Source organism: Arthrobacter sp. zg.Y820, assembly GCF_030125555.1.
Lineage (GTDB): Bacteria > Actinomycetota > Actinomycetes > Actinomycetales > Micrococcaceae > Arthrobacter_B.
On record NZ_JASKLX010000009.1, the window covers coordinates 1 to 56924 of the forward strand.

52 protein-coding genes and 1 tRNA gene (1 of these 53 running past the window's edge) are annotated in these 56924 nt (G+C 68.4%); 28 read left to right on the forward strand and 25 right to left on the reverse strand.

Going from position 1 to position 56924, the window contains the following annotated elements; genetic code table 11:
- Positions 1-355: 355 nt before the first annotated feature.
- From QNN99_RS08880 to ssd, 6 genes are all read right to left on the reverse strand, one after another.
- Positions 356-715 (reverse strand): TadE family type IV pilus minor pilin, encoded by a 360-nt coding sequence (locus tag QNN99_RS08880; RefSeq protein ID WP_229966108.1) that lies wholly within the window; start codon positions 713-715, stop codon positions 356-358.
- Between the two features lie 3 nt (positions 716-718).
- Positions 719-1180, reverse strand: a complete 462-nt coding sequence (locus QNN99_RS08885) for a DUF4244 domain-containing protein (protein WP_229966109.1) — start codon at positions 1178-1180, stop codon at positions 719-721.
- Positions 1181-1376: 196 nt separating this feature from the next.
- Positions 1377-2045 carry a type II secretion system F family protein gene (locus QNN99_RS08890; protein WP_229966110.1) on the reverse strand — a complete coding sequence of 223 codons (669 nt, stop codon included), beginning with the start codon at positions 2043-2045 and terminating at the stop codon, positions 1377-1379.
- Positions 2045-2872, reverse strand: a complete 828-nt coding sequence (locus QNN99_RS08895) for a hypothetical protein (protein WP_229966111.1) — start codon at positions 2870-2872, stop codon at positions 2045-2047. Before QNN99_RS08895 ends, QNN99_RS08890 begins: the two co-directional genes overlap by 1 nt.
- Complete coding sequence (locus tag QNN99_RS08900; protein WP_442860501.1) at positions 2869-4122, reverse strand: TadA family conjugal transfer-associated ATPase; 1254 nt, start codon at positions 4120-4122, stop codon at positions 2869-2871. The genes QNN99_RS08895 and QNN99_RS08900 overlap by 4 nt, the downstream gene beginning before the upstream one ends.
- Positions 4119-5411, reverse strand: a complete 1293-nt coding sequence (gene ssd / locus QNN99_RS08905) for a septum site-determining protein Ssd (protein WP_229966112.1) — start codon at positions 5409-5411, stop codon at positions 4119-4121. The genes QNN99_RS08900 and ssd overlap by 4 nt, the downstream gene beginning before the upstream one ends.
- Positions 5412-5600: 189 nt before the next feature.
- Between ssd and QNN99_RS08910 the strand changes: the two genes are divergently transcribed.
- The gene (locus QNN99_RS08910) at positions 5601-7316 is read left to right on the forward strand and encodes a bifunctional 3'-5' exonuclease/DNA polymerase (protein ID WP_229966113.1); all 1716 of its coding nucleotides are present in this window, start codon (positions 5601-5603) and stop codon (positions 7314-7316) included.
- A gap of 63 nt (positions 7317-7379) precedes the next feature.
- Here the strand turns inward: QNN99_RS08910 and QNN99_RS08915 are convergent, their stop codons facing one another.
- From QNN99_RS08915 to QNN99_RS08925, 3 genes are all read right to left on the reverse strand, one after another.
- A complete protein-coding gene (locus QNN99_RS08915; protein ID WP_442860502.1) occupies positions 7380-8063 on the reverse strand; it encodes an NUDIX hydrolase in 684 nt (227 codons plus the stop codon).
- On the reverse strand, positions 8060-8857 hold the full coding sequence (gene nth / locus QNN99_RS08920) for an endonuclease III (protein ID WP_229966114.1): 798 nt from the start codon (positions 8855-8857) through the stop codon (positions 8060-8062). The genes QNN99_RS08915 and nth overlap by 4 nt, the downstream gene beginning before the upstream one ends.
- A 73-nt stretch (positions 8858-8930) precedes the next feature.
- The gene (locus tag QNN99_RS08925; protein WP_229966115.1) at positions 8931-10343 is read right to left on the reverse strand and encodes an MFS transporter; all 1413 of its coding nucleotides are present in this window, start codon (positions 10341-10343) and stop codon (positions 8931-8933) included.
- A gap of 316 nt (positions 10344-10659) precedes the next feature.
- Here QNN99_RS08925 and acs point away from each other — a divergent pair, with 316 nt between their 5' ends.
- Positions 10660-12648, forward strand: a complete 1989-nt coding sequence (acs, locus tag QNN99_RS08930; RefSeq protein WP_229966116.1) for an acetate--CoA ligase — start codon at positions 10660-10662, stop codon at positions 12646-12648.
- A gap of 165 nt (positions 12649-12813) precedes the next feature.
- On the opposite strand, the gene QNN99_RS08935 is transcribed toward acs, so the two are convergent.
- A complete protein-coding gene (locus QNN99_RS08935; RefSeq protein WP_229966117.1) occupies positions 12814-13233 on the reverse strand; it encodes an organic hydroperoxide resistance protein in 420 nt (139 codons plus the stop codon).
- A gap of 100 nt (positions 13234-13333) precedes the next feature.
- Here QNN99_RS08935 and QNN99_RS08940 point away from each other — a divergent pair, with 100 nt between their 5' ends.
- The 3 genes from QNN99_RS08940 (at position 13334) to aroQ (ending at position 15810) form a co-directional block, all read left to right on the forward strand.
- On the forward strand, positions 13334-13891 hold the full coding sequence (locus QNN99_RS08940) for a TetR/AcrR family transcriptional regulator (protein WP_229966118.1): 558 nt from the start codon (positions 13334-13336) through the stop codon (positions 13889-13891).
- Between the two features lie 85 nt (positions 13892-13976).
- A complete protein-coding gene (locus tag QNN99_RS08945; protein ID WP_229966119.1) occupies positions 13977-15338 on the forward strand; it encodes an MFS transporter in 1362 nt (453 codons plus the stop codon).
- A 7-nt stretch (positions 15339-15345) separates the two neighbouring features.
- Positions 15346-15810: a type II 3-dehydroquinate dehydratase gene (gene aroQ, locus QNN99_RS08950; protein WP_229966120.1), complete on the forward strand. Its 465-nt coding sequence runs from the start codon at positions 15346-15348 to the stop codon at positions 15808-15810.
- Between the two features lie 57 nt (positions 15811-15867).
- On the opposite strand, the gene QNN99_RS08955 is transcribed toward aroQ, so the two are convergent.
- Entirely contained in the window at positions 15868-17052 is a 1185-nt protein-coding gene (locus tag QNN99_RS08955) for a MarP family serine protease (protein ID WP_229966121.1), read from the reverse strand.
- A gap of 230 nt (positions 17053-17282) precedes the next feature.
- On the opposite strand from QNN99_RS08955, the gene QNN99_RS08960 reads away from it, so the two are divergent.
- Positions 17283-17960 carry a Crp/Fnr family transcriptional regulator gene (locus QNN99_RS08960; RefSeq protein WP_104053107.1) on the forward strand — a complete coding sequence of 226 codons (678 nt, stop codon included), beginning with the start codon at positions 17283-17285 and terminating at the stop codon, positions 17958-17960.
- Between the two features lie 149 nt (positions 17961-18109).
- On the opposite strand, the gene QNN99_RS08965 is transcribed toward QNN99_RS08960, so the two are convergent.
- From QNN99_RS08965 to sp36, 3 genes are read right to left on the reverse strand one after another with little or no spacing between them, the layout of a single operon-like run.
- Complete coding sequence (locus QNN99_RS08965) at positions 18110-19024, reverse strand: NUDIX hydrolase (RefSeq protein WP_229966122.1); 915 nt, start codon at positions 19022-19024, stop codon at positions 18110-18112.
- Entirely contained in the window at positions 19017-19499 is a 483-nt protein-coding gene (locus QNN99_RS08970) for a RidA family protein (RefSeq protein WP_229966123.1), read from the reverse strand. The genes QNN99_RS08965 and QNN99_RS08970 overlap by 8 nt, the downstream gene beginning before the upstream one ends.
- Complete coding sequence (gene sp36, locus QNN99_RS08975; protein ID WP_229966124.1) at positions 19499-19654, reverse strand: Sp36 family protein; 156 nt, start codon at positions 19652-19654, stop codon at positions 19499-19501. The genes QNN99_RS08970 and sp36 overlap by 1 nt, the downstream gene beginning before the upstream one ends.
- A gap of 37 nt (positions 19655-19691) precedes the next feature.
- On the opposite strand from sp36, the gene QNN99_RS08980 reads away from it, so the two are divergent.
- The 5 genes from QNN99_RS08980 (at position 19692) to QNN99_RS09000 (ending at position 27094) form a co-directional block, all read left to right on the forward strand.
- Positions 19692-22031 (forward strand): transglycosylase domain-containing protein, encoded by a 2340-nt coding sequence (locus QNN99_RS08980; RefSeq protein WP_229966125.1) that lies wholly within the window; start codon positions 19692-19694, stop codon positions 22029-22031.
- A 2-nt stretch (positions 22032-22033) separates the two neighbouring features.
- Positions 22034-22966, forward strand: a complete 933-nt coding sequence (locus QNN99_RS08985; RefSeq protein WP_229966126.1) for a metallophosphoesterase — start codon at positions 22034-22036, stop codon at positions 22964-22966.
- 223 nt (positions 22967-23189) lie between these two features.
- Positions 23190-25061, forward strand: a complete 1872-nt coding sequence (locus tag QNN99_RS08990; RefSeq protein ID WP_229966127.1) for an ABC transporter ATP-binding protein — start codon at positions 23190-23192, stop codon at positions 25059-25061.
- Positions 25058-26911: an ABC transporter ATP-binding protein gene (locus QNN99_RS08995; protein ID WP_229966128.1), complete on the forward strand. Its 1854-nt coding sequence runs from the start codon at positions 25058-25060 to the stop codon at positions 26909-26911. The genes QNN99_RS08990 and QNN99_RS08995 overlap by 4 nt, the downstream gene beginning before the upstream one ends.
- A 106-nt stretch (positions 26912-27017) precedes the next feature.
- Positions 27018-27094: transfer RNA gene (locus tag QNN99_RS09000), tRNA-Pro, on the forward strand.
- Positions 27095-27213: 119 nt separating this feature from the next.
- On the opposite strand, the gene QNN99_RS09005 is transcribed toward QNN99_RS09000, so the two are convergent.
- Positions 27214-28107, reverse strand: coding sequence for a phosphoribosylaminoimidazolesuccinocarboxamide synthase (locus tag QNN99_RS09005; RefSeq protein WP_229966129.1), 894 nt, complete (start codon positions 28105-28107; stop codon positions 27214-27216).
- Entirely contained in the window at positions 28104-29489 is a 1386-nt protein-coding gene (gene purD / locus QNN99_RS09010; RefSeq protein ID WP_229966130.1) for a phosphoribosylamine--glycine ligase, read from the reverse strand. Before purD ends, QNN99_RS09005 begins: the two co-directional genes overlap by 4 nt.
- A gap of 101 nt (positions 29490-29590) precedes the next feature.
- Between purD and QNN99_RS09015 the strand changes: the two genes are divergently transcribed.
- The 6 genes from QNN99_RS09015 to purM all read left to right on the forward strand — a co-directional run bounded on the left by QNN99_RS09015 (position 29591) and on the right by purM (position 35946).
- On the forward strand, positions 29591-31357 hold the full coding sequence (locus QNN99_RS09015; protein WP_229966131.1) for a molybdopterin-dependent oxidoreductase: 1767 nt from the start codon (positions 29591-29593) through the stop codon (positions 31355-31357).
- Positions 31358-31453: 96 nt separating this feature from the next.
- Positions 31454-32461, forward strand: coding sequence for an asparaginase (locus tag QNN99_RS09020; RefSeq protein WP_229966132.1), 1008 nt, complete (start codon positions 31454-31456; stop codon positions 32459-32461).
- A 32-nt stretch (positions 32462-32493) separates the two neighbouring features.
- On the forward strand, positions 32494-32874 hold the full coding sequence (locus QNN99_RS09025) for a sterol carrier family protein (protein ID WP_229966133.1): 381 nt from the start codon (positions 32494-32496) through the stop codon (positions 32872-32874).
- 25 nt (positions 32875-32899) lie between these two features.
- Complete coding sequence (locus QNN99_RS09030) at positions 32900-33196, forward strand: hypothetical protein (protein ID WP_229966134.1); 297 nt, start codon at positions 32900-32902, stop codon at positions 33194-33196.
- A 69-nt stretch (positions 33197-33265) separates the two neighbouring features.
- Positions 33266-34834 (forward strand): amidophosphoribosyltransferase, encoded by a 1569-nt coding sequence (gene purF / locus QNN99_RS09035; RefSeq protein WP_229966135.1) that lies wholly within the window; start codon positions 33266-33268, stop codon positions 34832-34834.
- Positions 34831-35946: a phosphoribosylformylglycinamidine cyclo-ligase gene (gene purM / locus QNN99_RS09040; RefSeq protein ID WP_229966136.1), complete on the forward strand. Its 1116-nt coding sequence runs from the start codon at positions 34831-34833 to the stop codon at positions 35944-35946. Before purF ends, purM begins: the two co-directional genes overlap by 4 nt.
- Positions 35947-36115: 169 nt before the next feature.
- Here purM and QNN99_RS09045 read toward each other — a convergent pair whose 3' ends face one another.
- Complete coding sequence (locus tag QNN99_RS09045) at positions 36116-36352, reverse strand: DUF3073 domain-containing protein (protein WP_104102792.1); 237 nt, start codon at positions 36350-36352, stop codon at positions 36116-36118.
- Between the two features lie 275 nt (positions 36353-36627).
- Here QNN99_RS09045 and QNN99_RS09050 point away from each other — a divergent pair, with 275 nt between their 5' ends.
- The gene (locus QNN99_RS09050) at positions 36628-37761 is read left to right on the forward strand and encodes a septum formation family protein (RefSeq protein WP_229966137.1); all 1134 of its coding nucleotides are present in this window, start codon (positions 36628-36630) and stop codon (positions 37759-37761) included.
- A gap of 45 nt (positions 37762-37806) precedes the next feature.
- Here QNN99_RS09050 and clpB read toward each other — a convergent pair whose 3' ends face one another.
- Positions 37807-40437, reverse strand: a complete 2631-nt coding sequence (gene clpB, locus QNN99_RS09055; RefSeq protein WP_229966138.1) for an ATP-dependent chaperone ClpB — start codon at positions 40435-40437, stop codon at positions 37807-37809.
- A gap of 182 nt (positions 40438-40619) precedes the next feature.
- Entirely contained in the window at positions 40620-41228 is a 609-nt protein-coding gene (locus QNN99_RS09060; protein WP_229966139.1) for an SRPBCC domain-containing protein, read from the reverse strand.
- A 362-nt stretch (positions 41229-41590) separates the two neighbouring features.
- On the opposite strand from QNN99_RS09060, the gene QNN99_RS09065 reads away from it, so the two are divergent.
- Positions 41591-43546: a penicillin-binding transpeptidase domain-containing protein gene (locus tag QNN99_RS09065; RefSeq protein WP_229966140.1), complete on the forward strand. Its 1956-nt coding sequence runs from the start codon at positions 41591-41593 to the stop codon at positions 43544-43546.
- A gap of 19 nt (positions 43547-43565) precedes the next feature.
- On the opposite strand, the gene QNN99_RS09070 is transcribed toward QNN99_RS09065, so the two are convergent.
- Positions 43566-44033 carry a YccF domain-containing protein gene (locus QNN99_RS09070; protein ID WP_229966141.1) on the reverse strand — a complete coding sequence of 156 codons (468 nt, stop codon included), beginning with the start codon at positions 44031-44033 and terminating at the stop codon, positions 43566-43568.
- A 93-nt stretch (positions 44034-44126) separates the two neighbouring features.
- Between QNN99_RS09070 and QNN99_RS09075 the strand changes: the two genes are divergently transcribed.
- Together QNN99_RS09075 and QNN99_RS09080 are read left to right on the forward strand one after the other, a co-directional pair.
- Positions 44127-44600, forward strand: a complete 474-nt coding sequence (locus tag QNN99_RS09075) for a pyridoxamine 5'-phosphate oxidase family protein (protein WP_229966142.1) — start codon at positions 44127-44129, stop codon at positions 44598-44600.
- 7 nt (positions 44601-44607) lie between these two features.
- Entirely contained in the window at positions 44608-45171 is a 564-nt protein-coding gene (locus QNN99_RS09080; protein ID WP_229966143.1) for a HutD/Ves family protein, read from the forward strand.
- A gap of 94 nt (positions 45172-45265) precedes the next feature.
- Here the strand turns inward: QNN99_RS09080 and QNN99_RS09085 are convergent, their stop codons facing one another.
- Positions 45266-46891 carry a DEAD/DEAH box helicase gene (locus tag QNN99_RS09085; protein ID WP_229966144.1) on the reverse strand — a complete coding sequence of 542 codons (1626 nt, stop codon included), beginning with the start codon at positions 46889-46891 and terminating at the stop codon, positions 45266-45268.
- 301 nt (positions 46892-47192) lie between these two features.
- Between QNN99_RS09085 and trmB the strand changes: the two genes are divergently transcribed.
- The 7 genes from trmB (at position 47193) to QNN99_RS09120 (ending at position 52897) form a co-directional block, all read left to right on the forward strand.
- A complete protein-coding gene (gene trmB, locus QNN99_RS09090) occupies positions 47193-48104 on the forward strand; it encodes a tRNA (guanosine(46)-N7)-methyltransferase TrmB (RefSeq protein ID WP_229966145.1) in 912 nt (303 codons plus the stop codon).
- A gap of 6 nt (positions 48105-48110) precedes the next feature.
- A complete protein-coding gene (locus QNN99_RS09095; RefSeq protein WP_229966146.1) occupies positions 48111-49124 on the forward strand; it encodes an NYN domain-containing protein in 1014 nt (337 codons plus the stop codon).
- A 109-nt stretch (positions 49125-49233) separates the two neighbouring features.
- Positions 49234-49905 carry a class I SAM-dependent methyltransferase gene (locus QNN99_RS09100; RefSeq protein ID WP_229966147.1) on the forward strand — a complete coding sequence of 224 codons (672 nt, stop codon included), beginning with the start codon at positions 49234-49236 and terminating at the stop codon, positions 49903-49905.
- A 230-nt stretch (positions 49906-50135) separates the two neighbouring features.
- Positions 50136-50840 carry a hypothetical protein gene (locus tag QNN99_RS09105; protein ID WP_229966148.1) on the forward strand — a complete coding sequence of 235 codons (705 nt, stop codon included), beginning with the start codon at positions 50136-50138 and terminating at the stop codon, positions 50838-50840.
- Positions 50833-51162 (forward strand): transcriptional regulator, encoded by a 330-nt coding sequence (locus QNN99_RS09110; protein ID WP_229966149.1) that lies wholly within the window; start codon positions 50833-50835, stop codon positions 51160-51162. The genes QNN99_RS09105 and QNN99_RS09110 overlap by 8 nt, the downstream gene beginning before the upstream one ends.
- Positions 51159-52133, forward strand: a complete 975-nt coding sequence (locus tag QNN99_RS09115; RefSeq protein WP_229966150.1) for an ABC transporter ATP-binding protein — start codon at positions 51159-51161, stop codon at positions 52131-52133. Before QNN99_RS09110 ends, QNN99_RS09115 begins: the two co-directional genes overlap by 4 nt.
- Positions 52130-52897, forward strand: a complete 768-nt coding sequence (locus QNN99_RS09120; RefSeq protein ID WP_229966151.1) for an ABC transporter permease — start codon at positions 52130-52132, stop codon at positions 52895-52897. The genes QNN99_RS09115 and QNN99_RS09120 overlap by 4 nt, the downstream gene beginning before the upstream one ends.
- Before the next feature lie 59 nt (positions 52898-52956).
- Here QNN99_RS09120 and QNN99_RS09125 read toward each other — a convergent pair whose 3' ends face one another.
- The 4 genes from QNN99_RS09125 to dnaK all read right to left on the reverse strand — a co-directional run.
- Positions 52957-53469 carry a heat shock protein transcriptional repressor HspR gene (locus tag QNN99_RS09125; protein WP_229966152.1) on the reverse strand — a complete coding sequence of 171 codons (513 nt, stop codon included), beginning with the start codon at positions 53467-53469 and terminating at the stop codon, positions 52957-52959.
- A gap of 87 nt (positions 53470-53556) precedes the next feature.
- Positions 53557-54552 carry a DnaJ C-terminal domain-containing protein gene (locus QNN99_RS09130; RefSeq protein WP_229966153.1) on the reverse strand — a complete coding sequence of 332 codons (996 nt, stop codon included), beginning with the start codon at positions 54550-54552 and terminating at the stop codon, positions 53557-53559.
- Positions 54553-54670: 118 nt separating this feature from the next.
- Complete coding sequence (locus QNN99_RS09135; RefSeq protein ID WP_229966154.1) at positions 54671-55315, reverse strand: nucleotide exchange factor GrpE; 645 nt, start codon at positions 55313-55315, stop codon at positions 54671-54673.
- Between the two features lie 2 nt (positions 55316-55317).
- Positions 55318-56924: the 3' portion of a molecular chaperone DnaK gene (gene dnaK / locus QNN99_RS09140; protein WP_229966155.1), read on the reverse strand. The gene runs 274 nt beyond the window's last position; 1607 of the gene's 1881 nt are visible here — the last part of the coding sequence; its start codon lies off the right edge, out of view; the stop codon is at positions 55318-55320.

Sequence of the window (56924 nt, forward strand, 5' to 3'; positions counted from 1 at the left end):
GGGTCCCCCGCCCGCAGGCCCCGCACGGTATCGGCAGCTGCCAGTGCTGACAGGTCTGCCGCCGTGGGGGGGCGGGGGGGGCGCCCCCCCCCCACCCCCCCCCCCCCGCCCCCCCCCCCCCCGCGCCCCCCCCCCCCCCCCCCCCCCCCCGACTGCAGCAGCAGCAGGACGGCGCCGAACAGGATCAGCAGAACCGCCCCCGCCCCCAGCACCAGCACCGTGCCCGCCCCGCGCTCAGATGTTCCTCCGTTCCTCCCTGGTGGACCGCCCTTCCTGACCCATGAACTGCCTTTCCTCCATCGTGGATCTCCTTGCCTCCTTGGTCTTCCGTCCCCGGATCCCCTCGCTCCACCGTTCACGGCAGCGATTCCGGAAGCGCCGTCGCGGTGGCGGTCAGCACCAGCGGCAGCCGGTCCAGCAGCGGCGCGGCCACGGTTGAGCCGACCTCCACCAGCAGCCATTGCCCGTCGGCCGAGATGGTCACCCGCGCTTCGGCCCCGGCGATCCTCCGGGCGGCAGCCTCCGCCTCGGCGCTGTCTCCGCGCATCACTTCCCGGGCTGCCGCCCGCGCCGCCTCCTCCACCCGAAGCTGTGTGACACCGGCGGCGACCCCCGTCAGCACGGCGGCCAGAAGCAGTGCCACCGCGGGCAGTCCGACAGCCAGTTCTGCGGTGACGGCGCCGAGGGAGGAGTCCTGCGGCTCCTTCCGGCGCACCGGCTAACCCAGGGTGAGCGCGCTGCGGATCAGCCCCATCAACAGGGACCGCACCTCTCCGCTGCCCAGCACGGCAACCAGCAGGGCGGCGAATGCCACGGCAGCCAGCGTGGCAATGGCATATTCCGCCGTGGCCATGCCCGCTTCGCGGTCACTGAAGTTCCGGCGGCGCCGGTCCGCCCTGCTCGCCCGCCCCCGCGCCGCACTGTCCCGGGCTGCCCTGTCCCGGGCTGCCGGATCCAGCTTCGGGTCCGCCTCCAGCTTCGGGTACAGGACCGTGACGGTGCCCGGTCCCCGGCCGGACCGGACGGCAGAGGGCTGCGGGAGCGAGCTGTCGGTCGCGTTGCACCCGCAAGGCGCCCCGTCGGCCGCAGGCCCTGGAGCTCCTTCGGCGCTGAAGAGCGGCGCACCGGCAAAGCTGCGGCCCGGTTGCGCCGTGGTGATGGATTTGCTCAAAACTGACATGGTTTCCTCCTGATGGTTCGCTGGCATGACTGGCTTCCCCGCTTCTGAGGCGCCGGGCCTCCGAAGCGATGAATCGATCCTCCATCCGGCGTCCCGGCGCCAAAAGGAACGGGCCCGCCGTTCCGGATAACGCCTGCCGCCAAGTCGGGTGCGGGTCGATTGTGGAGGGAAGGAAGTGCAACGGCCGTCCGAGCCGCTACGGAAATGCGGGCAGCAGCGACAGCAGCAGCGGCACCACCGTCAGGGCCAGAAACGCCGGCAGCGCGCACAGCCCCAGCGGCACCACCAGCCGGACCCCCAGTGCCGCAGCCCGGCGCTCAGCTTCGCGGGCCCGCCGGCGCCGGAGCTGGGCTGCCTCCGCCAGCAGCACGGCGGCCGACGGTGCTCCGGTGGTGGCGACAAAGGTCAGGGCCGCGCGCAGCTGGGCCGCCGGAGCCTTGGGCGGCACCGGACCTCGCCGCGGGAACCGGAACGACGGCGAGCCGGAGGAATCCGGCGCGGCCGGCACGGGATCGGGTTCGGGTTCGGCCAGATCCCATGCCGCCGCCCAGGGGGCACCTAACGCCAGCGCCGCCTGCACCCGCCGCAGGCACACGGCGGTCCCGGAATCCACGACGTCCGCCAAGACGCCCAGTGCCGGCAGCAGGGATTGTCCGGCATCCAGCATCGCCGCCACGAGATCCAGCATCAGCGCCGGGTCACTAATTCCCGTGCTCTGGAGGGTGGCCTGCCCGGGGGCGTCCGACCGGCCGAAACCCTGGGCTGGTCGGGCTGCGGCCCCCGCCGGCCCGGTGCTTCTGCCCGGCAGCCACAGCAGAAGCCCGAAGGCACCGGCCAGGAGCACGGCGACCAGGACACCCGGCATCAGGGTCCCGCCGCCTGGCGGACCAGCGCCCGGGACCAGAACCTGCCGATCAGCGACAGTGCCGCACCGGCAGCCGCGGCCGCCCAGCCCAGCGGGCTGCCCGCCAGGACGGCCAGGGGATCAACACCCAGCAGATACCCCAGGCCGAGCCCGCCCACGGGCAGCCAGGTGAGCAGCCGGACCGTTGCCTGCGGTCCGGCCAACGCCGTTTCACGGGCCGCCTGCTGGTCCAGGCCGCTTTCCAGCTCCGCCGCATACCTGCCCAGAACTCCGGCCAGGGGTGCACCGCTGCGCTCCGAGACACTCACGCAGGCGGCCAGCTCAGTCCACAGCCCGTGCAGCGAGGAGGAACTGTCGCCGTTCCCGCCCGATCCCCGGCCGCGCCAGATCCTCCCTGCCCGGCCGGACCGTGGGGCGCCGGCCGCAGCGGCCGTCCGAAACACCGGCACCGGGCTCAGCCCCAGGGACGCAGCTTGGGCGGCTGCTTCCAGGACCGGCAGCAGCTGCGCCGCCAGGGGCCCGTGGGGTGCGGCGCCGGGGCCGCCCGTCTGCAGGGCAGCCGCATCGGCCCACAGCTGGTGGGGCGCCCGGCCCGCGGCCAGCAGCCCGGTGAGCTGATGGATAAGCAGCGGAAGGTCCTGCGCATCGGAACGGGCTCCGCGGGGCGATGCACGCGCCGAGGGTCCCGGCCGCCGAACCTGCTTCCCACCGGCCCGCTCCACCCTCCGCCCGCCGGACACCGGAAGGCGCCCTGCCGCTGGGCTGGAACGCGGCAACAGCAGCAGCGCAGCGCCCCACAGCAGCACAGCGGTGCAAAGGCCCGTCACGGGGTCAGCGTTTCGTGCCGCATACCGGCCGGCCCGTTTCCGACACCGCGGCTGAGGCGTTCCTGCAACGCCGCCCATCCGGGACCGTGGCTGTTTGCGGAGGAGGACGGCAGCAGTGCCGGGACGGTTAGCAGCCGGCCGTCGGATGACGCGGTGACGACGGCGATCTCGGCGACCCGGCGCCCGGCTGCCTCGCGGGCCAGATGCACCACCACGTCCAAGGCGCTGGCCGCCTGCAGGTTCACCGCAGTGCTGCTCATTCCAGCCAGAGCGCCCAGCGCTGCCAGCCGGGCGGGCACGCTGGCGGCGGAGTTGGCGTGGATCGTCCCGCCGGCGCCGTCGTGCCCGGTGTTCATCGCAGCGAGCAGCTCCCGGACCTCGGCGCCGCGGCACTCGCCCACGACCAGCCGGTCCGGACGCATCCGCAGCGCCTGCCGGACCAGCTCGGCCTGGTCCACCGACCCGGTGCCCTCCACGTTCCCGTGCCGGCTCTGCAGCCCCACGACGTGCGGATGCCTCGGATCCAGTTCGGCGGCATCTTCGACCAGCACCAGCCGCTCCCGGGGATCGCTCAGCGACAGCAGCGTGGAGAGAAGGGTGGTCTTTCCGGTGCCGGTGGCACCGCTGATCAGGAAGTTCAGCCGGGCCGCGACCATGCGCCGCAGGACGCCGGCGCTTTCCGGATCCACGGTGCCGCCGGCCTGCAGTTCCTCCAGCGTGAAGGTCAGGGTCCGCCGGATCCGGATGGACAGCAGGGTGGAGCCTGTGGAGACCGGCCGGAGCACGGCATGGACCCGGTAGCCGCGCAGCTGCACGTCCACGCAGGGATTGGAGTCATCCAACCGGCGTCCCCCGGCCGCTATCAGCCGCGCGGCGAGGGCCTGGACTTCGGTGTCGGACCCAAACCGCAGCCCGGTCAGTTCCAGACCGTGGCCGCTGTCCACCCAGACGCGGTCCGGGCCGTTGACCAGGATGTCGCTGATGCCGGGCAGCAGCGCCAGCTCCTGCAGCGGCCCCAGCCCCTGCAGCTCAGCCTGCACCCGGTCCACGGCCCGCAGCGCTCCCTCGGCCCCCAGCAGCCGGCCGCTGGATTGGACGGCAGCGGCCAGCCGGGCCCGGGTGACGGGTTCGCCGTCGTCGAGCATCTGCCGGCGCACCTGCCGCACCATCGGCGCGTCTCCGGCCCGCTGCTGCTGCGGGTCCGCAGCCGCGGACGGGAGCGCGGCTCGGCGTCCCCGCGGCGGGTTCATGGCCGGGCACCCTGGGCTGGGATGGCCGATTCCGGAAGGTCGGGAGCCAGCTGTTTGACCAGCTGTCCGGTGACCCGCCGGATCCGTTTCCGGCGGCCGCGCTCCAACAGGAGCCCGCGTGCTTCGGCATGTTCCAGGTTCCGCAGCGCGGGCAGGTAGCCGGCGAGGGAGAGCCCGACGGCGTCGGCGGCGCGGGCTTCGTCCAGCCCGTCCCCCAGCGGCCCCCGAACCACCACTGACTGGGGAACGGCGCCCAGGCTGCGGCGCAGGGATTGCGCGGCCAGCAGCGGCCGGAGCCGCCCGGGGACCACCAACAGCAGCGCATCGCAGGACAACAACAGCTGGCCGGGCCGGTGCCGGGCGCAGTCCACCACGGTCAGGGCAAAGGCCGCCCGGGCTGCGTCCATGACCGCACGGATGCTCTGCTCGGCTGCCTCTTCGCCTCCGTCCGGTTCGGCGGATGCAGTTCCCTCCGCCGCATCGGCAGCTGCAACCCCGGGGGTGCCGGACAGCAGCGCAAATCCGGAGACCTGGGGCAGTGCCGACATCAGCTGGACCGGGTTCAGCGACCCGCGGACATCCGCCAGATCCGGCCAGCGCACTCCGGGGACTTCGCCGCTGCCGAGGCTGGCGTCGAGCCCGCCGCCGTGCGGATCGCCGTCGACCAGCAGGGTGCCGAGGCCTTGGTCTGCAGCTTCATGGGCCAGCCAACACGCCAGGCTGGAGGCCCCCGCACCCCCGCAGCCTCCGATCACGCCCAGGACGTAACCCGCCGCCAGGAGACGCCGGCGGCTCAAATATTCGGCCAGCCAGCCGGAGGCCGCCGGCAGGACCGCTACCCGGGCGGCCTCCAGGCGTGCCGCCGCCTCCCACAAGCCCGTGTCCTGCACGGTGCCGACCAGGATGGTCTCGGTGCCCCGCCTCCCGGCGCCCCCGGGCCGCCAGCGTCCGGTCCGTTCCGGCGCGGCCAGGTCGCTGCCCAGCAGCAGCACCTCCGGGTTCCGGCCCAGTGCCGCCTGCACCTCCGCGAGCACCTCCAGCTGCAGGCCGGCCGCTGCCGCCACCCGGGATACTTCATCGGTGAGCCGCTGCGACTGGCTGACCAGGATCACCGGCGTTTCGGTTTCCCGGCGGCGAACCGCTGCAGCGCGGGACGTGGAGCGGGTCGGCGCCCGGGAGCCCGCGCCCCGCTCCGCCCGCGAGGGGCTTCCCCCGCCCGGGCCGTCCGGTGCCGCCACGGCGGCCCGGCGGGACTGGGCCGTCGGTACCCACAGCTGTTCCTCTGTCATGCCGTGAGTCTTTCCCGCTACCGGCAGGGACACGGCGGCAGCCGTGGCATCTGGGGACAAAAGGCGGTTCCGAGGCGGTTGTGCAGGAGAAGCCGCCCGCTCCGCCGCGGATGCCTGCACCCGCGGCCCGGGCCCCGCGCCGCGGGTGGCACACACCGACCATCCCCGGCCAGCAGGGACAATGGAAGCATGTACGTTGTCCTCACCCCGGCCGGTTCCGGTCCTGCCGCCGGTTCCCTGCAGCTCCAGGAGACCGACGACGCCGGGCAGCCCTCCGCAGCCCCCGCCGTCGTCGTGCCCGCCCTGCTCGCTGCCGTGGTCGGCGACTACGAGGACCGCACGCGGAACCTCCGCTGGGTGTTCAGCAGCACCCGCGAGATCTATCCGCAGCTGCTGCGCGCCGGCGTGCGGGTCGAGCGCAGCCATGACCTGGCCCTGGTCCGCGGCATCCTGCGCTTTTCCGAAGCCGCCGCGCTCTCCCCCTATATTGAGGCGCTGCGCGCCGAGGCTCCGGAGGGCGACGCGGACCTGCTCCCCCGCCAGTTGCTGCCGGTCCAGCCGGCGCCGAACCAGAGTTCGCTCTTTGAGGAGCTGGAGGGCTTCGACGACCCGGCGGCAAAGCGCGGACCCTCGCTCGAGGATCAGGTCACCGAGCTGCAGGCCCAGCTGGCCGCCGTCGCCGGCTCCCCGGCACGGCAGCGCCTGGCACTGCTGCTGGCCGCGGAATCGGCCGGCGGCCTGATCGCCGTCGAAATGGAACACGCGGGCCTGCCCTGGCGGCGCGACATCCACGAAGCCATGCTCGCCGCCGAACTCGGTCCTCGCCCGCCGGAGGGACAGCGCCCGGCCCGGCTGGAACAGCTGGCGGCTGAGCTGCGGAACAAACTGGGCAACCCCGGCTTCAACCCCGATTCGCCGCAGGAGCTGCTGCGCGCCCTGCACCGGGCCGGCATCGAAGTGAAAACCACCCGGTCCTGGGAACTGCAGCAGCATGAGCACCCCGCCATCACCCCGCTGCTGGAATACAAGCGGCTCTCCCGGCTGCTGACCGCCAACGGCTGGACCTGGCTTGATGCCTGGGTGGCCGAGGGCCGGTTCCGCCCCGAATACGTGGTGGGCGGCGTGGTGTCCGGCCGGTGGGCCTCGCGCGGCGGCGGCGCCCTGCAGATTCCCCGCTACGTGCGCGACGCCGTCCGGCCCGACCCGGGCCACAAACTGATCGTCGCCGACGCCGCCCAGCTCGAGCCGCGGGTGCTCGCCGCTCTGGGTCGGGACGACGCGCTGGCCGCCGCGGCCCGCGGCAAGGACCTCTACCAGGGCATCGCCGACCAGAACTTCAACGGCGACCGCGCGCAGGCCAAAATGGCGATGCTCGGCGCCATGTACGGGGCGACCTCCGGCGAAGCCGGCCGGCTGATGCCCGCCCTGACCAGGTCCTATCCGCAGGCGATCGACGTCGTCGAGCGCGGCGCCCGCGCCGGAGAAGCGGGCAAGACGGTCAGCAGCCATCTGGGCCGCAGCTCGCCTCCGGTCTCCGACCGGTGGCTGCGCGCCCAGCAGACCGCATCCGCCGAGGAGCAGCGCCGCGCCGATTCGCTGGCCCGCTCCCAGGGCCGCTTCACGCGCAACTTTGTGGTGCAGTCCACCGCGGCGGAGTGGGCGCTGTGCTGGCTCGCGGAAATACGACGGCGGCTGCGGGCGGCGTCGGTGTCCTCGCCGGCCGGGGAGCTGGTGTTCTTCCTGCACGACGAGGTCATGCTGCATGTGCCCGAAGCCCGGGTCGCGGAGGTCAGCGCCCTGGTCAGCGACGCGGCGGCGGCCGCAACCCGGCTGCTGTTCGGCCGGATTCCGCTGGAGTTCCCGGTGGTCGCGGTGACTGTGGATTCCTACGCCGACGCCAAGTAGCGGCCGCCGGGGGCGGTCCGGACGTCCCCTTTCCTGCGGCGACGGCGAGCACCCTTCCGCAGGCTAAAGGTCCGGAATGACTTCCCGTTCCTCGTCCCAGGGCAGGGTCCACCCCAGTTCATCCAGCACGGCGTTGAGGATGATTCCGGTAAAGCCCCACACCAGCACCCCGTTCACCAGGAACGCCGGAGAACGGTGTGCACGCGCGCCGTGGCTCAGCACGGCGGTCCGCCGGTTCTCCGGATTGAGCAGGTCCGCCACCGGCACCCGGAACACGGAGGCAGACTCACCGTAGTCCACCACGTCCACCGGCGTGGGCCGGTCCCACCAGCCCAGCACCGGCGTCACCAGGAAATTACTGATGGGCAGCCCCACCTCCGGGAGCGTGCCCAGCACGACGACGCCGTCCGGGTCCAGTCCCGTTTCCTCCCGGGCTTCCCGCAGGGCTGCGGCCTCCGGCCCGGCGTCCTCGGCATCGAGCGATCCGCCGGGGAAGGCCACCTGTCCGGGGTGGTCGTTGAGTGTGGCGGCCCGTTCGACCAGCAGGACGTCGAGTTCGTCGGGCACTCCGGCGGAGCGGAAGTCCGACGGCTTGTCGTCCAGATTGCCGAAGAGGATCAGCACGGCGGCGCGGCGGGCCGCGGCCGGGTCGACGCTGCGGCGCAGCAGCTCCAGGTTCGCGTCGAAGGAGGTGGTGCGGGCGGCGGCAGCGGCGCCCAGCGCCTTCAGGTCCGCGTAAGCACTCACGCTTCGAGTCCGTAACCGGCGGCCCGCAGCTGGGCGCGGGTTTCGGCGGCCATCATCCGGGCGTGCAGCTCCTCGCGGCCCGGAGCGAGCTCATATTTGAGCAGTTTCCGAGCCTTCTCGGGATCGGTTTCGCCCTCGCCGTAGGAGGGGCACAGCGCCGCGACGGCACAGGCTCCGCAGGCCGGGTTCTTGGAATGGCACACCCGCCGCCCGTGAAAAACCACCCGGTTGGACAGCGGCGTCCAGTCCTTGGGCTCGAACAGCTCGGCCACGTCCTCCTCGACCTTCACCGGGTCCTTGGACGTGGTCCAGCCGAAGCGGCGCGAGAGGCGGCCGAAGTGCGTGTCCACCGTGATGCCCGGAATTCCGAAGGCATTGCCGAGCACCACGTTGGCGGTCTTGCGGCCGACACCGGGCAGCGTGACGAGCTCTTCGAGCTTGTCCGGCACCTCGCCGTCGTACTCATCAACCAGCCGGGTGGACAGCGCCTTGATGCTGGCGGCCTTGGCGCGGAAAAAGCCGGTGGGCCGGATCAGCTCCTGCAGGTCCGATTCGTCGGCCTCGGCCAGTGCCTTGGCGTCCGGATAGCGGGCGAACAGCGCCGGCGTGACTGCGTTGACCCGGATGTCGGTGGTCTGCGCGGACAGCACGGTGGCGATCAGCAGCTCGAAGGCGTTGGTGAAGTCCAGCTCCGCCACGGCATAGGGATACAGCTCCCCCAGCGTCCGGTTGATCTTCCGCGCCCTGCGTTTGATTGCCAGCAGGGAGGGATCACTCCCGGTTGCCTTAACCACGTCCTCGTGTCCTTCTGTCGCGCCGGATCGGATGGTGCTGCTGCTGGGTGCTGCGTGCGGGAGAGGTCCCGGCCTACTCGCCGGAGTCCTCGCCGACCCGCTCGATGTTGCTCAGGTCCCGCAGCACGCCGATGCGGCCGGTGCGCTTGTCCTGCACCAGGAACTCGTTGCCGCGGTCTTCGAGCCCCAGCTCCCAGTCGCCCGGGTGGAACATGAACAGCGGCAGCCCGGTGCGCTCGTCGACAATCTGGCGGGGGGTGCCCACGGCGAACCAGAACGCCTCCACCACATTCTCGGATTCCTCGCGGGTGGCGCTGATGGAGTCGCCCGACGACGACGGCGAGATCAGGGGCGATGCCTGCGTGGCGGGTTCCGCCTCGAACCGCTTTACCTCGGACTGCGACGTTTCGGGCGATGCGGCCCGGGACTGCTGGGCCGGAACCACAGGGTTGACGGTGGTGGCGGCGATGGCATCCTCACGGCGCGGAGCCGGGGCTGCGGCTTGGGTAGTTGCTGCCGGGGCGCTCTGGACCGCGGCGGATTCGCTGCGGTCCGGTTCGGCGCCGGAGATGTCGCTGCCGGAGGTGTCGCCGCCGGAGGTTTCGCTGCTGCCGGTTTCGCTGCCGACAGCGTTGCCGCTGCTCGGAGTTGTTGCGGCCGTGGCACCGACGGCCGTGGCGCCGGCAGCCGGTGCGCTGCCTTCGGGAATGCCGTTCGGCGCCGGTGTGCCGGCGTCGGACTTGCGGCCGAACAGTCCGGTCGGCGCGAGCTTGGTGCCCATCCCGGCAAACCGGGACCCGGCGGGCCGGGACTCAGCCGGCCGCGACTCCGCGGAAGCGGCCTCGGCATCGGCGGGCACTGACGCACCGGCCTCCGAGGTCCGCGCCGGAGTGGCCGGAGTGGCCGGAGCAGCCGGAGCAGCCGGACGGCGGCGCAGGCGCACGGCGTCGCGCGCCATGACGTGGGCGGGCATCTCGGCGCGCTCATCGAACTCGCGGGAGAACGGAGGGATGTGCGGGGCGAGCGTCGTTGCTGCCACCAGGCCGAGGGCACCAATAAACGTCAGCAGCGTGCCGACGGTGAACTCGGTGACCAGCTGCAGGAAGAAGAAGGCCAGTGCCAGGACACCCACCACGGAACCGAACTGGTCCACGGACAGCGATCCGATGCGGTACTTCAGCTCCGGCGCCATCCGGCGGGCTGCGAACAGTCCGGCGACCAGCAGCGGCAGGATGATCCCGATCCCCAGGAAGAACAGCGGCGTCAGCGGCGACCAGAGCGTGACCTGCAAATCGAAGGAGACGTTCCACGGCAGCAGGGAACCGATCAGCATCAGCAGGACAGAACCGCCGACCACCAGGTCACGCAGGCCAAACGGGCCCAGGACTGCAGTCCGGGTCTTGTCCTCGCCGGCTGGACGGTTCTCGGCAGGTGCCGGGGTCTCCGCCACCGTTCGGGTGTCCTTTTCAACGGGGGGCTGGTTCATTTGCGTTTCTCCATTCACGACCGCCGCCAACGGGCCGGCATTAGCTGCGGTCCGCAGCGTCGACGGGCCGCCTGCACGGTTCAAAAAGCGGTTGCTTCCTCCCACAGCCTAGTCAACGCTCGAACCGCAGACTAGCCGAACTGCCGCAGGAGCACCCGCCGTGACCTACCGCTCACCGCAGAAACACCCCCTTTGCCGGGCCTGACTGTGACGGTGGACACACCGGGGCGCGATCGGCGCTAGGGTTGATTCAACGCTACGGCAGCCCCTCGATCCGGGCTGGACCGTGGGCACTCAGCTAGCGAAAGGGTTCACGATGTCTGAACAGTCCCCCGTCAAGCAACACGGCGATGCACTGGAGAACCTGCTCCACGAGGACCGCAGTTTTCCCCCCAGTCCCGAATTTGCCGCGAATGCCGTGGCCAAGCCTTCCCTCTATGAGGAAGCAGCCGCCGAAGGCCCTGAGTTCTGGGCCCGGCAGGCCCGCAGCCTGCTGACCTGGGACGAGGATTTCACCGAAACCCTGGACTGGTCCGACGCCCCGTTTGCCAAGTGGTTTGTCGGGGGCAAGGTCAACGCCGCCTACAACGCCCTGGACCGCCACGTCGAGGAAGGCCGCGGCGACCGGGTGGCCATCCACTTTGAAGGCGAACCCGGCGACACCCGCACATACACCTACGCCCAGCTCACCGAAGAGGTCAAGAAGGCCGCCAACGCCTTCGAGTCCCTCGGCGTGGCCAAGGGCGACCGGGTCGCCGTCTACCTGCCGATGATTCCCGAAGCCGTGATCACCATGCTGGCCTGCGCCCGCATCGGCGCGGTGCACTCGGTGGTCTTCGGCGGGTTCTCCGCCGATGCGCTGCGCAGCCGGATCGACGACGCCGAGGCCAAGCTGGTCGTCACCGCCGACGGCTCCTACCGGCGCGGCAAGCCGACGGCGCTGAAGCCGGCGGTGGACGAATCGCTGGTTCGGGACGGGCACACGGTCACCAGCGTCGTCGTCGTTCGCCGCAACGGCGAACCCGTGGAGTGGACCGAGGGCCGGGACGTGTGGTGGGACGACGTCGTCGGCGCCGCGAGCACCGAGCACACCGCCGTGGGCCACGATTCCGAGCATCCGCTGTTCATCCTCTACACCTCCGGCACCACGGGCAAGCCCAAGGGCATCCTGCACACCACCGGCGGTTACCTGGCCCAGACGGCGTTCACGCACCTGAACACCTTCGACCTCAAGCCGGAAACCGACGTGTACTGGTGCACCGCTGACATTGGCTGGGTCACCGGGCACTCCTACGTGACCTACGCGCCGCTCGTCAACGGTGCCACCCAGCTCATCTACGAGGGCACCCCGGACACCCCGCACCAGGGCCGCTGGTGGGAACTGGTCGAGAAGTACAAGGTCTCCATCCTGTACACCGCGCCCACCGCCATCCGCACCTGCATGAAGTGGGGCCGGGACATTCCCGGAAAGTTCAACCTGGACTCGATCCGCGTGCTCGGCTCCGTGGGCGAGCCCATCAACCCCGAGGCCTGGATGTGGTACCGCACCGTCATCGGCGCCAACGGCGGCAAGAAGGAAACCCCCGCCCCGATCGTTGACACCTGGTGGCAGACCGAGACCGGCGCCCACATGATCGCGCCGATGCCCGGCGTCACGGCCACCAAGCCCGGCTCCGCGCAGGTGGCGGTGCCCGGGATCTCCATCGACGTGGTGGATGAGATGGGCGAGCCGGTGCCCAACGGCTCCGGCGGCTTCCTGGTGATCAAGGAACCCTGGCCCGCGATGCTGCGCGGCATCTGGGGCGATCCGGAGCGGTTCAAGCAGACCTACTGGTCGCGGTTCGACAACATGTACTTCGCGGGCGACGGCGCCAAGAAGGACGAAGACGGCGACATCTGGCTGCTCGGCCGGGTCGACGACGTCATGAACGTCTCGGGGCACCGGCTCTCCACCACTGAAATCGAGTCCGCCCTGGTGAGCCATCCCTCCGTGGCCGAGGCCGCCGTCGTCGGCGCCCGCGACGACACCACCGGCGAGGCCGTGGTGGCGTTCGTGATCCTGCGCGGCAGCGCCAAGGACGACGACGACATTGTCACCACCCTGCGCAACCACGTGGGCAAGGAGATCGGCCCGATCGCCAAGCCGCGGCACATCCTGGTGGTTCCGGAACTGCCCAAGACCCGGTCCGGCAAGATCATGCGCCGGCTGCTCAAGGACGTGGCCGAGGGGCGCGAGGCCGGCGACTCCAGCACTCTCGCCGACAACACCGTCATGCAGCAGATTGCGGAGTCAATGCGCAAATAGCGCCGACAGCCACGCGAAATGGCAGAAGGTGGGGGTGCCCCCCCCCGGGCCCGCCCCCAAAGACCATTCCGGGGGGGGGTATAGGCCGCCCACCCTCGGTGAGGCTGGATGGGGGCGGGCGCGGTCCGGGTGCCCGCCCACCTTCTGCCATTTCGGCGGGGATTACTAGCCGACGGTGACGTCGAGCTCGACGTCGATGTTCCCGCGGGTTGCGTTGGAGTACGGGCAGACCTGATGGGCGGACTCGACGAGCTTCTCAGCGGTGGCCTGGTCGACGCCGGACATTTCCACGTGCAGCTCAACGCCGAGCTTGAAGCCGACTTCCTGCTGGTGGATGCTGACGTCGGCCGTGATCGCGGCATCGGCGATCGGAGCCTTTTCGGCGCGGGCAATCATCTTCAGCGCCGAGAGGAAGCACGCGGCGTAGCCGGCGGCGAAGAGCTGCTCCGGGTTGGTGCCGTCGCCGGCGCCGCCCATTTCAGCGGGAATCGCCAGGTTGACCTTCAGCTGGCCGTCGCTGGTCTGGGCCTCTCCGTTGCGGCCGTCTCCGGATGCGGTGGCTGACGCGGTGTACAAAGCGCTCATGGCTACTCCTTCAGTTGGGGGACGTTCAGGTAGACTAACCAGTACGTCTACTTGGGCCAGTAAAGCCGTCTTCGGCCCGTTCCGCAACCGAGGAGGATCCATGACCGCTTCATCCCCGGTGCGCGCCCGCATCCTGGAAGCTGCCGCTTCCCTCTTCTACTCCGAGGGCATCCGCGCCGTGAGCGCCGACCGGATCATCGCCGACGCCGGAACCACCAAGGTGACGTTCTACCGGCACTTCCGCACCAAGGAGGACCTGGTGGTGGCCTACCTGCAGGCCCAGACCGACCGGGTCCGCGCCGCCGCCGAACACCTGAGCGACGACCCCTGCACCGGACTGCTGCAGCTGGCCGAAGCGATGGGCGCCGAGACCTGTCTTCCCGGCTTCCGCGGCTGTCCGTTCATCAATGCCGCCGCCGAATATCCCGACGCCAACTCACCGGTCCGCGCCGTCGTCCGGGATCACCGGCAGTGGCTGCACGCCGAAGTCAGCGGCAGGCTCACCCGGCTGGGAGCACCCGACCCGGACGCCCTGGCGGACCAGCTGCTGATGCTGCGGGACGGGGCCATGGTGCACGGTTACGTTTCCGATCCCGCCGGCGTCGCGGCATCCCTGGTCAGCGCCGGGCGGGCCCTCCTCGCCGCCGCCCTGTATTGAACGGGTCCGGCCGGCTCCGTCATTTGGGGGAGCCGGGACTCGCCGAGTTGGCACCGGAGCGCACGGGGTAGCAGAATCAGTGCTCGTGTCTATTACCAGTACCGCCTCCCCTGAATTCACACCCGCTCCGCCCGACCCTCTGGGCGGGCAGCCCTCGCGCCGAATGGCGCGCAAGGTCGCCGGAGCGTCCTTCGTTGGGACGGCACTGGAGTCCTACGACTTCTACGTCTTCGGAACGGCAGCCGCGCTGGTCCTGAACCGGATCTTCTTTCCGGACGTCGATCCGCTGATCGGCACCCTGCTGTCCTTCCTGTCCCTGGGCATCGGCTTCATTGCCCGCCCGGTCGGCGCCGTCCTGTTCGGCCACATCGGTGACCGGATCGGGCGCAAGAAATCCCTGATCTGGACCATAATCCTCATGGGCACCGCCACCGGAGCCATTGGCCTGCTGCCGGATTACAACACCATCGGCCTCTGGGCCCCGGCACTGCTGGTGACCCTGCGGCTGCTGCAGGGGCTGGCCGTGGGCGGGGAATGGGGCGGAGCCATCCTGATCGCCACCGAACACGCCGAGCCGCGCAAGCGGGCCCTCTATGCCGCCATTCCGCAGATCGGCTCCCCGGTAGGCACCATCATGGTGACCGGCACCTTCCTGCTCCTGACCAACGTCTCGCAGGAAACCATGGAGGCCGGCCTGTGGCGGGTGCCGTTCCTGATGGCCTTCCCCTTCATGGCCATCGCCCTGTACCTGCGCTTCGCCATCGAGGAAACCCCCGTCTTCAAGGACGTCGCCGGCCATCAGGCAGTGGCACGCGTCCCGGTCCTCGAGGTCCTGAAGACCCAGCGGCTGGCCGTCCTGGTCGCCACGGCGGCGTCCCTGCTGGGCATTGGCTCCTACTTCCTGATGACCACCTACACGCAGGCCTACGGCACCGAACAGCTGGGCCTGTCCGCGACCACGGTGCTCAACGCCGCCCTGGTGGGCTCGGTCCTGCAGCTGGCCACCATTCCGGCCTTCGGCTGGCTGGCCACGAAGATCGGCTCCGCCCGCATGGTGACCGCCGGCGCCGTCGCCACGCTGCTGATTTCCTTCCCGCTGTACTGGATGATCAGCACCGCGGACCAGACCACGTACATCCTCACCATCCTCATCGGCGGCATTGCCCCGACGGCCGCGTGGGCGGCGCTGGGCGGCCTCATGGCTGACCTGTTCCCGGCCCGCACCGGCTTCACGGCACTGTCCCTGGCCTACAGCTTCGCCGGCATCCTGGCCGGATTCGCTCCGGCGCTAACCTCCGCCTTCGCGCAGGCAACGGACAGCGCCTGGTGGCACCCCGGCGTCGTCCTGGCGCTGATGTCGGTGGTGACCATCATCGGTGCGGCGGCGGCGGGCCGGATGACGCGCCGCAACGCCGAGGCGGCGGCCGGCGCGCCGGTTGGCGCATAGTTAACCCATGACTGCCTCCCGCACCCGCAATTTGCTTGTCCTCAACGGCCCCAACCTGAACCTCCTGGGCACCCGGGAACCGGGGATCTACGGCTCCGACACGCTGGACGACGTCGAATCCCTCGCCCTGAGCGCGGCAGAGGCGCACGGCTGGACGGTCGACTGCATCCAGTCCAACCACGAGGGGGACCTGATCGACGCGATTCACGGCGCCCCGGGCCTGGCGGACGCCATCATCATCAACCCCGCGGCGTACAGCCACACCTCGGTGGCCATCCCCGACGCCCTCTCCGGCGTCGGACTGCCGGTGGTCGAGGTGCACCTGAGCAACATCCACCGCCGTGAGGAGTTCCGCCACCACTCCTACGTCTCGGCGGTGGCCGACGTCGTCATCTGCGGCGCCGGGATCGCCGGCTACGGGATGGCAGTGAATTACTTGGCCGCGAGGCTGGACGGCGCAGCGAACGCCTGAGGCACAGTGCCGGCCGCCGATCGCCCCCGACGGGTCCGGCGGCCGGCAACACGGCTCCTATTCGCCCGAGATGCACTGCCCGGGTGAAACCGGCGCCTGGTAGCTGGCGGCCGCCTCGGCCACCGGACCCACCTCGCCCAGCGACAAGGCATAGCCGATCGGCTGATCGCCGGTCGTCTTGGCGAAGATGACCCCGGCCACCCGCCCGTCGATGTCCAGCAGCGGACCGCCGGAGTTGCCCTGCTGGACGTTGGCAGCCAGCGTGTAGACCTCCAGCACCTCCGGGGCAGCACCGTAGATGTTGCGGACGGAGACGTCGGAGAGGCGCTCCACATTGGCCGCCTGCAGGCGGAACGGGCCGCCGGCCGGATAGCCGGCAAACGCGGCGGTGGTGTCGTTGGGCAGGACTTCGCCCAGCGGAATCGGATCCGCCTCCAGATTGTCCACGGCCAGCACCGCCAGGTCACGCGAACTGTCGAAATAGACCACCTTGCCCGGCAGCGCTCCGCCGTCGGGAACCTGCACCACGGGCTCGGAAACACCGGCCACCACGTGGGCGTTGGTGATCACGCGGTCGTCGGCAACCACGAAGCCGGAACCGGTCTGGTTCTGCCCGCACTGGTAGGCGGTGCCGGTGATTTTCACCACGGACTCCGATGAAGCCTGCAGGGCTGCGGAGGAGAGCCCCTCGTCGGGTGCGACGACGGTTTCCGGGGCCGCGTTGTCCAGGATGGTCGGCAGGCCCTCGGCCAGGGTGAAGGACCGCACCTGCGCGGTCCAGGCCTGGACTCGGTCCGGAGTGGCCTCGTCGATCGCGGACAGCACCTTGGATGAGGTGATCTGCTGCGACAGGAAGGGCACGCCCAGCGTATTGACGCTGAACGCAAGCATCGACATGACCAAGGCGGACACCGCCAGGTTCACTGCACCGCCGAACAGCCGGTCCAGGAACCGCAGCGGAGGGAAGTTCAGCCAGCGCCGGATTCCGCCGCCCAGAGCGGCTCCGAGCGCATGTCCGCCCAGGACAAGCACCACCGCAGTGGCGATCACGGCGGTCAGCCGCCAGCCATTGTCGGGCACCCACGCCGCCACCAGCGGAATCGCGAAGAACGCGGCAACGGCGCCGGCCACGAAGCCGACAATGCCGCCCAAAGTCACTACCAGACCGTTCCGCAGACCGGCGATGAGGTAGAACAGCAGCGCCAAAAGCAGAATGATGTCAAGCAGGGAAAATCCGAGCACAAACAGCTCCAAGTACGGGGTAGGGGACCAATGCGGGGACCGTCAGAAGACGGCCCCTGCCACCCGAGTTTAGCGGCCCAAGCTGTGGAAGCAGTTCGCCCCGGGGTGCCGCGGGCACAGCGCCGGGGCGTCCTTTTTATCATCCGAGGGCGAACAAAGCTATTACAGGTGTCACATGGGGCCGCAGTGCGAGAAGATAATAGAAGGGACAACTATTTACAGGAGATTTCATGGATATCGAGGTACTGCGCCGTGCGCCACTGTTCGCCTCATTGGGAGACGACGTCTTCGCAGCTCTGACCGACGAGCTGACCGAGGTCGACCTTTCGCGCGGCGCATCAGTTTTCCGCGAGGGTGACCAGGGCGACCAGCTGTATTTCATCGTGTCCGGAAAGATCAAGCTGGGCCGCTCGGCACCCGACGGCCGCGAGAACCTGCTGGCCATCCTCGGCCCGGGCGAGCTCTTCGGCGAGATGGCACTGTTCGATCCGAGCCCCCGCAACGCCACCGCCACCGCGGTGTCGGAAACCCGCCTGGCGGGACTGCGGCACGACAACCTGAAGGCGCTGCTGGAAACGCGCCCGGAGGTGTCGGTGCAGCTGCTGCAGGCCCTGGCCCGCCGCCTGCGCCGCACCAACGAGTCCCTTGCGGACTTGGTCTTCTCGGACGTTCCCGGCCGCGTCGCCAAGGCGCTGCTGGATCTGGCGGACCGCTTCGGCCGCCCCGCAACTGACGGCATCCTGGTGGCGCATGAGCTGACCCAGGAAGAACTGGCCCAGCTGGTCGGTGCTTCCCGGGAAACCGTGAACAAGGCCCTGGCCGAGTTCGTGCAGCGCGGCTGGCTGCGCCTCGAGGCGCGCGCCGTGGTCATTCTGGACGTCCAGCGGCTGCGCCAGCGCTCCCGCTAGGTTTCCGCCTGCGGCTAACCGCACGCAGTACGACGGCGCCGCCCCCTTTGTTGGGGGCGGCGCCGTCGTCGTTAACCGGCGTCACCGTTCTTCACGGGAGGCCTTGTTAACAGGCGCCGGGGCGGCCTGTTAACAAGGCGGAATCCGGGTCAGCGTCCCCGCTGCGCCGAGCCTTCAGCGACACCGCTGAGCTTCACGGCCAGCCAATAGCCGCCGTCCGCCTGCACCAGTTCAGGCTGGAACACAGCAGCGGGCCGGCGCGAGGCCAAATAGGCGATGCAGCCGCGGGCGCTGGCCAGCTTTTCCAGGACCAACTCCACCTGCGGAACGGTCAGCTCCCCGAGGGTCAGCCCCACGGTGTCCGGCAGCCCGATTTCGTCCCCGAGGGACGGGATGTCCCGGGCCGCGATTTCAGCGGCCGCGGACCGCCACTGGCCCCAGACGCCCTTGCCCTCGAGCAGGGAGGTCTCCTGCCCGAGAGGCTGCACCGCGGCGAAATAGCGGGTGTCGAAGCGGCGAAGGGCGAAGTCGGCCGTCTGCCAGTTGGACAGCGGACGGAGCAGATCGGTGCGCAGGCCCAGTCCGCGCCGGGACAGCAGCTCCAGGAAGGACGCGTCTCCGGCGGCGATCGCGGTGCGTGCGGCCATCCACTCCGGGCCGCGGTTGGCCTCCAGCAGCGTTGACTCGTCCGGACCGGCCAGCAGGATGCCGGTTTCTTCAAACAGTTCGCGGATGGCCGCCACCACATGGCGCCGTGCCAGCCGGGGATCGTCGATGCCCAGCGACTTGGCCCACGCCGCCGGGGCCGGGCCGTACCAGGCGGCGGCGGTGGCGTCGTCGCCCTCTTCGATGCTGCCGCCGGGAAAAGCGACCTTGCCCAGCGGGGACTCGCCGCGCCGGTAGGTCAGGTAGGTTTCGGTGCCGCGGGGAGCGTCCCGCACCAGCACCACCGACGAGGCCAGGCGGGGCTTGCGCGGTGTGCGGTCACCGTGCTCTAGCCAGCTTTCCGCAGCCCCCCGCAAATACGGGGGGACCGGGAAAAGCCGTACGGAGGAATTAGGCAAATTCAGCGATCACTTCTACTTCCACCGGGGAATCCAGCGGCAGCACTGCCACGCCGACGGCGGAGCGGGCGTGGATGCCCGCCTCGCCGAAGACCTTCCCCAGCAACTCGGATGCACCGTTGATGACGGCGGGCTGACCGGTAAATGACGGATCGGATGCCACGTAGCCCACCACCTTGACGATGCGGCTGATCCGGTCCAGATCCCCGATCTGGGCCTTGATGGCGGCCAGCGCATTCACGGCGCACGTCGCAGCGTAGGCGGCGGCGTCGTCGGCGGACACCTCGGCGCCCACCTTGCCGGCGGCCGGCAACACGCCGTTGACGAACGGCAGCTGGCCTGAGGTGTAGACGTAGTTGCCCGTAACGACGGCGGGCACGTAGGCGGCCACGGGAGCCGCGACGCCGGGCAGGTCCAGACCCAGCTCCGCGAGTCTCCGCTCGACGGCCGAAACCGCTGCCGTCCGCTCAGACACTACGGCTTCTCGCGCTTCAGGTAGGCCACAGCTCCGGTGCCGTTCGGGGCGGGGGTGATTTGCACCAGTTCCCAGCCTTCTTCGCCGTGCATGTTAAGGACAGCTCCCGGTGTGTGAAGAGGAAGCGGCGTGATGAAATATTCCCATTTGTTCATAATCAAAAGCCTAACGCGTGCTTGTAGACTGATGCGCATGGCAGCTCGCAAATCACCCCTTTTTGACACGGCGACCACTTTGGGCAAGATCGTCGCGTTCTTTGGCGTCAGCGCACTTTCAGGCGTGCTGGCCGCGGGGCTCCTGGTTCCCGTCGCCGCAGCTGCCGGTACAGCCGCGTCCGGTTCCCTTCAGTTCTTCGACGATCTCCCGTCGGAACTCGAGGCCGGAACCCTGGCTGAGCCCTCCAAGATTCTTGCAAACGACGGGTCGCTCATCGCCACCCTGTATGAGGAGAACCGCCAGCCGGTCAAGCTGGCCGAGGTCTCCCCCAACATGATTGACGCGATGCTTGCCATAGAGGACGACCGCTTTTACGAGCACGGCGGTGTGGACATGCAGGGCATCGTTGGAGCGCTGGCGTCCAACCTCACCTCCAACACCAAGCGCGGCGCCTCGACGATTACGCAGCAGTACGTAAACAACGTCATCATCGACTCCAACCTCCAGAACGAAGAGGACGTTGTCCTCAGCGGCAGTTTGGAGAAGACCTACGGCGACAAGCTGCGGGAGATGAAGCTGGCGATTGCCGTGGAAAAGCAGCTCAGCAAGGACGAAATCCTCGAGGGCTACTTCAACATCGTTCCGTTCAGCGGCACCACGTTCGGCGTCCAGGCGGCTGCCAAATACTTCTTTAACGTGCCCGCCTCCGAGCTGAACATTCCGCAGGCCGCACTGCTGGCCGGCGTAGTCAACGGTCCCACCCTGTACAGCCCCACCGGCAACCCGGAAGTTGCCCTGAAACGGCGCAACCTGGTGATCGGCGCCATGCTCAGCACCGGCCGGATCACGCAGGAAGAGCACGACGCCGCCGTCGCCACCGATCTGGGCGTGAACCTCACACCGGTGCCCAGCAACTGCGTCGGCGCGGTGCAGGCACCCTACTTCTGTGACTACGTCACGCACCTGATCACCAACGACGAGCGGTTCGGCGCCACCGCCGAGGACCGGAAAAAGCTGCTGTACCGCGGCGGCCTGAGCATCACCACCACCCTGGATCCGGAAATCCAGGGCGCCGCGCAAACGGCGATCAACGAGACCGCCAATCCGGACACCACCGACGCCGAAATCGGCCATTCCATGGTCTCGATGCAGCCGGGCACCGGCAACATCCTGTCGATGGCGCAGAACACCCGGTACACCCCCGAACCCGGGGCCGGAAACTCGGTGATCAATTTCAACGTTGACCTGTACCAGGACGGCAATCCGGAGAAGTCACTGGGCGGCATGGGTGGCTTCCAGCCGGGCTCAACCTACAAGCCGTTCACGGTGGCTGCCTGGCTCGATGCCGGCAAGACACTGAACGCCCAGCTGGACGGCAGCAAGCGGACCTATCCGGCCGGCCACAGCTGGAATGCCAGCTGCCTCCCCGGCGGACGATACGGCATCCCCGAAGCCTGGACGCCCATCAACTACGGTGACACCAACTACCGGAACACCACCGTGATTGACGGCCTGGCCAACTCGCTGAACACGATCACCATGGCTGAGATCAATCAGCTGGATCTGTGCAAGTTCCAGGAAATAGCTTTCGCCTCCGGCATCCACAACGGCAAGAGCGCCGACGGCGAGTACAAACCGCTTGAGGCCATCCCGCCGGCGTCCTTCGGTGGTGGCGGCGACGCGTCCCCGCTGGCCATGGCCACCGGTTTTGCCACCTTCGCCGCTGAGGGGCTCAAGTGCGAGCCCCGCGCCCTGGAATCCGTGACGGCCTCGGACGGACGGACCTTCGAGGTTCCGGCACCGGAGTGCACGCAGGTCATGAAGAAGGAAGTTGCGCAGGGCGTCAACGCTGCCACCCAGCAGGTAATGACCAAGGGATCGGGCTACAATCTGCAGATTGGCCAGCCGGTGGCCGGCAAGACCGGTACGAATGACTACCGGTCGCAGACCTGGTTCATGGGCTACACCACGGGCATGGTCACCGCCTCCTGGCTCGGCAACCACGTCTGGGGCAACGAACGTGGCTCGATGGAAGGCAAGCAGATCGGCGGCCAGGTCTATCCGGAAATCGACGGTTCAAAGATCGCCGGCCCTTCCTGGAAGAACTTCATCCAGCGCATTCCGGACCAGTACCAGGCCAACCCGTTCACGGCCCCGCCCGCCAGCATCATGGGCAATGTGCCCCAGGCCCCCCGGCCGGCTCCCGCTCCCGCTCCCGCTCCCGCCCCCCGCCCCGCGGAGGAGAAGAAGGACGAGGGCGGCGAGGACCAGCCCGACAGCAACGCCGCCGGCGAGGACGAGTCGGAAGACGACAAGAATGCCTCCGGTGCGAGCTTCTTCAACGAACAGCTGCTTGCCAAGCCTGAGACGTACTAGCCATGGCTGCTGATTCCGCCCTGGGCACAGCCCTGCGCTCGGCGGCGTGGATTGCCGGCGGCACGGCGGCTGCCGGCGCCGCCGCGCTGGGCTACGCCTCGCTGATCGAACGCAACCTCTTCGGTGTCCGGACCGAAACGGTGCCCGTGCTTCCGCCGGGCAGCGCTCCCCTGCGGGTGCTGCACCTGTCGGACATCCACTTCGTGCCCAACCAGAACATCAAGACCCGGTGGCTGCAGTCGCTGGCGGAGCTGGAACCGGACCTGGTGGTGAACACCGGGGATAACCTCAGCCACCGGGACGCGGTTCCGCCGCTGCTGGACGCGCTCAAGCCGCTGCTGCGGTTCCCCGGCGTCTACGTTCCAGGCTCCAATGACTACTACGGTCCGAAACTGAAGAGCCCCTTCACCTACTTCACCGGCCCCTCGAAGCTCTCCTCGGAGCCGCCGGCCCTGCCGTTCGGAGAACTTTTCGGCGCCTTCGAGGACGCCGGCTGGGCCGGGCTGACCAACCGCCGGGACTCCATGGTCCTGGGCGGCGTCCGGCTGGACTTCTCCGGCGTGGATGATCCGCATCTGGACCGTGACGTCTACTCCGGTTTCCCCGAGCCCGCGGCCGAGGGAACTCCCGCGCTCCGGGTCGGAGTTGCCCACGCGCCCTACCAGCGGGTGCTGAACTACTTTACCGACGGCGGAGCCGAGCTGATCCTGGCCGGCCACACCCACGGCGGCCAGGTGTGCGTGCCGTTCTACGGCGCCCTGGTCAGCAACTGCGACCTGCCCACCTGGCGGGCCAAGGGCGTGTCCATGTGGGAGCACAACGGCCGCAAGGTGCCGATGAACGTCTCCGCCGGAATCGGAACATCCCGCTTCGCGCCGGTCCGGTTTGCCTGCCGCCCCGAAGCCGTCCTGCTGACCCTGACTCCGCGGGCGTAGCCCCCACCCCAACCCCCGCGAGATGGCAGTAAGTGCACGTCTCAGCGCTCAGAGACGCACTTTGTGCCATCTCGCGGAGAGGGCGGGCGGGCAGGGACAATCAGCAGCGGCCGGAGCCAAACTCCGACCCGCCGTCGAATCCGTCCCGGGGTCAGGCTTAGGATTGAGCCGACAAGGGCCGATCTGCTTTTCGCAGCACCCTCCACCCGCACAAAGAGGTTTCATGCCTGCGCAAACATCATTGTGGTTTTCCCTTGGACGGCTGTACCCGCATTTGCGGCCCATTCTTCCGCGCCTGATCCTCGGATTGTTCTGCGCGCTCGGCGCCAGCCTCATGGCCCTGGCCATTCCGCAGGTTTTCCGGGTCCTGATCAACACCTCCCTTAGCCCCGGCGGTTCCACCTCGGCCGTGTGGGGCGCAGCCGCCGTCGTTCTGGGCCTTGGCGTGCTCGAAGCCGGATTCATCGCGCTGCGCCGCCAGTTCGTCATAGCACCGGCCACCACTGTGGAAACCGGAATGCGCACCTCGTTCTACCGGCATCTGCAGGATCTGTCCGTGGAGTTCCACGACCGCTGGGGCAGCGGCCAGCTCCTCTCGCGCGCGATGAGCGATTTGAACCTGATCCGCCGCTGGATGGCGTTCGGGGCCATCATGCTCGTGGTCACTGCGCTGACGGTGGTGATCGGTTTTACCGTCATGCTGTTCACCAGCTGGCCGCTGGCCCTGATCTTCATAACCGCGGCCGTGCCGATCGTCATTTACGGGTTTCGCTTCAACCGGTTCTACCGGCAGGTGTCCCGCCAGAGCCAGGACCAGACCGGCGACCTGGCCACCACGGTGGAGGAATCCGTCCACGGCATCCGTGTCCTGAAGGCCTTTGGCCGCAGCCGGGAAGCCCTCGATTCCTTCGAGGAACAGGCCCAGGAGCTGCGCCAGACCGAGGTGTACAAGGCCAATTCGCTGGCCAAGTTCTCCCTGGTGGTGACGCTGCTGCCGGAAACCGCCCTCGCCGTCGCCCTCGTGGTCGGCGTCATGGCGGTGGCGGACGGCACGCTCAGCATCGGCGCGCTGGTCGCGTTCTTCGCCACCGCCGCCGTCGTGGCCGGTCCGGTGGAGGCCATTGGCCCGCTGCTGTCCATGACGCTCACCGCCAAGACGGCCATCGACCGGCACTACGAGGTGATGGACGCCCGGCGCTCCATCACCAGCCCGGAGAACCCGGTGCATCTGCGCGACGTGCGCGGAGAGCTGGTGTTCGACGACGTGCACTTCGCCTATCCGGATGCCAAGGACGGCACCCGCAACCTGATCAACGGCGTCGACCTGTGCCTGCGGCCCGGCGAAACCATGGCGCTGGTGGGGATCACCGGCTGCGGAAAATCCACGCTGCTGCAGCTCGTTCCCCGGCTCTTCGACGTCACCGCCGGCTCGATCCGCATTGACGGCACCGATCTGCGGCAGCTGGATCTGAAGGAGCTGCGCACCATCGTGGCCGTGGCGTTCGAAGACACCACGCTGTTCTCCAGTTCGGTCCGCGACAATGTGCTGCTCGGCGCGGAACCGACCAGCTCCGCCGAAGCGGACCGGCTGCTTGCCTCTGCACTGGACGTGGCGCAGGCCGAGTTCGTGTATTCGCTGCCACAGGGCACCGACACGCTGATCGGCGAGGAGGGGCTGAGCCTGTCCGGCGGCCAGCGCCAGCGGGTCGCCCTGGCCCGGGCCATCGCCGCCCGGCCGAAGGTGCTGATCATGGACGATCCGCTCTCGGCGCTGGATGTGCGCACCGAGGAGCTGGTCGAGGGCCGGCTGCGCGAGGTGCTCGCCGACACCACCACGCTGGTGGTCGCGCACCGCCCCTCGACGGTGTCCCTGGCGGACCGCGTGGCGCTGATGGAGGACGGCCGGATCAGCGCCGTCGGGACCCACGCCGAGCTGCTCGCCGGCAACGACCACTACCGGTATGTGATCGCCAGCCTGCCCACGGAACCCGAAGACCTGGACAGCGGCCTCGAGGACACTCCGCTGGCCGGCAACACCGGGGCGGGCGGCTCCGCCGTCGTCCAGCCCCTCGAGGACGAGGAGACGGTCCGATGAAGACCGGCAAGAGCGCCAAGGGAACGGACCCGGACTACGACGCCGGCGCCCGGCTGGGCACCGCCGGCGAGGACGCCGTCCACCTGGGCAAGGAGGAGAACCAGGCGGTCCGCCGCCGTTCCCTGGCCCTGCTCGGGTCCCTGATCCGGCCCAACCGCGCCCGGTTCATCGGCACGGTGCTGCTGGTGGTCTTCTCCCAGGCCGCCCGCGTGGCCGGACCCGCCATCATCGCCTACGGCATCGACCACGCCCTGCCGGACCTGCAGGCGGGCAACAGCCTGCCGCTGGTCCTCTCCGGCGTCGCGTACCTGGTGGCGGCGCTGCTGGCGGCGGGGCTGACCGCCGGCTACGTCCGCGCCACCGCCCTGCTGAGCCAGGCCATGCTGCTGGACCTGCGGCTGCGGGTCTTCCGGCACACCCAGCGCCTGAGCCTTGAATTCCATGAAAAGTACACCTCCGGGCGGATCATTTCCCGGCAGACCTCGGACCTGGAGGCGCTGCGCGAACTGCTCGATTCGGGCATCAGCTCCCTGGCGTCGGGCGCCATGTACATGCTCTTCACCGCCGTCAGCATCTTCCTGCTCGATTGGCGCACCGGCCTGCTGCTGCTGGCCGCGTTTGTTCCCATGTTCCTGCTGACCCGCTGGTACCAGAAGCGCTCCCAGCTGGCCTACCGCGCCTCCCGGGTGACCTCCGCGAAACTGATCGTGCACTTCATCGAGACCATGACCGGCATCCGGGCGGTCAAGGCCTTCCGCCGCGAACAGGTCAACGCCGGGAAGTATGACGGCCTGGCCGAGGACTACCGCGTCGCCACCGTCCGCTCCATCAACCTCAACGGCATCTTCCAGCCCGGGCTGGTGCTGATCGGCAACGCCACGGTGGCCGTGGTGCTGCTGGCGGGCGGCTTCCGGGTGCTCGACGGCGGCCTCGAGGTCGGCGCCCTGCTGGCCCTGCTGCTGTACTCCAAGCGGTTCTTCCAGCCGGTGGACCAGATGGCCATGTTCTACAACTCCTTCCAGTCCGCCTCGGCAGCGCTGGAAAAGGTCTCCGGGCTGCTGGAGGAAATCCCCACCGTCCGCCCGCCGAAGCATCCGGTGGAGCTGGCGCACGCCGCCGGCGACATCCGGTTCGACGGCGTGGAGTTCCGCTACGGCGACGGCCCGGTGATCCTGCCGCGGATGGACCTGCACATTCCCGCCGGGCAGACGGTGGCCCTGGTGGGGCAGACCGGCGCCGGGAAGTCCACGCTGGCCAAGCTGATCGCCCGCTTTTACGACCCGTCTCAGGGTTCGGTGCTGCTGGACGGCGTGGACCTGCGCGAGCTCACGCAGCGGGACCTGCGCCGCGCCGTCGTCATGGTCACCCAGGAGGCGTTCCTGTTCAGCGGCTCGGTGGCCGACAACATCGCCCTGGGCAAGCCGGAAGCCACCCGCGAAGAAATCATCGCCTCGGCGCAGGCGGTGGGCGCGCACGAGTTCATCGAGGCGCTGCCCGAGGGTTACGACACCGACGTGAACAAGCGCGGCGGCCGGGTGTCCGCCGGCCAGCGGCAGCTGATCAGCTTCGCCCGGGCGTTCCTGGCCGATCCGGCGGTGCTGATCCTGGACGAGGCCACCTCCTCGCTGGACATCCCCAGCGAACGGCTGGTCCAGCACGGGCTGAAGACCCTGCTGGGCAACCGGACCGCGCTGATCATCGCGCACCGCCTCTCCACCGTGGAGATCGCCGACCGGGTGCTGGTGATGCATTCCGGCGAGGTGGTTGAGGACGGCACCCCGGCCGAGCTCACCGGCGGCACCGGCCGGTTCGCCAAGCTGCAGGCGGCCTGGCAGGAGTCGCTGGTGTAGGACGACGACGGCGCGCAAAGCGGCCGGTTTCGCGGAACCGGACCTCATCGTCTACACTTGTAAAGTTGCTTCACCGGCGGGGAAACCCGCTGATTGGCAGTGGTTACGGGGTGTGGCGCAGCTTGGTAGCGCGCGTCGTTCGGGACGACGAGGTCGCAGGTTCAAATCCTGTCACCCCGACCATAAAGAAAGGTTCCCTTCCGGTTTTCCGGAAGGGGACCTTTTTTGTTAAGCCCAAACGAACAAGGCACGTCCCGCCGGATGGCGGGACGTGCCTTGTTTGCTTGGAGGGTGCCAGAGGGCTACACGAATACCCTGCCGGTCAGCCGCTCGTAGGCCTCCACATAGCGGGCGCGGGTGCGCTCGACGACGTCGGCCGGCAGCGCGGGCGGCGGCGTGTCCGAGGCCTTGTCCCAGCCCGAGGCCGGCGAGGTGAGCCAGTCCCGGACGTACTGCTTGTCAAAGGACGGCTGCGCGGAGCCCGGCGCATACAGGGCAGCATCCCAGAAGCGCGAGGAATCCGGCGTCAGCACTTCATCGCCCAGCGTGACGGCGCCGGTTGCTGGATCCGTTCCGAACTCCACCTTGGTGTCCGCCAGGATGATCCCGCGCTCCCGGGCGATGGCCTCGGCTGCGGTGTAAATCTCCAGGGTGAGCGAGCGCAGCGCCTCCGCCGTCTCGGCGCCGACGGTCGCCACCACCGCGTCGTAGCTGATGTTCTCGTCATGCTCGCCCAGTTCGGCCTTGGCCGAGGGCGTGAAGACGGCCGGCTCCAGCCGGGATCCGTCCACCAGCCCGGCCGGCAGCGGCACCTCGCACACCGTCTGCGAGCGCCGGTATTCGGCCAGGCCGGTGCCGGTGAGGTAGCCGCGGGCAATGCACTCCACCGGATACATGTCCAGTTTTTTGCAGATCATGGCCCGGCCCGCCACCTCGGCGGGCACGCCCTCGTCAGCGGAGATCACGTGGTTGGGCACGCGAAGCTGCTCAAACCACCACAGGCTCAGCTGGGTCAGGATCCGGCCCTTGTCCGGAATCTCCGAGGTCAATACATGGTCGAAGGCGCTGATCCGGTCGCTCGCCACCACCAGCACCCGCTCCCCCGCTCCCGGCGCGGACAGGTCTTCCGGCACGTACAGGTCGCGGACCTTTCCGGAGTAGGCGTGCGTCCAGCCGGCCAGTGCGGGGGCGCTCATGCCAGGTCTCCTTCAATGTCGGGGGCGGTCATGTTCCCGGCGGCGGTGTCGCGGCCGGAAACGTCGCGATCCGCAGTGTCACTGTCGGGACAGGGAACGGCGCGGGATCCCGCGGGCACGACCACGTCTCCGCGCAGCGCCTTGAGCGCAATGTCGGTGCGGTGCTGGGACCCGTCCAGCCGGATGGTGTCCACGCCCGCGTACGCCCGGTCCCGGGCGTCCTGCAGGTTCTGCCCCAGGCCGACGACGGCGAGCACCCGCCCGCCGGCGGAGACCACCTTGTCGCCGTCGAGCCGGGTTCCGGCATGCAGCACCTGCACACCGTCGAGCTTTTCGGCCTTTTTCAGGCCGCGGATCCTGTCGCCGGTGCGGGGCGCCTCCGGATAGTTGGCAGCGGCCACCACCACGGCCACCGCCGTCCGGGGATCCCATTTGAGCTGTTCCATGGGATCCAGCTCCCCCTTGGCCGCGGCCAGCAGCAGGCCGCCCAGCGGAGTCTTCAGCCGGGCCAGCACCGCCTGGGTTTCCGGGTCGCCGAAGCGGGCGTTGAACTCAATGACGCGCATGCCGCGTGAGGTCAGCGCCAGCCCGCAGTAGAGGACACCGACAAACGGCGTGCCGCGGGCGGCCATCTCGTCGATGGTGGGTTGCGCCACCCGGCGGATGACGTCGTCCACCAGGTCGGCCGGGACCCAGTCCAGCGGCGAGTAGGCCCCCATGCCGCCGGTGTTGGGGCCTTCGTCGCCGTCGTAAATGCGTTTGAAGTCCTGCGCCGGCGCCAGCGGAACCACGGTCCGGCCGTCGGAGAGGACAAAGAGGGACACCTCGGGGCCGTCCAGGAATTCCTCGATCACCACGGTGCCGCCGGCGTCGAAGCAGGCCTGCGCGTGGGCCAGCGCAGCACCCCGGTCGGAGGTGACCACCACTCCCTTGCCGGCGGCCAGTCCGTCGTCCTTGACGACGTACGGCGCCCCGAAGGTGTCCAGCGCGTCGGCGGCCTGCTCGGCCGTGGCAGCCACCCGGGCCATGGCGGTGGGAACGCTCGCTGACGCCATCACCTGTTTCGCGAACGCCTTGGAGGCTTCCAGCTGGGCGGCGGCCTTCGACGGGCCAAACACCGGAATGCCGGCGTCGCGCAGGGCATCTGCCACACCCGCGGCCAGCGGAGCCTCGGGGCCGATGACCACCAGGTCGGAGCCCAGGGTGCGGGCGAGCGCGGTCACCTCCGCCGGGTCGCTGGCGTTGACGGCATGGACCGCAGCCATCCCGGCGATGCCCGCATTGCCGGGGGCGGCGTGGACCTCGCGGACATACGGATCAGCCAACAGGGATCGGACAAGGGCATGTTCGCGGCCGCCGGGGCCAACAACTAAAACCTTCACAGTAGTTCAGCGTACTGGTTGGGCTCCGGCAGCCGAAAGCACCGCCGGCGTGTGACGCCGCCACCCATACCTGCGCCCTTCGGCTGCGAATAGGAGCCATGATGGCCTCCCCGAAACGTCTCCCCACCCGTTCCCGGTCCCTTCCTGCCCTGCTGTACGCCGCGCTGGCCGGGATCCTCGCCGCGGCGACGGTGCTGGCCGCGGCCGAATTGGCCGGCGCCTTCTTCACGGCACGGGCCCGGCCGCTGATTGCACTCGGGTCCACGTTTATCGATTTCACGCCCCTGTGGCTGAAGAACTTCGCGGTGGAAACCTTCGGCACCGGCGACAAGGCAGCCCTCTTTGCCGGCATGGCCGGAACCATCGCGCTGCTCGCGGCCGGCGTGGGGGTGCTGGCCCGGCGCCGCTGGGGGCTGGGCGTGGCCGCCGTCGTCGTGATGGGAGCGGTGATTGTGGCATGCGTGCTGACCCGGGCCGGCGCTTCCCCCGCCGATGCAGTGCCCACTGTGCTGGGCACGGCGGTGGGGATCGGCGTGCTGCGCGGATTAATCCGGCGCATTCCTGCTCCCCGGGCCACCGAGACCGTTGCGGTGCGCGGGCGGCAGACGCATAGTAGTGACCGGTCGGCAGGCATCCCCGCAGCAGCGTCTGCCGTCCCGGTCTCAGCGGGGGACGGCGGGAACGACGGCGGTGCCGGGGCCCTCGTCGGCGGCCCGTCCCCCGCCCCGTCCGCAGGACGGCGTGCGGACAGACGGCGTGCGGACAGCCGGCGTGTGGCTGGACCCCGTTCGGATGGACCGTCCCGGCGCGGGTTCTTTGCCGCCGCAGGACTCACCGCAGTGCTGGCGGCCGCGGCCGCCACCGGTGGCCGTGCCATTGCCGCCGCCCGCAACACCACCGCCGGGTTCCGGGCCGCCCTGAAGCTGCCCGCCGCCGCCGATGCCGCGCCCGCGCTGCCCGCCGGGCTGCAGTCCCCCGTGCAAGGGGTGACGCCGTGGCTGACACCGAACGCCGACTTCTATCGGATCGACACCGCGCTGAGCGTGCCCGAGGTGGATGCCGAAACTTGGGAACTGCGGATCCACGGGATGGTGGGGGAAGAGGTGCGGATCAGTTTCGCCGAGCTGCTGGAATCCGACCTGGTGGAGCGCCACCTCACCCTGACCTGCGTCTCCAACCCGCTCGGCGGCGACCTCGCCGGCACCGCCAAGTGGCTGGGCCTGCCGGTCCGGGAGCTGCTGGCCCGGGCCCGCCCCACCGCCGACGCTGACATGGTGCTGTCCACCAGCGTCGACGGCTTCAGTGCCTCCACGCCGCTGGAGGTGCTGCAGGATGAGCGCGATGCACTGCTGGCCGTCGGCATGAACGGCGAACCGCTGCCGCCGGTGCACGGCTATCCGGTGCGCATGGTGGTGCCCGGACTGTACGGATTCGTTTCCGCCACCAAATGGATCATCGACATGGAAGTGACCCGCTTCGACGCGCAGACCGCGTACTGGACCGACCGCGGCTGGGCGGAGCGGGCGCCGGTCAAGACAATGGCGCGGGTGGAGGTGCCTGCGTCGTTCGCCCGGGTGCCCGCCGGACCGGTGGATGTGGGCGGCACCGCCTGGTCCCAGCAGCGCGGCATCACCGGAGTGGAGGTCCGGATCGACGACGGCGGCTGGGAGCCGGCGGTCCTGGCCGCCGAGGCGTCGGTGGACACCTGGCGGCAGTTCTCCTACCGCACCGAAGCCCTGGCAGCCGGCAACCACACGGTGCGGGCCCGGGCCACGGACCCGCAGGACGGGGTGCAGACCGACCGGCGCGCGGAGACGGTTCCGGACGGGGCCTCCGGCTGGCAGTCCGTGCAGTTCATGGTGGAGTAAGCCGGCGGCGTTCCGTCCTTGCTGCGGGCCACATCCGCCGTCCCGCAACCGGGGCGCCTGCGCGGCGGGCCGCGCAACCGCCTTAGACTAAATACCATGTCTGCCACTTTTACTGCGTCCGATGCCGTTGAACTTGCCGTTGTGGAACGCAACGGCTTCATCGAGTCCCGCCACATCGGGTCCGCCGTCGTCATGGCGGCGGACGGAAACGTGGTCACCGCCCTGGGCGACGTCACCACGCCGATCTTTCCGCGGTCCACGCTCAAGCCCTTCCAGGCCGTGGCGGCCATGAAATCCGGGGTGCCGCTGCGGGGGCCGCAGGTGGCGCTGGCCGCCGCGAGCCACACCGGTTCCAAGGAGCACACCGACGTCGTGAAGACCATGCTCGCGGCCGCGGGCGTGACCGAAGATCATCTGCAGTGCCCGGAGGACTGGCCCCAGGACGAGGCTGCCCGGCATGAGCTGATCCGGGCGGGCAAGGGCAAGAACCGGTTGGCCTTCAACTGCTCCGGCAAGCACGCCGCGTTCCTCTGGGCCTGCACGGAGAACAACTGGGACCACGCCACCTATCTGGATCCGCAGCATCCGCTGCAGCTGCGCATTGCCGAGGTGTTCGAGGAATTCACCGGGGAAACCATCCGGCACTGGGCCACCGACGGCTGCGGAGCACCGCTCGCCGCCGTCTCGCTCACCGGCCTGGCACGCGGCATCGGCCGCCTGGCCAAAGCCCCCTCCAGCAAGCACGGTGACGCCCGTGCCGCCACAGTGGCCACCGCCATGCTCGACTATCCTTGGGCGGTTCACGGCCACGGCCGGGAAAACACAGTGGTGATGGAAGACCTGGGCATCATCTGCAAGAACGGCGCCGAGGGCGTGCTGGTCCTGGGCACCGACACCGGAGTTTCAGTGGCGCTGAAAATGCTCGACGGCGACACCCGCGCGGCGTCCCTGGTGGGCCTGACCCTGCTCGCGGCCAGCGGCGCCGTCGACGCCGGCAAGATCAGCGCGGTGCTCGACAAGATCGTCCGCCCGGTTCTGGGCGGGGGCGAGCCCGTCGGCAGCATCCGGCTCGGGGCGCCCGTGACGGCCCTGCTGGATTCCTGAGCCGGATACCCGGCAGCGGAAGGAGTTCCCGAATGGCACGACGGCGCATTCCTGCGGCCGACGGCGCGGCGGCACTGCGCGCTGCCCTGGCGTCGACGGCGGCAGGTTCACCGCCCGACCGGAAGACCGTGGCCACGGCGGTGCGCTATGCGCTGGAAGAACTTGCCGAGCGGGCCCCGGGCAACAGCGTGGAGGTCCGGGTGCCGCCGTTCGGGGTCACCCAGTGCGTGGCCGGCCCCCGGCACACCCGCGGCACCCCGCCGAATGTGATCGAAACCGACGGCGCCACGTGGCTGGCGCTCATCACCGGGCAACAGTCCTGGAGCGACGCCGTCGGTGCCGGGAAAGTGGCGGCTTCCGGGCTGCGGGCCGACCTGTCCGAGTGGCTTCCGTTGTTCCGTGCGGGGCAATAATCTCTACTGCCGGTAGAATTTCCATATGAATTCCGAGCAGCACAGCCCTGAACGCCGTGAGATTACCGTCCGCCGCGCTCCCCGCTTCGTCCCGTTCCTGGCGCTGGGCGTGATTGCCGGGTTCATTGCAGCACTGGTGGTCGCCTACACCGGACCGGCCGACGCCACCTATACGCGCGGGGCCACCCTGGGTTTCTTCACCATCATGTTCGCCATCCCCGGCGTCGGCCTCGGGGCGCTCGTTGCCCTGCTCCTGGACTGGATCAGCGTGCGCAAGGCCCGCAGCGCCGTCGTCGAAGCGGACACCCGCGACGAAGAGTAGGGCGCCGGGCGGGCCGTAATGGTTCCGCTTCAAAGTCCGGTGAGGACCCCGGCGTGAGAGACTGATCTCATGGCACGCGGTGACGGAAAGCTTTCCCACGATCTCATGCCCGGCGAGAAAGGTCCGCAGGACGCCTGCGGGGTTTTCGGTGTCTGGGCCCCCGGCGAAGAAGTTGCAAAGCTGGCCTATTACGGCCTCTACGCCCTGCAGCACCGCGGACAGGAGTCCGCAGGCATTGCCACAAGCGACGGCAACCGGATCAGCGTCTACAAGGACATGGGCCTGGTCTCCCAGGTTTTTGACGAAACCACGCTGAACACCCTGACCGGCCATATTGCGGTGGGGCACTGCCGGTATTCCACTACGGGCGCCTCGCAGTGGGCCAATGCACAGCCCACGCTGGGTGCGACCGCCAGCGGAACCGTGGCCCTGGCCCACAACGGCAACCTGACCAATTCCGCCGAACTTTACGAAATGATCATCGAACGCGAGGGCCGTCCGCGCTTCGGCGAAATCGCCCAGGGCAACACCTCCGACACCGCGCTGGTCACGGCGCTGCTCAACGGTTCGGATGGACGTTCGCTGGAAGACACGGCCCTGGAACTGCTGCCCAAGCTGCGCGGCGCGTTCTCCTTCGTCTTCATGGATGAGGGCACCCTCTACGCGGCCCGCGACACCTACGGCGTGCGCCCGCTGGTGCTGGGTCGGCTGGACCGAGGCTGGGTGGTGGCCTCCGAAGGCTCCGCCCTCGCCACCGTGGGCGCCAGCTTCATCCGCGAAATCAAACCCGGCGAATTCATCGCCATCGATGAAACCGGCATCCGCAGCACCAGCTTCGGTGAGCCCACGCCGGCCGGCTGCGTCTTCGAATACGTCTACCTGGCCCGGCCCGACGCCGTCATCAACGGCCGGTCCGTCTACGAGAGCCGCGTGGAAATGGGCCGCCAGCTGGCCCGCGAGTATCCGGTCGACGCCGACATCGTGATTCCGGTGCCCGAATCCGGCACTCCCGCGGCCGTCGGTTATGCCGAGGAATCGGGCATTCCCTTCGCCCACGGCTTCGTCAAGAACTCCTATGTGGGGCGCACGTTCATCCAGCCCAGCCAGACCCTGCGCCAGTTGGGCATCAAGCTCAAGCTCAATGCCCTCGAGTCTGTCATCCGCGGCAAGCGCGTAATCGTCGTGGATGACTCGATCGTGCGCGGCAATACGCAGCGGGCCATCGTGCGGATGCTGCGCGAGGTGGGCGCGAAGGAAGTGCACGTCAAGATCTCCTCCCCGCCGGTCCAGTGGCCCTGCTTCTACGGCATCGACTTCGCGTCCCGGGCCGAGCTGATAGCCAACGGTGCCGCCGTCGACGAAATCTGCGCGTCCGTGGGGGCGGACACCCTGGCCTACATCTCCGAGAACGGCATGATCGGCGCCACCCAGCAGCCGCGCGAACGGCTGTGCACGGCCTGCTTTACCGGCGTTTATCCGATCGACCTGCCCTCCGCGGACCGGCTGGGCAAGAACCTGCTCGAACCCACCACTCCGGCCAACCCCGCGGACGACGACGGAGCCAACGGCTGCGATCCCGGTCCCGATGCCGAGTTTGAGAACCTCCTCACTGAATCCGACAAGAAGGATGCCGTATGAGCTCGTCCAAGACCGCCATCACCTATGCCTCAGCGGGCGTGGACGTTGAAGCCGGAGACAAAGCCGTTGAACTGATGAAGGCCGCCGTCAAGGCGACACACAATTCCTCTGTTCTGGGCGGGGTGGGCGGATTCGCCGGACTCTACGACGTCTCCCGGCTGCTGACCTACACGAAGCCGCTGCTGGCCACGTCCACCGACGGCGTGGGCACCAAGGTGGCCATCGCCCAGGCCATGGACATTCATGACACCATCGGCTTCGACCTGGTGGGCATGGTGGTGGACGACATCGTGGTGGTGGGCGCCGAGCCCCTGTTCATGACTGACTACATTGCCTGCGGCAAGGTAGTGCCGGAACGCATCGCCGCCATTGTCCGCGGCATTGCGGCGGCCTGCGAGGTCGCCGGGACGGCGCTCGTGGGCGGCGAGACCGCCGAGCATCCCGGGCTGCTGGGAGAACACGAGTACGACGTCGCCGGCGCCGCCACCGGTGTGGTCGAGGCCGCCAACCTGCTGGGCCCGGAACGGGTGCGCAGCGGTGACGTGGTGATCGGCATGGCTTCCTCGGGGCTGCACTCCAACGGCTATTCGCTGGTCCGCCGCGTCATTAACCACGCCGGCTGGCAGCTCGAACGCCAGGTCAGCGAATTCGGACGCACCCTGGGCGAGGAACTGCTGGAACCCACCCGGGTCTATGCCGCCGACTGCCTGGACCTGGCCCGGCTGGAAAGCGCCGGAGTCCACGGTTTCAGCCACGTCACCGGAGGCGGCCTCGCCGCCAACCTGGCACGGGTGCTGCCCAAGGGCCTCGAGGCCACCGTGGACCGCTCCACCTGGGAGCTGCCGCCCATCTTCCAGCTGGTGGGCGAGCTGGGCAACGTGCCGCAGCCCGATCTGGAGCGGACCCTCAACCTCGGGGTGGGCATGGTGGCCATCGTTGATGCGGCCGGCGCCGACGCCGCCGTCGCGCGTCTGGCGGAGCGGGGAGTTCCGGCCTGGGTCATGGGCACAGTGGGCAACGGCGGAGAAGCACAGGCCGGTCCTGACTATGTGCAGGGCGCCAAGGGCGTCGACGGCGGCGCGGTCCGGCTGGTCGGAAGCTACGCCCACTAAGCCGAACGCAAAGGGTGCGCATCCGCGGATGCGCACCCTTTGCCAACGGTTCTCACCGCTGAATTCCAGTTCCTCTGCGAACGGTCTTCGGCCTTAACGGCCTTCAGCGGATCCACCCTGAGGTGATCCGCTGAAGGATAGCAATTGGCCGACGCTTTGAAGTGCCGCTCTAGCCGGTGCGGCGGGAAGTACCTTCATCGTCGTCATCATCGCCAAATTGATCCGCGTACTTATCTTCGTACGCCGAGTAGTCCGGCTCGGCCGGTTCCTCGGGATATCGACTCGATGGACGGCTCGTTGGTCCCGCAAGCTCACGCTGCAGTGCCGAGTAGTCCGTGGCCGGGGTGAAGTACTTCATTTCCCGGGCCTGCTTGGTTGCTTTTGCCTTTTGACGGCCGCGCCCCATGGCGTGACCCCCTTTTTGCGTCGATCCGGAGGTGGTCGCTCTGAGCAATGAGCGAGGCCCCGGAATATTTGGTCAATTTGTCGTAAGTACAGGTTACATGTTTTCGGGCCGCCTTGTGCCCCGGCTCGCCCTTTGTGGCGCGGCAGTGACCATGTTTTACCATCTGCCCTGACCCCCCTCTTCCTGCGCCGCCCCGCCAAGACTGGGTAAAGTCAGGGGTAGAGACAGTTTTGGGGCCCTTTCAGGGCCGCCTACAGGGAGGACTGACGTTCACCATGAGCGATAAAAACAGCATGCCGGGGGCCGATTCTTCGCCCCCCGCCGGAGCGTCCAAGGCCACCCCGGCGTCGGCGCAGACTGAGGCGGGCACCGATGCACATGCAGAGGCAACAGTCCCGGCAGGAACCGGCTTGCCGGACCTTGAAGCGCATGCCGAGGCGCCCCTTTGGCTGTCCGGGGACGAGGACCATGACGGCCGGATTTGGGACGGCGCTTTTGCGGCGGAGACCGGCAGCGATGCCGTCGAACCCACGCTGACCAACCCCGAGGACGTCACCCTGGCGACGCCTTCCCTGAGCAATCCGGACATCAGCTCCGACGCGGCGGAAGCCGCCTCGCTCGAGGATGCCACGGCTGAAGTCAAGGCCGTGGAAGCCGAAGCAGCGGACGCCGCCGTGTTGACCGATCCGGCAGCAAACCATCCTGCGGCAGCAAACCACACCGCGGGAATCACTGCGGCGGCACCAATGACGGGCGCAGCCTCCGACGGAAACGCCAAGGACGCAACTGCTGCGGAGGCAGCCGCCAAGGAATCAGGGCCGGCCGCCGACGCACCGTCGCCGGAAGCGCCGTCGCCGGCAGCCGTCGGAGCCGCTGAACCTGCGGAGTCCCGCCGCTCCCGGCGGAACTCCGAGCCGCCGGCAGCTTCCGAAGGCAACGGCCGAAGCAAACAAATACTGCTGATCATCGGCGCGCTGGGCGTGCTGGCGGTCCTGGTGGTGCTGCTCTTCACCCTGCTCGGCAATTCGGCGAACGAACCCGGAGTCCTGGAAGAAGATGTGGCCCCCATCGAGCTGGAGTCCGGAGCGTGCCTGCAGGACTTCGCCGGCATCAATGAGCCCACCAACGTGGTGAGCTGCGAGACGCCGCACAACGCCCAGCTGGTGGCAACAACCACGTATCCGGACAGCGGCGAGTTCCCCGGGACCGATGCGCTGTCCACCCGCGCCACTGAGCTCTGCTCGGATGTCCGGTACTCCGAAACCCTGGCCGAGCGCACCGACCTGGACCTTCAGGAAAACAAGGCCATCCCGACGCCCGAATCATGGAACGACGGCGACCGCCGGGTCGACTGCTTCGTGGTTGCCGGCGGAGGCCAGGAGCTGACCGAATCCCTGCTTGAGCCGTAGGACAGCGGGTGCTCCCGGCCCAGACGGCAGGGAGCACCCCGGCAGCTAGACCGCTTCCACCGACAGTCCCGCCGGTTCGGCCACCAGCTCTTCGCCGTCGACGCTCATGCTGCCCTCCGGGCGGTCCACCAGCACGGTGTCGCCGTCGTTGATCTTGCCGGCCAGGATGCCCCGGGCCAGTTTGTCTCCGATTTCGCGCTGCACCAGCCGGCGCAGCGGCCGGGCTCCGTAGGCCGGGTCATATCCGGTCAGTGCCAGCCATTCCCGCGCAGCATCGGTGACGTCCAGGACCAGCCTGCGCTCATGCAACCGGTCGGCCAGGGCCCGCACCTGGATGTCGACAATCCTGGAGAGGTCGTCCAGGCTCAGCGGATCAAAGAGGATGACGTCGTCGAGCCGGTTCAGGAATTCCGGCTTGAAGTTGGCGTTCACCATGCCCATGACCGAGTCCCGCTTCTGTTCCTCCGTCAGTCCCGGATCCACCAGGAACTGCGATCCGAGGTTTGAGGTCAGGATCAGGATGACGTTGCGGAAGTCCACGGTGCGTCCCTGGCCGTCGGTGAGGCGGCCGTCGTCGAGCACCTGGAGCAGGATATCGAAAATCTCCGGATGCGCCTTTTCCACCTCGTCCAGCAGGATCACCGAGTACGGGCGGCGCCGGACGGCTTCGGTGAGCTGCCCGCCCTCCTCGTAACCGACGTAGCCGGGAGGGGCACCGACCAGCCGGGACACCGAGTGCTTCTCTGAATATTCGCTCATGTCGATCCGGACCATGGCGCGCTCGTCGTCGAACAGGAACTCGGCCAGGGCCTTTGCCAGCTCCGTCTTGCCGACACCGGTGGGGCCCAGGAAGAGGAAGGAGCCGGTGGGTCGGTCGGGGTCGCTGACGCCGGCGCGGGACCGGCGCACCGCGTCGGAGACGGCGTTCACGGCCTTGGTCTGCCCGATCAGGCGCGAGCCGATGTTCTCCTCCATGGTCAGCAGCTTCTGCGACTCGCCCTGGAGCATGCGGCCGGCCGGGACTCCGGTCCAGGCCGAGACGACTTCGGCAATGTCATCGGCGGTGACTTCCTCCGACACCATCAGCTCATGGGCCTCCTCGCCGGATTTGCTCTCCTCAGCCTGCTGGGCAGCTTCCAGTTCCTTCTGCAGGGACGGAATCTCGCCGTACAGGATGCGGGAGGCCGTGGTGAGGTCGCCGTCGCGCTGGAACTTCTCCGCCTCGGAACGCCGCTCGTCAATCTGCGCCTTGAGGTCGCCAACCCGGTTCAGGCCTGCCTTTTCCGCTTCCCAGCGGGCGTTCAGCGCCGCCAGCTGTTCCTTCTTGTTGGCCATGTCCTCGCGCAGCACTTCCAGCCGCTCCACGGAGGCCGCGTCCGTTTCGTTGGCCAGCGCCAGTTCTTCCATGGTCAGGCGGTCCACGGCCCGGCGCAGCTCGTCAATTTCCTCCGGCGCGGAGTCGATTTCCATCCGCAGCCGCGACGCTGCCTCGTCGACCAGGTCGATGGCCTTGTCCGGGAGCTGGCGGCCGGTGATGTAGCGGTTGGACAGGGTGGCGGCGGCGACCAGGGCGGAGTCGGCGATCGCCACCTTGTGGTGCGCCTCGTAGCGTTCCTTGAGCCCGCGCAGAATGCCGATGGTGTCCGGAACGCTGGGCTCGCCAACGTAGACCTGCTGGAACCGCCGCTCCAGCGCAGCGTCCTTCTCCACGTTCTCGCGGTATTCATCCAGGGTGGTGGCGCCGATGAGGCGCAGCTCGCCGCGTGCCAGCATGGGCTTGAGCATGTTGCCGGCGTCCATGGATCCTTCCGCGGCGCCGGCCCCGACCACCGTGTGCAGCTCGTCGATAAAAGTGACGATCTGCCCCTCGGCGTTCTTGATCTCCTCCAGGACCGCCTTGAACCGCTCTTCGAACTCGCCGCGGTACTTGGCGCCGGCCACCATCGACCCCAGGTCCAGGGACAGGAGCGTCTTGCCGCTGAGGGTCTCCGGCACGTCTCCGGCAACGATGCGCTGGGCAAGCCCCTCGACGACAGCGGTCTTGCCGACACCGGGCTCACCGATCAGCACCGGGTTGTTCTTGGTGCGCCGGCTCAGCACCTGGATCACGCGGCGGATTTCCGCGTCACGGCCGATCACGGGGTCCAGCTTGCCGCTGCGCGCCATCTCCGTGAGGTCGGTGCTGAACTTTTCCAGTGCCTGGAAGGTGTTCTCGGGGTCGGCGTTAGTCACTTTTCGGTCTCCTCGAACGGATGGAAGGGCTGTCCTCAGGGCGTCGTGGCCGGCCCCGTTGTCCCGCAGGGCTTTCCCTGCCGCACCGCTGTCCAGGGCCAACCCCAGCAGCAGGTGCTCGGTGGAGACAAAGGCATCCCCGAGCTGTTCGGCGGCCTGCTGGGCAGCCGTAATCACCTGAAGCATCGGGCGGGAAAACTGCGGCTGCGCCACCGAGGAGCCCGAGGAGGAGGGCAGCGCGTGGATCGCACTGCTGGCCGCGGCACTGACGGTGTCCGGATTCGCGCCGGCCGCCTTGAGCAGGGCGACAGCCACCCCCTGGCGCTGATCCATCAGGGCCTTCAGGAGGTGGACGGGCTCGATCTGCGGGTTGCCTGCGGTGGTGGCATTCATGGCCGCCGCCTGCAGGGCCTCTTGACTCTTATTCGTGAATTTCGTGTCCACAACGGCCTCCTTCAACGCTAAAAGAACAGCTTCCCGGCTCCCGGAAGAAGGCGAAAGACAGCCATCACCCGACCGGACGCAACAAACTTGAGTGTAATCCGCTCAACTTGGGAAGTAAAGTTATCCACAGGTTTGACGGCGGTATTTGTCCGGTTAATTAACGGGCGTTAAAGGGCTGTACTTTAGGACGGTCCCGGCGCGGCCTCATGCTCATGGTCCCAGTCGGCTTTCGCCTTTTCCCATTCCGCGTTCCGCGCCTCGTACAGGTCCAGCTGCTCGCCCTCGAATGACCTCCAGCCAATAATTCCCAGCGGTTCGTCGGGCGGATTGTCGCTCAGGAAATTACTCAGGCTGTCCAGGAAGAACTCCCAGCCCGGTCCGGCCGCCCACTCGCCCGAAACTGCGTCGATCAGCACGAACCCCTTCCGGACTGATGCGTATCTCAGGTCGATGTGGGTGTGTGAGTCCTCCGCGGTCAGGTGCAGCTCCAACTCGGCCGAGTGCCCTCCGGGACGGGTCACCGAGACGGTGAGCAGCCGGGGCGGATCGCAGCGGAGGATGCCTCCTCTGGTGCCGTCCGGCAGCGCATAGGTGCCGCCCCGGCGCAGGTCACCCTCCGGCCGGCCCACATAGCGCCCCAGGGCTTCGGGATCCGTGATCGCCGCCCACACCTCTCCGATCGGATGCGGGATGGTCCGGGAAATCACCATCATGAGCGCGTGGCCGGCCTGGATTTGCCGGCGGCCGAAGGTTCGCTCGGTTGGCACAAATGCGGAGTCCGCTTCGGACATGGTTTCCACTCCTCTGTAGAACAACCGGCTGCCGGTTCCGGCGCCACAGCGGCTGAAGCTGGCGCCTGGCAGTCAGCAACGAATCAGTGGATGCGAGTTGTGGACGGGGCCCCGGACAGCCTCTTTTTTCAAACCGTAGCAGGGAAAAGCAGCGGTGCACAGGGCACGCGATGACACGCCCGGGTGAGCGGGTGCCACAGAAATCGAGGCTCCGAAACCCCCTTTGGTTAGTTCGAAATGGCTCGGTTGCCGCCCCGTCCTGGTCGCTGCCAGGATCGCTGCCCGCGCGCTGTTGCCTCAGGCCGGTGCGTGCCGGAAGCCCCTTCGGCGTTTCTCCTCTCCGGCGCAGGTACTCTGTGCGGATGGGGAAAACTCGCACACTGACTTCCGTATTCGCTGCCTCGGCGCTGGCCTTCACTCTGGTCTCCTGCTCCGGAGACAAGCCGTCGCCGCAGGATGCCGCCGCATCGCTGGCGGAGGGGCTGGCCGCCGGGGACGTGGCGAAGACATCCTTCCTGAACAACGACCCGGCCTCCGTCAACACAGAGCTGGAAGAGATTCTGGCGGGCATGGGTGAGGTGCGCCCGGCCGTCACCGTTGCCGGGATTCAGGAGCACGACGACGGCGCCGCCACGGCCAGCCTGGACTACGCCTGGGATTTCGATGGCGACGCCACCGCCGACTGGACCTATGACACCAGCGTTCCGCTGTCCCGCAGCGACGACGATTCCTGGCAGGCGCAGTGGGAGCCCTCGGTTCTCTTCCGGGGGCTCCGGGAGGGTGAACGACTCGTCGCCGCCAGCCAGTCCGCTCCCCGTGCCGCAATCCTCGGAGCCGGCGGCGAACCGCTGGTGACCCAGCGCGAGGTTTTCCGCGTGGGCATCGACAAAACCGCAGTGGACGAGGCAGGGTTGGCGGCTTCGGCCGCGGCCCTGGCCACCCTTCTGGAGCTGGACCCCGCCGCGTACACCGCCACCGTTGAGGCCGCCGGCGCCGAAGCGTTCGTGGAGGCCATTGCCCTGCGCACCCAGGACGAACCGGACCTGCCGGCGCGGGTCGCCGAGATTCCCGGCGCCGTCGCGCTGCCGGACAGCATGGACCTTGCCCCGACCCGCACCTTCGCCCGCGCGCTGCTCGGTTCCGTCGGGGAAGCAACCGCCGAACTGATCGAGGAATCCGACGGCGCACTCGCCCCGGGCGACACCACCGGGCTCTCCGGGCTGCAGCAGCAGTACGACGCCCAGCTCCGCGGAACGGACGGGATAACGGTGTCGGTGGTGGACGCCGCCGGAGAAGTGGTTACTCCCACCGTCTTCACCTCCGGCCCGAAACAGGGGACGCCGCTGCAGACAACCCTGGATCCCAAGCTGCAGTCCCTCGCCGAGTCGGTGCTCGAAGACGAGCCCTCGGCGTCGGCCATTGTGGCGGTTCGGCCGTCCACCGGCGAGGTGCTCACGGTGGCCAACGGCCCCGGCAGCGAAGGACAGCAAACCGCCCTCCTGGGGCAGTACCCGCCCGGATCCACCTTCAAGATGGCGACCTCCCTGGCGCTGCTGCGGCAGGGAACCACTCCGGACAGCGTGCTGTCCTGCCCGGCGGAGCTGCTCGTCGACGGCCGCAAATTCAACAACGCCAGCAGCTACCCGGCCGCCTTTGTCGGGGACATTCCGCTGCGGGACGCGTTCGCGCAGTCCTGCAACACTGCCTTCATCGGCACCCGCGACACGGTTCCCCAGGAGGCGCTGGCTGCCGCGGCCGCCGACCTGGGCATCGGCGTGGAGCAGACCCTCGGCACCGCGGCGTTCTTCGGATCCGTTCCGGAAACCGCCGAGGGCACCAACCACGCGGCCGCCATGATCGGCCAGGGGGAACTGCTGGTTTCCCCGCTGGCGCTGGCAGTTGCTGCCGCGTCCGTTGGCAAGGGCGAACGCGTCGCTCCCGTGCTTGTGACCGCGGACCCGGCGGCGGAGGCTTCCGCCTCGGCGACGGCATCGGCGTCGGCCGCTCCACCTGCGGCAACCCCTGACGCTGCCGGCCCCGGCGCGCTCACCGCTGCCGAGGCGGCCTCGCTGCGCGAGCTGATGCGCGGCGTCGTCACCGACGGCGGCGCCAAGATGCTGCTGGACGTCCCCGGGGAACCGGTGACGGCGAAAACCGGAACGGCCGAGTTCGGCAGCGAAGTTCCGCCCCGGACGCATGCCTGGGTGGTGGCGGTGCAGGGCGACCTGGCCGTTGCCGTGTTTGTCGAAGAGGGCGAGCTCGGCTCCACGTCGGGCGGGCCGCTGATGCAGGCGTTCCTGAACGGGGCCGCCGGCTGACCGTCCTGCCGCAGTGCGGCTAGCCGCGGTACTGCGTGGAGCCCGATGCCGAACCGTACGGGGCGGCCGTTCCATAACGGGGCCCGGCGGTGTACGGGGTGACTCCGGGACGGCCGGTGGGCACGATGACCTTGCCCAGGGGCATCAGCGAGATCGGCACCATCTTCAGGTTGGCGATGCCCAGCGGAATCCCGATGATGCTGACGAACATTGGAATGGCCGTCAGGATGTGGCCGGCCGCGATCCAGATTCCGGCCACCACCAGCCAGATCACGTTGCCCGCTGTGGACAGCAGCCCCGGAGCGCCGCCGCGGTCCACCACCGTGCGGCCAAACGGCCAAAAGGCGTAGGCCGCGATCCGGAAGGAAGCGATGCCGAAAGGGATCGTAACGATCAGCAGGCAGCAGACGATGCCGGCGAGCACATAGCCCAGGGCCAGCCAGATGCCGCCGAACAGGAGCCAGATGACGTTCAGGATGAGGTTCATCGTTCCAGTCTGGTGCACCGCGCCCCGCGGCACCATGTCCCGGCGGTACCCGGGGTTTCCGGCGGAGCGGATGGCGGCAACTAGACTGAGGGCATGTTGCCAATCAAAGATGATGCCGGAGCACCCGCCGAACTGACCGCCAACCAGTGCTGGGACTACATTCGCAAAGCGGAGATCGGCCGGCTGGCCGTGGTATCCGACCTGCAGCCCGAGATCTTTCCCATCAACTTCGTCGTGGACCGCGGATCGGTGGTTTTCCGCACCGCGGCGGGGACGAAACTTGCCGCTGCCCTCGACGGCGGCGCCGTCGCGTTCGAAGTCGACGGATACGACGATCGCCTCGGGTTCGCATGGAGCGTCGTCCTGAAGGGCAGCGCCGTGCAGCTGGAGAGCATCGAAGACATCCTGGCCTCCGAGGATCTGCCCCTGTTCCCCTGGCAGAGCGGGGAGAAGAACCATTTCGTGCGGATCGAACCGGCGCAGACCAGCGGGCGCAGCTTCTCGATCAACACCGCGGCCCGCCGCCATTACCTGCGCGGCGCCAAGCCGCTGCCGTCAATCGAGTAAGGATCCCGTGAGCAGTACCGAGAACAGCAGCGCACCCCTCATCCGCTTCAGTGACTTGCCGTCCGCCCTGTGGGGGAAAAACAACGGCAGGGTCAAGGAAGTGGCCTCCGGCAACGGCTGGCGGCTGAGCCTGGCCACGGTCGAAAAGCCGGGGCCCTTCACGCCCTTCCCCGGCAGGGACCGCATTACCGTTCCGGTGGAGGGCGAGCTTCTGGTGCTGACCGTCGACGGCACCGAACACGGCATGGAGAAGTTCCGTCCATTCCGGTATTCCGGCGACTCCACCACCGACGCGGCGCTGCCCACCGGGCCGGTGACAGTGCTGAACACGGTCGTCGACCGGACCACGACGGGTGCCTCAGTGATGGTGGCCGAGCTCTCCAAGAAGAATCCGCAGACCATCGGTGAGGGGCAGTTCGTGGTGCTGCTGCACGGCAACGCCGCGGTCACCGCCGCAGACGGCACGCCGACGGCGCTGGAACCGCTGGACACCGTGGCCGGAAACGCCGGACGGCCGGCCGTGCTGGGACGCGGCTTCGCCGCCATCGTCTCGTTCTACGACCTGGACTAGGGACACATCACCGGCATGTGCCGGGAGCGCAAAAAGGCGCCTGCTTCCCCTGAATTTCGGGGAGGCAGGCGCCTTTTGTCTTTACTACTGAGCGCTAGCGCGAACGGCGTTCGTTCGAGGCCGGAGCGGTGGCGCGGCGGGGGCCGGCGCCGCGTGCGGGGCGCCCGGCGCCCGAAGGCGCAGAGCTGCGGCCGCCCGCTGCGGGGCGTCCGCCGCCGGCGGGAGCAACATCTCCGGCACGCTGTCCGGTGGCCGGACGGCGGTTGCGGCCCTGCGCGGTGGAAGCAGCAGCTGCGCCGCGGCGTCCGTCCTGTGAGCGCTGGGCGCGGGGTGCCTCGGGCGTGAAATCGTTGCGGTCACGCTCGCTGCGGTCCGTGCGTTCCGCCGAGACGCGTCCGCGTCCGCCGGATCCGCCCCGGCCGCCGGCACGGGGCGTGGCGGTGGAGCGGGCGGCGCGCTTGCGCTGGGCGTTTGCACCGGTCGACCGGCCGCCGCCCTGCTGAGGCGACTTCGACGCGAGCTGGGCGGCGCGCACATGCGGCTCCACAGCAGCGGCGCGGTCGCCGATCAGCTTGGCGATGGACGGAGAATTGTGGGAGACCTTCTCGATGGAGACGTCAACACCGGCAGCCTTCATCAGCTTGGAGACTTCGCTCTTCTGCTCCGGGAGGGTCAGCGTCACGACGGTTCCGCTGGATCCGGCACGGGCCGTACGGCCCGAGCGGTGCAGATATGCCTTGTGCTCCGTGGGCGGGTCGATGTGAACGACCAGCTCGACGTCGTCCACGTGGACGCCGCGGGCGGCGACGTCGGTGGCAACCAGGACGCGCACGTCGCCGGAGGAGAATTCCGCGAGGTTCCGGTCGCGGGCGTTCTGCGACAGGTTGCCGTGCAGGTCAACGGTGGGGATGCCGCTGTCCGTCAGGTACTTGGCCATCTTGCGGGCGTGGTGCTTGGTGCGCATGAACATGATGCGGCGGCCCTGGCCGGAGGCCAGTTCCTTGACCAGCAGCTTCTTGGCCGTCTGGTCCTGGACCAGCAGGACGTGGTGCTCCATCGTGGTGACCGCGGCCTGCGGATCGTCCACGGAGTGCGTCAGCGGGTTGGACAGGTAGCGGCGGACCAGCTTGTCGACGCCGTTGTCCAGGGTGGCCGAGAACAGCATCCGCTGTCCCTTTTCCGGAGTGCGGTCCAGCAGACGCTGGACAACCGGCAGGAATCCGAGATCAGCCATGTGGTCGGCTTCATCGAGCACAGTGATTTCAATGGATTCCAGGCTGATGACCTTCTGCTTCATGAGGTCTTCAAGCCGGCCGGGGCAGGCAATGACAATGTCAACGCCGGCCTTGAGGGCCTTTTCCTGGCGCTGCTGGGACACGCCGCCGTAGATAACGGTGGTGCTCAGGCCCAGTTCCTTCGCGAGAGGCTCAATCACGTTGTTGATCTGCGTGGCCAGTTCGCGGGTGGGTGCCAGGACCAGGCCCAGCGGGCGGTTGGGCTTGCGGCGGTAGGCTGCTTCGGCCTCGGCCAGCCGGGTGACCAGCGGCAGCGAGAAAGCGAGAGTCTTGCCTGAGCCGGTACGGCCCCGGCCCAGTACGTCGCGGCCCTTGAGGGTATCGGGAAGTGTTTCAACCTGAATCGGGAATGCTTCGTCAATTCCGGAAGCGGAGAGGGCTGAAACGAGGACCTTGGGTACGCCAAGGGCAGCAAAAGTAGTCATTAAAAGACAGGCAACTTTCGGTAAGAGGCCCCCAAAGCCGTATGGCACCGGGGGTTCGCCGAAGAAAAGTCAGACAGTGTCCAGGGCTTGGCCGGATATCGGCCAGCGGGACAAAAGAAAGCGTTCATCGACGCAGGTTGTGCTGCTTACACACGCGGCTTTGAGGCGCGGCAGACACAACAACTTCATCCAGTTTACCGGAATGCCCGCAGTTTCCTAATCGGCCGCCGTCGCCGGTGCGCTGCCGGCTCCGGCGGAAGCTGCAAACCGGCCGCTGCGCCAGCCGATAGCATTAACGGTGATGACTACTGAACCAGCCCTGCCCGACGCCGGCTCCCTGAACGCTCCGGACCCCATTTCTCCGGATCTCGCTGCCCCGGATGCCGGCAGCGTTTCCGACACTGAGGAAACCGGAGAGTCCAGGCACTTCCGCTCTCCGGTGTCGTTTGTCCGGCGTGGCTCCCGCCTCCAGGGACGCCGCCAGCAGGCCTGGGACGAGCTCTCCGACCGGTTCGTCATCGACGTTCCGCGTGCCGAGGCTGACACTTCCGTCGACCCGGACTACGTGTTCGACGCCGCTGCCGAGTTTGGCCGCACCGCTCCCCTGGTCGTGGAAATCGGTTCGGGCTTGGGCGAAGCAGTGACGCACGCCGCGGAGCAGAACCCGGACAAGAACTACCTGGCCGTGGAGGTCTACCTTCCCGGGCTGGCCCAGACCCTGCAGCGCATCGGCCAAAAAGAGCTCACCAACGTCCGCGTGGTCCAGGCCAACGCCCCCGAGGTCCTGACCACCATGCTCCCCGCGGGGTCAGTGGACGAGGTCTGGGTCTTCTTCCCCGACCCCTGGCATAAGACCCGCCATCACAAGCGCCGCATGGTCAAGGATGAATTCGCCGAGCTGGTGGCCCGCGTGCTGGTGCCGGGCGGCATCTGGCGCCTGGCCACCGACTGGTCCGATTACGCCGTGCAGATGCGCGAAGTCCTCGATGCGTCCCCCCGGTTCCAAAACCTGCACGACGGCGAGCGCGCCGGTGAGGACAGCCCGCTGACGCGGGTGAACCGCGAGGGTCTGGAAAAGAAGGCCCCGGTGAACGACGTCGACACCCGCGGCGGCTGGGCACCGCGTTTTGACGGGCGCACCCTGACCAGCTTCGAGAACAAAGCCCACCAGGCAGGCCGCCTGATTTTCGATCTCTCCTACCGCAAGGCCTGAGTTTCCATGACTGAACCAAACGATGCCCGCGTCGGCCTCTACATCGACTTCGACAACATCGTCATCTCGCGCTATCAGCAGCTGCACGGCCGAAACGCCTTCCAGCGTGACGGCATCCGCAACTTCGACAAGACGAGCCGGGATGCCGACCCCGAGGTGGCCGCCAAATTGACCGCGGCGACGGTCGATTTCAACGCCATCATCGACTTCGCCGCGTCCTTTGGCACCCTCGTCGTCAACCGCGCGTATGCCGACTGGTCGGTGCCGGTCAACGCGAGCTACCAGCGCCAGCTCATGTCCCGGGCGGTGGACCTCACCCAGCTGTTCACCACGACCACCCGCGGCACCAAGAACGGCGCGGACATCCGCCTCGCCGTTGATGTGGTCGAAGATCTCTTCCGGCTGCCCGACCTCACTCACGTCATCATCGTCGCCGGAGACTCCGACTACATTGCCCTCGCGCAGAAGTCGAAGCGGCTCGGCCGCTTTGTTGTCGGCATCGGGGTCGCCGGGTCGACCAGCACCTCCCTCGCCGCCGCGTGCGACGAGTTCGAGGACTACGACTCGCTGCCCGGCATCGACAAGACCGCCGCGGCCGCAGCCGCGGCGGAACGGCCGGCGCCGGGGAAGAAGTCACCCGATCCGGTGGAGGCGGCGGAGCCTGATCCGGCACCCCTCAAGGCCCGCAACCTCACAACGATCCCCATGTTCTCGCACACCGGGTTTCCGCAGTTCGACGAGCCGGAGCCGGCCGAGGACATCGATCCGCAGACACTGGCGACGGAGCTCCTCGTGCGCGCCCTGCAGATCGGCCACGCCAAGGGCGACGCCGACGAGTGGCTCAACACGGGCACGATCAAGAACCAGATGCGGCGGATGGACCCCTCCTTTAATGAGAAGCCGCTCGGCTTCCGGTCCTTCACCGATTTCCTCGCCTCGCACGGCGACCTGGTGGAGCTGGAGGAGGACGGCCCGCAGCGCCTCATCCGTCTTCGCCCGGAGGCGGACACCCCGCGCTGAGTGCGGAGCCGAGCCGGCAGAAGGACTCCCGTCTGTTGGCCGTTTCAGCAACTTGCCGTTTCAGCAACGGATCTTTGCCGGCGGAGCTCCGTGCCTGCATGCTTTTGGTATGGAACAGACAAACTCCGGCTCCGCCGGCTCCCCCGGCCGCGTCCCCTCCGCTCCCCTCAGCCGGGATGCGATCCAAGACCTCTGGGATCAGCGCTACGCCGGCTCGGATGAACTGTGGAGCGGGCAGCCCAATGCGGCACTGGTTCACGAGGTCCGCGGGCTGGTGCCCGGACGCATCCTGGACGTCGGCTGCGGCGAGGGCGCCGACGCCCTGTGGCTGGCCGAACAGGGCTGGGATGTTACGGCCCTTGACGTGTCGCGGGTGGCACTGGACCGGGCTGCCCGGCAGGCCGAACGGCGAGGAGTGACGGTGACCTGGCTGCACTCCGGCCTCGTCGAGGCCGCGCTGCCGGCCGCATCCTTTGACGTGGTGTCGGCGCAGTACCCGGCACTGCTGCGCACCGGCGACAACGCCGCCGAACGGGCACTGCTGAATGCCGTGGCACCCGGCGGCGTGCTTTTGGCCGTACATCACCCGTTGCCGACCGCTGCGCAGGCCAGTGCCCGCGGCATTGATCTGGACGAATATGTGGGCCTGGCGGATATCCGCGCGCTCCTCGGCGGAAACTGGCGGATCGAAGTCGACGAGGTCCGGCCCCGGCACGTCGCCGCCGGAGCCGGCGCCCACCACACCGAGGACGTCGTCCTGCGGGCGCGGCGCCTGCGCTGACTGCGCCTGCCGGGTTCCGCCCCTCCCCTTCCCCCTTCCACCTGCAGGCGTGACTACCCGGGCCGCGAGATGGCAGAAACGGCTGTTCCCGGGCCTGGGAAGAGCACTTTCTGCCATCTCGCGGATCAGCCTTTTACAATCTTCTACTGTGACCCTTGCCACAAACTGGTTTGTAACGCAAACTGGTTTGCAGCCGACCGAAAGCCGGATGACCAACCCAGGGGCACACGATGATCCGGAACCACACTGATCTCCACAGCGACGGCTATTCCGGGGGAAGACACCCGCAGGATGCCGCGCTTCCCGATGAACCGCTGGACCTGCGCGCGGCGCTGCAAATCGTTGAGGATGCCGAACGCTCCGTCCACCGGCAGCTGAGCGGCAATGCCGCCATGGTCTATCTGCTGTGGGGATTGACCTGGGTTGTGGGGTACGGGGCACTGGAAGGCAGCAGGCGCGGATGGCTCCCCCTCGAACCGGGCGCCGCCCTCGTGGTGCTCGGCGTGGCCCTGGCTGCCGCCACGGTTTCCACGGTGGCCATGACCATCCGCGGCACCCGGGGCCTCCGCGGCCACACCGCCTTCCAGGGCGGCATGTACGGCGCCTCCTGGGCCCTGGGATTCCTGATCATGGGGATCCTCAGCGGCATCATCGGACGCACGGTGGAGGATTTCTGGATGCGCGGCATGCTAATCAACTCCATCGCCGTGCTGATCGCCGGCCTGCTCTACATCACCGGCGGCACCACCTTCAACGACCGCCGCCAGTCTTTCCTCGGAGTGTGGCTGCTGGTGGTCACCATCGCCGCTCTCCTGTCCGGCCCGGCGTATTTCCTGACCGTGTTCCTTTATCTGGGATCCGGCGGGCTGCTGGCAGGGTCCCTGGCCGAATACCTCGGCACCCGGAAGCGGAAAACGGCGGTGTCCCATGCCTGAACTGGATCCGGTCATCCACGCCGAATCCCGGCTCCGGGCCCTCACCACGCTCAATGAGGTGGGCGAGCTCAACCGCATCGCCTTCACCAAACTGCGCGGCATGCTGGACATGACCGCCGGCAACCTCTCCACGCACCTGCGCAAGCTCGAAGACGCCGGCTACGTCGAGATCACCAAGACCATCGAAGGGCGCACCCCCGTCACCTATGTGGGCATCAGCGCCGAAGGCAGGCTCGCTTACCTGCAGTACCGCAAGGCGCTCCGGGACCTCCTCGCGGGCCTTACCCAAGACGGCAGATCCTTACCACTGGAGGCACCATGAGTTTCCACCCCGGACTTACACCGCAGCGGGCCAACGCCGACGACGGACCGGCACCTGTCCTAGCGGCAGCCCGCTCGGTCACCAAGCGCTATGCCGGCAAACCGGCGCTTAGCGGGGTGAGCCTGGAGATCCGGGCCGGTGAAGCCCTCGGCCTGCTCGGCCCGAACGGCGCCGGCAAATCCACTCTGCTGAGCCTGCTCTGCGGGCTCCGCACGGCAGATGCCGGAAGCGTGGAACTCTTTGGCCGGAGTCCGCGGGATCCGCTGGCCCGGCGGGAGCTGGGCACGACGCCGCAGGCAACCTCGCTTCCACCCACGCTGCGGGTCCGCGAGACTGTCGACTTCGTGGCCGCCCACTACGCCGATCCGGTGCCCACGGCCGAGCTGCTGACGGATTTCGGGCTGGCGGAGATCGCGGCCAAACAGTGCGGCGGGCTCTCGGGCGGACAGCAGCGCCGGCTCATGGTGGCGCTGGCCCTGGTCGGACGGCCGCGGCTGGTGATCCTGGACGAGCCCACCACCGGCCTGGACGTGGAGGCACGCGAAAACCTCTGGGAGCGGCTCGGCGAGTACCGCAGGGCGGGCGGCACCCTCCTGGTCACCAGCCACTATCTGGAGGAAATCCAGGCACTGTCGGGCCGGGTTGTCGTCCTGAACTCCGGTGCCATCGTTGCCGACGGGACGGTGGATGAAATCCGCGGCCATGTGTCGGTCAGCAAGGTGTCCTTCCGCACCGGGCTGCCGCCGTCGTCGTTTGCATCCCTGCCTGAGAGCGCAGGTGCCACCGCCGGGCCGAACAACACAGTGACCGTGCTGAGCCGCGACGCCGATGAAACGGTGCGCCGGCTGGTTCGCGACAACGTGCCCTTTTCCCGGCTGGAGGTCCACGCGGCCAGCCTCGAAGAGGCCTTCCTGGCCCTGACGCACCATCCCGACACCGTTTCGGCCTCCGCCGGAGAGGAGCAGCCATGACATCCCTGGTCCGCGCCCACACCAAGGCGCAGGTGCTGGAGCAGCTGCGCATTCCGATTTCGGTGATTTCCTCAACCGTGTTCCCCACGCTGGCCCTGGTGTTTTTCGTGCTGCCGCAGCAGGCGGTGATCTCCAACCCCATTGCGTCGCTGATAGCGGTGGCCCAGCTCGCGCTCTTCGGCGTGATGAGCTCGTTCCTGTTCAACTACGGGATCGGTGTCGCTGAGGACCGCGCCAATCCGTGGAGCAGCTACGTGCGGACGCTGCCGGCCGGTGCCCTGCCGCCCACCGTGGCCCGGGCACTGACCGCGATGATGTTTGCCTTTTTCGCACTGATCCCGGTGATGCTGGTGGGTGTGTTCACCACGGCGGCGCTGGACGCCTTCACCACCGGCACGCTGGCCTGGTGGCGGGTGCCGGCCTCGGTGCTGGTGTGGCTGGTGTGCGGGCTGCCGTTCCTGTTCCTGGGCCTGCTCATCGGGTATCTGTGCACCCCAAAGGTGGCGATTGCCGTCACGCAGGTGGTGTTCTTTCCGCTGGCCTTCGCCGGCGGGCTGATGCTGCCGCCGGAATTGTTCAGCCCCGGACTGAACACGTTCTCGCTGTTCCTGCCCACCCGGGCGGCCCGCGACGTCTCGGTGGCGGTGTTTTCCGGCGAGCCGCTCGGCCCGGCCGCGCTGCCCTGCCTGCTGGCATGGACCCTGCTCCTCGGCGCCCTGGCAATCTGGGCGAACCGCCGCGACCAGGGCCGCCGGTTCAGGTAACCGGAGCCGGTTCAGGCAGTCGGAGCCGGTTCAGGCAGTCGGAGCCGGCCCGGCCGTCCTCACAGGGACGGGACGTAGCCGTCGTCGGCGTAGTTCACGGGTTCCTGCTTCCCGGCCGGCAAGGCGCGCAGCTGGCTCCGCCGCTGGACCAGCGAAGCCAGGCTGAGCTGGTTCGCGAAGGGACGCGAGGCGGGCGGCCGCTGGCCCCGGGTGAGGGTGACGACGTCGCCGGCCAGGCCTGCGGCGAAGACCCGGCTCCGCTCCGGCGTGCGCTGCTGGATCGAGTCCAGTTCCGCGGAGAGTTCCGAGATCCGGGACCGCAGGCTGGAAACCTGGTTCTCCAGCTGCATGATGCGTTTGATGCCTTCCAGCGAGACGCCCTCCTGGGAGAGCCGCTGGACCTCGCGGAGCATGTCGATGTCATGCTGCGAGTAGCGCCGGGACCTGCCCGGCGCCCGGCTGGGGCAGACGATTCCCAGCCGGTCGTACTGCCGCAGGGTCTGCGGATGCATGTCCGCCAACTCCGCGGCTACGGAGATCACAAAAATAGGCGCATTAACATCTATGCCCATCGTTTCCTCCTTGACAGCTGTTGACGTTTAGTAACGATAACCCGGTTCGGCTCCCGGGGCACGGGAAACCGAACCGTGTTTGCGCTGCTAGAGACGTGCCTTGGACGCCAGGCCCGCTCGGGGATCCTCACCCTTCGTGGCGTCGGCGAACGCCTCGACCGCCGCCTTGGCTTCCTTGTTCAGATGAGAGGGAACGGCGACGTCGATGGTGACCAGCAGGTCGCCGTCGCCCTTGGAGGTGTGCACGCCCCGGCCCTTGACCCGCAGGGTGCGCCCGGACGGGGTTCCCGCGGGCACCTTGAGCTTGACCTTGTCGGCGGTCAGCGTGGGAACCTCGATCGTGGCGCCCAGCGCCGCCTCGGGGAAGCTCACCGGCACGTGGATGCGGATGTTGTTTCCGTCCCGGACAAAGAAATCGTGCGGCGTCACCCGGACGGTGACCATCAGGTCTCCGTTGCCGGCCGCACCGGGCTGGCCCTTGCCGCGGACCCGGATCTTCTGCCCGTCCTTGACGCCGGCCGGAACGCGGACTTCAACGACCTCGCCGCTGGGCTCGCGCAACCCGATGACGGTTCCGTTGATGGAACCGGCGAAGGAAATGGTGGTGGTGGCCGTCCGGTCGGCACCCTTCTGCGGCGGAGCGGAGCCGAAGCCCCCGCCGAAGCCGCCGCCGCCGAACAGGTCAGCGAATTCCGGCGGAATGTTGCTGCCGCCGCCGGTGCTGTACGTGGTGCGGCGGCCGCCCGGCCGGGCGCCCTCGCCGAACAGTCCGCCAAAGAGGTCCTCAAACCCGGCACCGCCGCCGGCACCGGCACCGCCGGGACCGCCGGCCGAGAAGCGCGCGCCGCCGCCCATGGCGCGGATTGCGTCGTACTGCTGGCGCTCTTCGGCGTCGGAAAGCACCGAGTAGGCCTCCGACAGATCCTTGAACATCCGCTCAGCAGAGGGATCGCTCTGGTTCTGGTCCGGATGGTACTTGCGTGCCAGCTTCCGATACGCCTTCTTGATATCGGCTTCCGACGCGTCCTTGGGGACACCCAGAATCTTGTAAAAATCCTTATCGACCCAATCCTGACTAGCCAATTGGCGTCCCCTTCCTTAAGTTACTGCTCCTGCCCGCAACCCGCGGATTACGGACCGGACGTGCACTGCTGAAAAAAGGTGCCCGGGGCCGCCGTGAACGGCCCCGGGCACCCGCGCCTTACTGCTCCGGAACGGAGACGATGACCTGGGCCGCGCGCAGCACCCTGTCGTTCGCCTTGTATCCGGCCCGCAGGATCTGCGTCACTGCGTCGAACTGGACGTCCGGGCTCTGCTGCTGGATCAACGCTTCGTGGATGTTGGGATCGAATTCGACCCCCACCTCGTCAATCCGGGTCAGCCCGTAGGTCTTCAGCGTGTTTTCCAGCTTGGTGGCGATGGACGCAAAGGGTCCCTCCGCCAAGTCGCCGTGCTGACGCGCTGCGTCGATGTCATCCAGGACCGGCATCACGGAGTTCAGGACTCCGATGACAGCCATTTCCCGGGCAACGTCGCGGTCACGCTCCACCCGCCTGCGGTAGTTGACGTATTCCGCCTGCAGCCGCAGCAGGTCATTGCGCAGCTCCGCAGCCTCCGGAGATCCTGCTTCCTGCTGCTGCGGGGGCACACCCGCGCTGTTCAGGATCTGCTCGGCCTGGGCCAGGGCATCTCCCTCAGCACCGGAGTTTTCCTCGGAAGCCTGGGCCTCCGGGGAGGCGTCCGGCTCGGCTGCCGATGAGTCCCCGGACTCGGCCGGCTGCTGGCCGGCCGGGTCGGAATCCTCAGGGTTGGACTTTTCGTTGGGGTTTTCGTTCCCTGCCGTCATGATTACTTCTTGTCTTCGTCGTCAACAACCTCGGCGTCAACGATGTCTTCGTCGGCGGCGGAGGAAGTGTCGGAAGCTCCGGCGTCGCCGGCAGCACCGGGAGCACCGGCACCTGCTGCGCCTTCAGACTGGGCCTGGGCGTAGATGGCTTCGCCCAGCTTGGTCTGCGAGGTCTGCAGCTTCTCGAACGCCGACTTCACTTCGTCGTCGTTTTCGGTGCCCTCGAGGGCCTTCTTCAGGGCATCAACATCGCCCTTGACCTCGGTCTTGACGTCCTCGGGCAGCTTGTCGTCGTTGTCCGTGAGGAGCTTGTCCACGGAGTAGGCCAGCTGCTCGGCGGAGTTGCGGACGTCGGCAGCCTCGCGGCGCTTCTTGTCCTCCGCTGCGTGCTCTTCGGCTTCGCGGACCATGCGGTCGATGTCTTCCTTGGAGAGGGAGGAACCGCCGGTGATCGTCATGGACTGCTCGGCACCGGTGCCCTTGTCCTTGGCGGACACGTGCACAATGCCGTTGGCATCGATGTCGAAGGTGACCTCAACCTGCGGGACGCCGCGGGGAGCCGGCGCGATGCCGGTCAGCTCGAACGTGCCCAGCGGCTTGTTGTCGCGGGTGAACTCGCGCTCGCCCTGGAAGACCTGGATCGCCACGGACGGCTGGTTGTCGTCAGCGGTGGTGAAGGTTTCGCTGCGCTTGGTCGGGATGGCCGTGTTGCGCTCGATCAGCTTGGTCATCACACCGCCCTTGGTCTCAATGCCCAGGGACAGCGGGGTGACGTCGATCAGCAGGACGTCCTTGCGCTCGCCCTTCAGGACACCGGCCTGCAGTGCGGCGCCGACGGCGACAACCTCATCCGGGTTCACGCCCTTGTTCGGCTCCTGGCCGCCGGCCAGTTCCTTCACCAGTTCGGTGACGGCCGGCATGCGGGTGGAACCGCCGACGAGGATGATGTGGTCAATGTCGGAGACCTTGATGCCGGCCTCGGCGATGACGTCCTTGAACGGCTTCTTGGTGCGGTCCAGCAGGTCCTTGGTCAGGTCCTGGAACTTGGCACGGGACAGGTGCTCGTCCAGGTGCACCGGACCGTCGGCGGTAACCGAGAGGTACTGGAGGGAGATGTTGGTGGAGGTCGCGGAGGAGAGTTCCTTCTTGGCCTGCTCGGCCGCTTCCTTCAGGCGCTGCAGGGCAATCTTGTCCTTGGACAGGTCGGCGCCCTTGGCCTTGGCCTGCTGCAGCAGGTAATCGACGACGCGCTGGTCCCAGTCGTCGCCGCCGAGCCGGTTGTCACCGGCGGTGGAGCGCACCTGGATGGTGGAGAAGTCGTCTTCGTCCTTGCCGACTTCGAGCAGGGAAACGTCGAACGTTCCGCCGCCGAGGTCGAAGACCAGGATGAGCTCGTCTTCCTTGCCCTTGTCCAGGCCGTAGGCCAGAGCAGCCGCGGTGGGCTCGTTGACAATGCGCAGCACGTTCAGGCCGGCAATTTCCCCGGCTTCCTTGGTGGCCTGGCGCTCGGCGTCGTTGAAGTACGCGGGAACGGTGATCACGGCGTCCGTGACCTTTTCACCCAGGTACGATTCGGCGTCGGACTTCAGCTTCTGCAGGATGCGGGCGG

Coding starts and splice junctions, on each gene's coding strand:
- QNN99_RS08885 (WP_229966109.1), bottom strand. CDS start 1,180: ATGTCAGTTTTGAGCAAATCCATCACCACGGCGCAACCGGGCCGCAGC.
- QNN99_RS08890 (WP_229966110.1), bottom strand. CDS start 2,045: ATGCCGGGTGTCCTGGTCGCCGTGCTCCTGGCCGGTGCCTTCGGGCTT.
- QNN99_RS08900 (WP_442860501.1), bottom strand. CDS start 4,122: ATGAACCCGCCGCGGGGACGCCGAGCCGCGCTCCCGTCCGCGGCTGCG.
- ssd (WP_229966112.1), bottom strand. CDS start 5,411: ATGACAGAGGAACAGCTGTGGGTACCGACGGCCCAGTCCCGCCGGGCC.
- QNN99_RS08910 (WP_229966113.1), top strand. CDS start 5,601: ATGTACGTTGTCCTCACCCCGGCCGGTTCCGGTCCTGCCGCCGGTTCC.
- QNN99_RS08925 (WP_229966115.1), bottom strand. CDS start 10,343: ATGAACCAGCCCCCCGTTGAAAAGGACACCCGAACGGTGGCGGAGACC.
- acs (WP_229966116.1), top strand. CDS start 10,660: ATGTCTGAACAGTCCCCCGTCAAGCAACACGGCGATGCACTGGAGAAC.
- QNN99_RS08935 (WP_229966117.1), bottom strand. CDS start 13,233: ATGAGCGCTTTGTACACCGCGTCAGCCACCGCATCCGGAGACGGCCGC.
- QNN99_RS08940 (WP_229966118.1), top strand. CDS start 13,334: ATGACCGCTTCATCCCCGGTGCGCGCCCGCATCCTGGAAGCTGCCGCT.
- aroQ (WP_229966120.1), top strand. CDS start 15,346: ATGACTGCCTCCCGCACCCGCAATTTGCTTGTCCTCAACGGCCCCAAC.
- QNN99_RS08960 (WP_104053107.1), top strand. CDS start 17,283: ATGGATATCGAGGTACTGCGCCGTGCGCCACTGTTCGCCTCATTGGGA.
- sp36 (WP_229966124.1), bottom strand. CDS start 19,654: ATGAACAAATGGGAATATTTCATCACGCCGCTTCCTCTTCACACACCG.
- QNN99_RS08980 (WP_229966125.1), top strand. CDS start 19,692: ATGGCAGCTCGCAAATCACCCCTTTTTGACACGGCGACCACTTTGGGC.
- QNN99_RS08985 (WP_229966126.1), top strand. CDS start 22,034: ATGGCTGCTGATTCCGCCCTGGGCACAGCCCTGCGCTCGGCGGCGTGG.
- QNN99_RS08990 (WP_229966127.1), top strand. CDS start 23,190: ATGCCTGCGCAAACATCATTGTGGTTTTCCCTTGGACGGCTGTACCCG.
- QNN99_RS08995 (WP_229966128.1), top strand. CDS start 25,058: ATGAAGACCGGCAAGAGCGCCAAGGGAACGGACCCGGACTACGACGCC.
- QNN99_RS09005 (WP_229966129.1), bottom strand. CDS start 28,107: ATGAGCGCCCCCGCACTGGCCGGCTGGACGCACGCCTACTCCGGAAAG.
- QNN99_RS09015 (WP_229966131.1), top strand. CDS start 29,591: ATGGCCTCCCCGAAACGTCTCCCCACCCGTTCCCGGTCCCTTCCTGCC.
- QNN99_RS09020 (WP_229966132.1), top strand. CDS start 31,454: ATGTCTGCCACTTTTACTGCGTCCGATGCCGTTGAACTTGCCGTTGTG.
- QNN99_RS09025 (WP_229966133.1), top strand. CDS start 32,494: ATGGCACGACGGCGCATTCCTGCGGCCGACGGCGCGGCGGCACTGCGC.
- QNN99_RS09030 (WP_229966134.1), top strand. CDS start 32,900: ATGAATTCCGAGCAGCACAGCCCTGAACGCCGTGAGATTACCGTCCGC.
- purF (WP_229966135.1), top strand. CDS start 33,266: ATGGCACGCGGTGACGGAAAGCTTTCCCACGATCTCATGCCCGGCGAG.
- purM (WP_229966136.1), top strand. CDS start 34,831: ATGAGCTCGTCCAAGACCGCCATCACCTATGCCTCAGCGGGCGTGGAC.
- QNN99_RS09045 (WP_104102792.1), bottom strand. CDS start 36,352: ATGGGGCGCGGCCGTCAAAAGGCAAAAGCAACCAAGCAGGCCCGGGAA.
- QNN99_RS09050 (WP_229966137.1), top strand. CDS start 36,628: ATGAGCGATAAAAACAGCATGCCGGGGGCCGATTCTTCGCCCCCCGCC.
- QNN99_RS09060 (WP_229966139.1), bottom strand. CDS start 41,228: ATGTCCGAAGCGGACTCCGCATTTGTGCCAACCGAGCGAACCTTCGGC.
- QNN99_RS09065 (WP_229966140.1), top strand. CDS start 41,591: ATGGGGAAAACTCGCACACTGACTTCCGTATTCGCTGCCTCGGCGCTG.
- QNN99_RS09070 (WP_229966141.1), bottom strand. CDS start 44,033: ATGAACCTCATCCTGAACGTCATCTGGCTCCTGTTCGGCGGCATCTGG.
- QNN99_RS09075 (WP_229966142.1), top strand. CDS start 44,127: ATGTTGCCAATCAAAGATGATGCCGGAGCACCCGCCGAACTGACCGCC.
- QNN99_RS09085 (WP_229966144.1), bottom strand. CDS start 46,891: ATGACTACTTTTGCTGCCCTTGGCGTACCCAAGGTCCTCGTTTCAGCC.
- trmB (WP_229966145.1), top strand. CDS start 47,193: ATGACTACTGAACCAGCCCTGCCCGACGCCGGCTCCCTGAACGCTCCG.
- QNN99_RS09095 (WP_229966146.1), top strand. CDS start 48,111: ATGACTGAACCAAACGATGCCCGCGTCGGCCTCTACATCGACTTCGAC.
- QNN99_RS09100 (WP_229966147.1), top strand. CDS start 49,234: ATGGAACAGACAAACTCCGGCTCCGCCGGCTCCCCCGGCCGCGTCCCC.
- QNN99_RS09105 (WP_229966148.1), top strand. CDS start 50,136: ATGATCCGGAACCACACTGATCTCCACAGCGACGGCTATTCCGGGGGA.
- QNN99_RS09110 (WP_229966149.1), top strand. CDS start 50,833: ATGCCTGAACTGGATCCGGTCATCCACGCCGAATCCCGGCTCCGGGCC.
- QNN99_RS09115 (WP_229966150.1), top strand. CDS start 51,159: ATGAGTTTCCACCCCGGACTTACACCGCAGCGGGCCAACGCCGACGAC.
- QNN99_RS09120 (WP_229966151.1), top strand. CDS start 52,130: ATGACATCCCTGGTCCGCGCCCACACCAAGGCGCAGGTGCTGGAGCAG.
- QNN99_RS09125 (WP_229966152.1), bottom strand. CDS start 53,469: ATGGGCATAGATGTTAATGCGCCTATTTTTGTGATCTCCGTAGCCGCG.
- QNN99_RS09135 (WP_229966154.1), bottom strand. CDS start 55,315: ATGACGGCAGGGAACGAAAACCCCAACGAAAAGTCCAACCCTGAGGAT.